The 57671-nt window shown below is 51.8% G+C and carries 40 protein-coding genes and 3 pseudogenes (2 of these 43 only partly in view); 19 read left to right on the top strand and 24 right to left on the bottom strand.

Annotated elements, in window-relative coordinates; translation table 11 throughout:
* The 5 genes in view from napH to napF are tightly spaced (at most 6 nt apart) and all read right to left on the bottom strand, a layout consistent with a single transcriptional unit that may run on beyond the window.
* Window positions 1-271 carry the beginning of a quinol dehydrogenase ferredoxin subunit NapH gene (gene napH / locus AB4H76_RS08290; protein WP_000013515.1) on the bottom strand. It extends 593 nt beyond the left edge of the window, so only the first 271 of its 864 coding nucleotides appear in the window; it begins with the start codon at window positions 269-271; its stop codon lies off the left edge, out of view.
* Entirely contained in the window at window positions 258-953 is a 696-nt protein-coding gene (gene napG / locus AB4H76_RS08285; RefSeq protein ID WP_000091291.1) for a ferredoxin-type protein NapG, read from the bottom strand. The genes napH and napG overlap by 14 nt, the downstream gene beginning before the upstream one ends.
* Before the next feature lie 6 nt (window positions 954-959).
* Window positions 960-3446 carry a periplasmic nitrate reductase subunit alpha gene (napA, locus tag AB4H76_RS08280; RefSeq protein ID WP_000778061.1) on the bottom strand — a complete coding sequence of 829 codons (2487 nt, stop codon included), beginning with the start codon at window positions 3444-3446 and terminating at the stop codon, window positions 960-962.
* On the bottom strand, window positions 3443-3706 hold the full coding sequence (gene napD, locus AB4H76_RS08275; protein ID WP_000557378.1) for a chaperone NapD: 264 nt from the start codon (window positions 3704-3706) through the stop codon (window positions 3443-3445). The genes napA and napD overlap by 4 nt, the downstream gene beginning before the upstream one ends.
* Window positions 3696-4190, bottom strand: a complete 495-nt coding sequence (gene napF / locus AB4H76_RS08270; protein ID WP_000686723.1) for a ferredoxin-type protein NapF — start codon at window positions 4188-4190, stop codon at window positions 3696-3698. The genes napD and napF overlap by 11 nt, the downstream gene beginning before the upstream one ends.
* A gap of 108 nt (window positions 4191-4298) precedes the next feature.
* Between napF and yojO the strand changes: the two genes are divergently transcribed.
* Both yojO and eco read left to right on the top strand, forming a co-directional pair.
* Window positions 4299-4463: a protein YojO gene (gene yojO, locus AB4H76_RS08265; RefSeq protein WP_001296837.1), complete on the top strand. Its 165-nt coding sequence runs from the start codon at window positions 4299-4301 to the stop codon at window positions 4461-4463.
* A 113-nt stretch (window positions 4464-4576) separates the two neighbouring features.
* A complete protein-coding gene (eco, locus tag AB4H76_RS08260; protein ID WP_000712249.1) occupies window positions 4577-5086 on the top strand; it encodes a serine protease inhibitor ecotin in 510 nt (169 codons plus the stop codon).
* A 375-nt stretch (window positions 5087-5461) separates the two neighbouring features.
* On the opposite strand, the gene mqo is transcribed toward eco, so the two are convergent.
* From mqo to ompC, 6 genes are all read right to left on the bottom strand, one after another.
* Window positions 5462-7108, bottom strand: coding sequence for a malate dehydrogenase (quinone) (gene mqo / locus AB4H76_RS08255; protein WP_000758077.1), 1647 nt, complete (start codon window positions 7106-7108; stop codon window positions 5462-5464).
* Between the two features lie 217 nt (window positions 7109-7325).
* Window positions 7326-8969, bottom strand: a complete 1644-nt coding sequence (gene yojI, locus AB4H76_RS08250; RefSeq protein WP_085452690.1) for a microcin J25 efflux ABC transporter YojI — start codon at window positions 8967-8969, stop codon at window positions 7326-7328.
* 75 nt (window positions 8970-9044) lie between these two features.
* The gene (alkB, locus tag AB4H76_RS08245; RefSeq protein ID WP_000885006.1) at window positions 9045-9695 is read right to left on the bottom strand and encodes a DNA oxidative demethylase AlkB; all 651 of its coding nucleotides are present in this window, start codon (window positions 9693-9695) and stop codon (window positions 9045-9047) included.
* On the bottom strand, window positions 9695-10759 hold the full coding sequence (ada, locus tag AB4H76_RS08240; protein ID WP_000710372.1) for a bifunctional DNA-binding transcriptional regulator/O6-methylguanine-DNA methyltransferase Ada: 1065 nt from the start codon (window positions 10757-10759) through the stop codon (window positions 9695-9697). The genes alkB and ada overlap by 1 nt, the downstream gene beginning before the upstream one ends.
* A gap of 73 nt (window positions 10760-10832) precedes the next feature.
* Window positions 10833-11888: an FAD:protein FMN transferase ApbE gene (gene apbE / locus AB4H76_RS08235; protein ID WP_000406085.1), complete on the bottom strand. Its 1056-nt coding sequence runs from the start codon at window positions 11886-11888 to the stop codon at window positions 10833-10835.
* A gap of 111 nt (window positions 11889-11999) precedes the next feature.
* Window positions 12000-13130: a porin OmpC gene (gene ompC, locus AB4H76_RS08230; protein WP_000865600.1), complete on the bottom strand. Its 1131-nt coding sequence runs from the start codon at window positions 13128-13130 to the stop codon at window positions 12000-12002.
* Between the two features lie 738 nt (window positions 13131-13868).
* Between ompC and rcsD the strand changes: the two genes are divergently transcribed.
* Together rcsD and rcsB are read left to right on the top strand one after the other, a co-directional pair.
* The gene (gene rcsD / locus AB4H76_RS08225; protein ID WP_001249081.1) at window positions 13869-16541 is read left to right on the top strand and encodes a phosphotransferase RcsD; all 2673 of its coding nucleotides are present in this window, start codon (window positions 13869-13871) and stop codon (window positions 16539-16541) included.
* A gap of 16 nt (window positions 16542-16557) precedes the next feature.
* Window positions 16558-17208, top strand: a complete 651-nt coding sequence (gene rcsB / locus AB4H76_RS08220) for a response regulator transcription factor RcsB (RefSeq protein WP_001061917.1) — start codon at window positions 16558-16560, stop codon at window positions 17206-17208.
* 199 nt (window positions 17209-17407) lie between these two features.
* On the opposite strand, the gene rcsC is transcribed toward rcsB, so the two are convergent.
* Window positions 17408-20257 carry a two-component system sensor histidine kinase RcsC gene (gene rcsC, locus AB4H76_RS08215; protein WP_000876011.1) on the bottom strand — a complete coding sequence of 950 codons (2850 nt, stop codon included), beginning with the start codon at window positions 20255-20257 and terminating at the stop codon, window positions 17408-17410.
* Between the two features lie 166 nt (window positions 20258-20423).
* On the opposite strand from rcsC, the gene atoS reads away from it, so the two are divergent.
* The 6 genes from atoS to atoB all read left to right on the top strand — a co-directional run bounded on the left by atoS (window position 20424) and on the right by atoB (window position 27674).
* A complete protein-coding gene (gene atoS / locus AB4H76_RS08210) occupies window positions 20424-22250 on the top strand; it encodes a two-component system sensor histidine kinase AtoS (protein WP_001295210.1) in 1827 nt (608 codons plus the stop codon).
* On the top strand, window positions 22247-23632 hold the full coding sequence (atoC, locus tag AB4H76_RS08205) for an acetoacetate metabolism transcriptional regulator AtoC (RefSeq protein WP_000125282.1): 1386 nt from the start codon (window positions 22247-22249) through the stop codon (window positions 23630-23632). The genes atoS and atoC overlap by 4 nt, the downstream gene beginning before the upstream one ends.
* Before the next feature lie 195 nt (window positions 23633-23827).
* Window positions 23828-24490: an acetate CoA-transferase subunit alpha gene (gene atoD / locus AB4H76_RS08200; RefSeq protein WP_000850540.1), complete on the top strand. Its 663-nt coding sequence runs from the start codon at window positions 23828-23830 to the stop codon at window positions 24488-24490.
* Window positions 24490-25140, top strand: coding sequence for an acetate CoA-transferase subunit beta (gene atoA / locus AB4H76_RS08195; RefSeq protein WP_000339065.1), 651 nt, complete (start codon window positions 24490-24492; stop codon window positions 25138-25140). Before atoD ends, atoA begins: the two co-directional genes overlap by 1 nt.
* A complete protein-coding gene (locus AB4H76_RS08190) occupies window positions 25137-26459 on the top strand; it encodes a TIGR00366 family protein (protein WP_000580275.1) in 1323 nt (440 codons plus the stop codon). The genes atoA and AB4H76_RS08190 overlap by 4 nt, the downstream gene beginning before the upstream one ends.
* A gap of 30 nt (window positions 26460-26489) precedes the next feature.
* Complete coding sequence (gene atoB / locus AB4H76_RS08185; protein ID WP_000786547.1) at window positions 26490-27674, top strand: acetyl-CoA acetyltransferase; 1185 nt, start codon at window positions 26490-26492, stop codon at window positions 27672-27674.
* 73 nt (window positions 27675-27747) lie between these two features.
* Here the strand turns inward: atoB and AB4H76_RS08180 are convergent, their stop codons facing one another.
* The 6 genes from AB4H76_RS08180 to gyrA all read right to left on the bottom strand — a co-directional run bounded on the left by AB4H76_RS08180 (window position 27748) and on the right by gyrA (window position 39800).
* A complete protein-coding gene (locus AB4H76_RS08180; protein WP_001225852.1) occupies window positions 27748-28524 on the bottom strand; it encodes a YfaP family protein in 777 nt (258 codons plus the stop codon).
* A gap of 4 nt (window positions 28525-28528) precedes the next feature.
* Window positions 28529-30178, bottom strand: a complete 1650-nt coding sequence (locus AB4H76_RS08175) for a YfaQ family protein (RefSeq protein ID WP_001104549.1) — start codon at window positions 30176-30178, stop codon at window positions 28529-28531.
* Entirely contained in the window at window positions 30179-34693 is a 4515-nt protein-coding gene (locus tag AB4H76_RS08170; RefSeq protein ID WP_201293789.1) for an alpha-2-macroglobulin family protein, read from the bottom strand.
* Window positions 34694-34716: 23 nt separating this feature from the next.
* Window positions 34717-35340 (bottom strand): DUF1175 domain-containing protein, encoded by a 624-nt coding sequence (locus AB4H76_RS08165; protein WP_077492556.1) that lies wholly within the window; start codon window positions 35338-35340, stop codon window positions 34717-34719.
* Window positions 35337-36965, bottom strand: coding sequence for a DUF2138 domain-containing protein (locus AB4H76_RS08160; RefSeq protein WP_420062623.1), 1629 nt, complete (start codon window positions 36963-36965; stop codon window positions 35337-35339). Before AB4H76_RS08160 ends, AB4H76_RS08165 begins: the two co-directional genes overlap by 4 nt.
* Before the next feature lie 207 nt (window positions 36966-37172).
* Entirely contained in the window at window positions 37173-39800 is a 2628-nt protein-coding gene (gene gyrA / locus AB4H76_RS08155) for a DNA topoisomerase (ATP-hydrolyzing) subunit A (protein ID WP_420062582.1), read from the bottom strand.
* Window positions 39801-39946: 146 nt separating this feature from the next.
* Here gyrA and ubiG point away from each other — a divergent pair, with 146 nt between their 5' ends.
* Window positions 39947-40669 (top strand): bifunctional 2-polyprenyl-6-hydroxyphenol methylase/3-demethylubiquinol 3-O-methyltransferase UbiG, encoded by a 723-nt coding sequence (gene ubiG, locus AB4H76_RS08150; RefSeq protein ID WP_000990765.1) that lies wholly within the window; start codon window positions 39947-39949, stop codon window positions 40667-40669.
* A 127-nt stretch (window positions 40670-40796) separates the two neighbouring features.
* On the opposite strand, the pseudogene yfaL reads toward ubiG, so the two are convergent.
* Both yfaL and ypaB read right to left on the bottom strand, forming a co-directional pair.
* Window positions 40797-44549 (bottom strand): annotated as a pseudogene (gene yfaL, locus AB4H76_RS08145) (AIDA-I family autotransporter adhesin YfaL/EhaC).
* Window positions 44550-44973: 424 nt separating this feature from the next.
* Window positions 44974-45117, bottom strand: coding sequence for a protein YpaB (gene ypaB / locus AB4H76_RS08140; RefSeq protein WP_001753443.1), 144 nt, complete (start codon window positions 45115-45117; stop codon window positions 44974-44976).
* 127 nt (window positions 45118-45244) lie between these two features.
* On the opposite strand from ypaB, the gene nrdA reads away from it, so the two are divergent.
* From nrdA to yfaE, 3 genes are all read left to right on the top strand, one after another.
* Window positions 45245-47530: a class 1a ribonucleoside-diphosphate reductase subunit alpha gene (gene nrdA, locus AB4H76_RS08135; protein WP_001075164.1), complete on the top strand. Its 2286-nt coding sequence runs from the start codon at window positions 45245-45247 to the stop codon at window positions 47528-47530.
* Between the two features lie 233 nt (window positions 47531-47763).
* A complete protein-coding gene (gene nrdB / locus AB4H76_RS08130) occupies window positions 47764-48894 on the top strand; it encodes a class Ia ribonucleoside-diphosphate reductase subunit beta (protein WP_000332037.1) in 1131 nt (376 codons plus the stop codon).
* On the top strand, window positions 48894-49148 hold the full coding sequence (yfaE, locus tag AB4H76_RS08125) for a ferredoxin-like diferric-tyrosyl radical cofactor maintenance protein YfaE (protein ID WP_000135040.1): 255 nt from the start codon (window positions 48894-48896) through the stop codon (window positions 49146-49148). The genes nrdB and yfaE overlap by 1 nt, the downstream gene beginning before the upstream one ends.
* Window positions 49149-49201: 53 nt before the next feature.
* Here yfaE and inaA read toward each other — a convergent pair whose 3' ends face one another.
* Complete coding sequence (gene inaA / locus AB4H76_RS08120; RefSeq protein ID WP_000301050.1) at window positions 49202-49852, bottom strand: lipopolysaccharide kinase InaA; 651 nt, start codon at window positions 49850-49852, stop codon at window positions 49202-49204.
* 79 nt (window positions 49853-49931) lie between these two features.
* Window positions 49932-50036, bottom strand: a pseudogene (locus AB4H76_RS08115) (hypothetical protein); the annotation flags it as partial.
* Here AB4H76_RS08115 and AB4H76_RS08110 point away from each other — a divergent pair.
* Window positions 50031-50273: pseudogene (locus tag AB4H76_RS08110) on the top strand (LysR family transcriptional regulator); the annotation flags it as partial. The pseudogenes AB4H76_RS08115 and AB4H76_RS08110 overlap by 6 nt on opposite strands.
* Window positions 50274-50314: 41 nt before the next feature.
* Here AB4H76_RS08110 and glpQ read toward each other — a convergent pair.
* Window positions 50315-51391: a glycerophosphodiester phosphodiesterase gene (gene glpQ, locus AB4H76_RS08105; protein WP_000779102.1), complete on the bottom strand. Its 1077-nt coding sequence runs from the start codon at window positions 51389-51391 to the stop codon at window positions 50315-50317.
* Between the two features lie 4 nt (window positions 51392-51395).
* Window positions 51396-52754, bottom strand: a complete 1359-nt coding sequence (gene glpT, locus AB4H76_RS08100) for a glycerol-3-phosphate transporter (protein WP_000948732.1) — start codon at window positions 52752-52754, stop codon at window positions 51396-51398.
* A gap of 272 nt (window positions 52755-53026) precedes the next feature.
* On the opposite strand from glpT, the gene glpA reads away from it, so the two are divergent.
* From glpA to AB4H76_RS08080, 4 genes are all read left to right on the top strand, one after another.
* Window positions 53027-54655, top strand: a complete 1629-nt coding sequence (glpA, locus tag AB4H76_RS08095; RefSeq protein WP_000857257.1) for an anaerobic glycerol-3-phosphate dehydrogenase subunit A — start codon at window positions 53027-53029, stop codon at window positions 54653-54655.
* Complete coding sequence (gene glpB, locus AB4H76_RS08090; RefSeq protein WP_085452691.1) at window positions 54645-55904, top strand: glycerol-3-phosphate dehydrogenase subunit GlpB; 1260 nt, start codon at window positions 54645-54647, stop codon at window positions 55902-55904. The genes glpA and glpB overlap by 11 nt, the downstream gene beginning before the upstream one ends.
* On the top strand, window positions 55901-57091 hold the full coding sequence (gene glpC, locus AB4H76_RS08085) for an anaerobic glycerol-3-phosphate dehydrogenase subunit GlpC (RefSeq protein WP_001000359.1): 1191 nt from the start codon (window positions 55901-55903) through the stop codon (window positions 57089-57091). Before glpB ends, glpC begins: the two co-directional genes overlap by 4 nt.
* A 192-nt stretch (window positions 57092-57283) precedes the next feature.
* Window positions 57284-57671 carry the beginning of an ISNCY family transposase gene (locus tag AB4H76_RS08080; protein ID WP_000140569.1) on the top strand. It continues 512 nt past the right edge of the window, so only the first 388 of its 900 coding nucleotides appear in the window; it begins with the start codon at window positions 57284-57286; its stop codon lies off the right edge, out of view.

Raw genomic sequence — 57671 nt, 5'->3', positions numbered from 1 at the left:
TCACCGCACCGGTCAACGCCACCGTGGCAGGCAGATGACCACTGGCAAGACTTTGCAGCGTCATCAGCGGATCGGTCAGCGGAACGGTGTCGAATAACAGGCTACTGCTGTAGTTGCCGTGCAAGATCCACACACCAAACCATGGACCGCTCAAAAACATCCCCAGCACGAAGAACTGACAAAGGCGACGTAACACCAGCCAACGGTGACTGCGCCACCAGCCTTTTTTCTCCAGCGCCTCGCGCCCGGCGTCACGTTTACGATTTGCCATTGTTCCCCTCCAGCCAGCCGAAGCGGTAATGGTGACCTAACTCCCCTTTCGCCAGTGACAGCGGTAACACCTTGATTGCCGGTTGTTCCAGCACGCATACTTTTTCGCACTTACCGCAACCGGTACAGGCGTCGCTGTGAACCGTCGGCAGAAAGCGGGCGTGCTTACCGGTACGCGTGTTGCGCTCCAGCTCCAGGGTGATGGCCTCATCAATTTTCGGGCATTCGCGATAACAAACATCGCAGCGCAGCCCCTGAAAGTTGAGACAGTTTTCCTGGTCCACCAGTACCGCCAGCCCCATCCGCGCGTCGTCGATCGATTCAATCTCACGATCCAGCGCACCGCTTGGGCACACTTTGGCGCACGGAATGTCCTCACACATTTCGCAAGGAATATCCCGTGCGACAAAATATGGCGTGCCCGCCGACAGACCAGAGGCCAGCGTCGCCAGTTTTAAGGTGTCGTAAGGGCAAGCCTGAACACACTGACCGCAACGCACACAGGCACTGGCAAAGGCGTTCTCGTTTATGGCTCCGGGCGGGCGCAACCGCACGCCAGATGCGCGTGCGGTTTGCTGTTGTAACCCCAGCGCCACACCCACGGCAGCCAGCCCGCCTGCTGTGCGAACGACATCGCGCAGAAAGCGGCGGCGACCATTTTGAGGTTTCGCTGACCGGGACATAATGGCTTACACCTTCTCCAGTTTGACCGCGCACTTCTTGAAGTCCGTCTCTTTCGAGAGCGGATCGGTCGCATCCAGCGTCAGTTTGTTAACCAACTGTGCGGCGTCGAAGAACGGCATGTACACCAGGCCCTGTGGCGGACGGTTACGACCGCGCGTTTCAACAATCGAGATCACTTCGCCACGGCGAGAAACCACTTTCACTTTGTCGCCACGGCGCAGATCGCGCGCTTTCGCATCCAGCGGGTGAATAAACAGGACCGCTTCCGGGAAGGCGCGGTGCAGTTCTGGTACACGGCGAGTCATACTGCCGGTGTGCCAGTGCTCCAGAACGCGTCCGGTAGAGAGCCACAGGTCGTACTCTTCATCCGGTGCTTCCGCCGCCGGTTCGAATGGCAGTGCGAAGATCACCGCTTTGCCATCCGGTTTACCGTAGAACTTATAGCCTTCGCCCGCTTTCACGTACGGGTCGTTACCTTCGCTGTAACGCCACTGCGTTTCTTTACCGTTCACCACCGGCCAGCGCAGACCGCGCGCTTTGTGGTAGTCATCGAACGGTGCCAGATCGTGACCGTGACCGCGACCAAACCATGCGTACTCTTCGAACAGCCCTTTTTGCAGATAGAAGCCCAGCTCGCGGGATTCATCGTTCAGCTGATCTTCCGCCAGTTCGGATACCGGGAATTTGCTCACTTCCGGTGTGGCATACAGCACTTCGTACAGCGTTTTGCCACGTAGTTCCGGTTTCTTCGCCAGCAGATCTTCCGGCCATACTTCTTCAGTTTTGAAGCGGCGGGAGAACTGGACTAACTGCCAGAGATCCGATTTCGCTTCGCCCGGTGCCTGTACCTGTTGACGCCAGAACTGAGTACGGCGTTCGGCGTTACCGTAAGCGCCCTCTTTCTCTACCCACATTGCGGTCGGCAGGATCAAGTCGGCGGCCAGCGCACTGACTGTCGGATACGGATCGGAGACGATGATGAAGTTGCGCGGATCGCGCCAGCCCGGCATACGCTCTTCATTGATGTTCGGCCCGGCCTGCATGTTGTTGGTACACATGGTCCAGTAAACATTCAGTTTGCCGTCTTTCAGCGCACGGTCTTGTGCTACCGCATGCAGACCGATTTTCGCCGGAATGGTGCCGCTCGGGATATTCCACTTCTTCTCGCAGATATCACGATGTTTCTCGTTAGTCACCACCATGTCCGCAGGCAGACGGTGAGCAAAGGTGCCCACTTCACGCGCAGTACCACACGCGGAAGGCTGCCCGGTCAGGGAGAACGGACCGCAACCCGGCTGGGAAATTTTGCCGGTCAGCAGGTGCAGGTTGTAGACCAGGTTGTTGGCCCACACACCACGGGTATGCTGGTTGAAGCCCATCGTCCAGTAGGAGATGACTTTCTTGTTCGGATCGGCATACAGCTGCGCCAGTTGTTCTAACTGGTCTTTCGGCACGCCGGTCATTTCAGCGGTTTTTTCCAGCGTATACTCAGCAACGAAGGCTTTGTAATCTTCAAAGCTCATCGGTTCGGAAGCGTCAGAACCTGGATTCTTCGCTGCTTTTTCCAGCGGATGGGTCGGACGTAAACCGTAGCCGATGTCCGTCGCCCCTTTGCGCAGGTTAACGTGTTTGCTGAAGAAGTCCTGATTTATCGCATTGTTTTGAATGATATAGTTGGCGATGTAGTTCAGGATCACCAAGTCAGATTGCGGCGTAAAGATGATGCCGTTATCCGCCAGCTCGAAGCTACGATGCTGGTAGGTAGAAAGCACCGCCACGGTGACGTTCTGGTTAGAGAGACGACGGTTAGTGATGCGTGACCAGAGGATCGGGTGCATCTCCGCCATGTTAGCGCCCCACAGCACAAACGCGTCAGCCTGCTCGATGTCGTCATAGCAGCCCATCGGCTCATCCATACCAAAGGTACGCATAAAGCCAACTACTGCCGACGCCATACAGTGACGTGCGTTCGGGTCGATGTTGTTCGAACGGAAGCCCGCTTTAAACAGCTTGGACGCGGCATAACCTTCCCAGATAGTCCACTGACCAGAACCGAACATACCGATCGATTCCGGCCCTTTTTCTTTCAGGGCGGTTTTGAATTTCTCTTCCATCACATCGAAAGCCTGATCCCAGGTGATTGGGGTAAATTCGCCTTCTTTGTCATATTTACCGTTTTTCATACGCAGCAGCGGCTGCGTCAAACGGTCTTTACCGTACATGATTTTGGGCAGGAAATAGCCCTTAATGCAGTTCAGGCCACGGTTAACCGGTGCGTCCGGGTCGCCCTGACAGGCCACCACACGTCCCTGCTGCGTTCCGACCAGAACGCCGCAACCAGTACCGCAGAAACGGCACGGCGCTTTATCCCATTTAATGGCTTCCTGCTGACCAACAACGGCGCGGGCAACGCCCGGCACGCTGAGACCGGCAGCCGCCGCAGCGGCCGCAACGGCGTTAGCTTTCATAAAGCTACGACGACTGAGTTTCATGGTGTTTCCTCACCTTGCTCTTCCTGCTGGTGATAAACCAGCGACACCGCCAGCACGCCCTCTACGTTGCGTACTGACTCAATGGTTTGGATCAGCGTTTCGCTGTCTTCTGCTTCCACCACCACAATCAACTGACCGCTCGGCGCGTCGCTGACAGCAACTTCACAGCCGGGAAAGGCGTTCAGTTGGGTGCTGATGTCTGAAATTCGTTCGCTTTTGGCCTGCACGACCAGGCTGCAAACTTGCCAGTTAGTGTGCATGGAGATACTCCGCAGTTATGGCTGATACCGGACAGCTGGCTGCACATGCTCCACATCCGTTGCAAAGTTGGCTATTAAGTTGCGGCTGGTAGATCCCGGAGAGCGTCGGGCGAAAGATAATTGCCATTGGCTCACAGCTATCCTGACAGCGGCGGCATTCAACTGACTGATACGCCAGGCACGCGTCCCCAATGGTGAACTGCAAATCCCAGGCTCTGGTGTGGCGCGGAGAAAATAGCGATTCGGGGCAAGCCTGCGCGCAGGCGTAACAGAAGCTGCACTCGTTATTTTTGAAATTAACGCTCGGATAGCCGCCCGCGCCGCGTTGCAGAATGTTGTTTTCACAAGCATTAATACAGGCGTCGCAACGGGTGCAATGGGTCAGAAAATGAGATTCATCACCGGACCAGGGCGGACGGATACCGTTACTGGCTTTGCGCCAGCGACCAGTGAGTATGCCCCGACGGGATGCATCAATCTTCACATTGACCTTCCATCATTAACGCGCTTTGAAAATTGAGAGCGACCAAATAAACCGCATAATTAATAAGCCATTTTTATAGCCGCTAAGATATTAAAGGATGTGTCAAAGATGCATACCCCGATCGGGGTAAAACCTGTAGCAGGATCAAAAGAGTGGCGGGAAGCGTGGCAAAAACGGGCTTTTGCTCACATTTCAAATGGTTATAAACATATTTATATAGCGATTAATTCACCAGAGATATTTCTGCTGGTTTGCTCCCTCATCAGAATTTAACACTAAAAGAGCAGGTAAAATTGTCTAAATGTTCTTTAAGTTATTCATAAAGCAAATTAATAAATCTGATGAATATGTTAACCTTCAGCGACATCATCGGTGAAAACCTATAAATGAAGAAGGAAAGCAAAAAAATGAAGACCATTCTACCTGCAGTATTGTTTGCCGCTTTCGCTACCACTTCCGCCTGGGCGGCAGAAAGCGTCCAGCCACTGGAAAAAATCGCGCCTTATCCACAAGCTGAAAAAGGGATGAAGCGTCAGGTGATTCAGTTAACCCCGCAAGAAGATGAATCTACCCTGAAAGTAGAACTGTTAATCGGTCAGACGCTGGAAGTCGATTGCAATTTGCATCGTCTCGGCGGGAAGCTGGAAAACAAAACGCTGGAAGGCTGGGGCTATGATTATTATGTCTTTGATAAAGTCAGTTCCCCGGTTTCGACGATGATGGCCTGCCCAGATGGCAAGAAAGAGAAGAAATTTGTCACCGCGTATCTGGGCGATGCTGGAATGCTGCGTTACAACAGCAAGCTGCCGATCGTGGTGTATACGCCAGACAATGTAGATGTGAAGTACCGCGTCTGGAAGGCGGAAGAGAAAATTGACAACGCGGTAGTTCGCTAAACTGCCGTGAAGTGCGGCACCCCGTAGGTCAGACAAGGCGGTCACGCCGCATCCGACATCCAACGCCCGAGCCGGTTGCCTGATGCGACGCTGGCGCGTCTTATCAGGCCTACACCGCTGTGAAGTGCTCCACCCCGTAGGTCGGATAAGGCGGTTACGCCGCATCCGACATCTAACGCCCAAGCCGGTTGCCTGATGCGACGCTGGCGCGTCTTATCAGGCCTACACCGCTGTGAAGTGCTCCACCCCGTAGGTTGGATAAGGCGGTTACGCCGCATCCAACATCTAACGCCCGAGCCGGTTGCCTGATGCGACGCTGGCGCGTCTTATCAGCATACGCCACATCCGGCATACCATGCCGGATGTGGCGCATCATTACAACGCAATATCCGCCACTTCTTTTTGAACGGGTTGCGGTTTCAACTGCGGTTTCGGCGTACTATCTGCTGCCTGCGGCTTGTCGTAGTTCAACCCCAGCACTTCGCTGGTGTACTGCAACTCGCGTTCTGTTGCCGCTACATCACCGTTCAGCTTGCGTCCATAAGACGGAACGATCGCTTTCAACGTAGCCTGCCATTGCGGGCTGGAAACACGATCGCCAAATACTTTTTCCAGCAGATTCAACATAATCGGCGCGGCGGTTGACGCCCCTGGCGATGCCCCCAGGAGCGCGGCAATGGTTCCTTGCTGGTCACTGACGACTTCAGTACCCAGACGCAGTACGCCACCTTTCTCGGCATCACGCTTGATAATCTGCACGCGCTGCCCCGCTTGCCACAAACGCCAGTCCTCTTTTTTCGCCTGCGGATAGTACTCTTTCAACGCTTCAAAACGATCCTCTTCACTCAACATCACCTGACTCACCAGATATTTCACCAGATCGAAATTATCCAGCCCGACGTGCATCATCGGCATCACGTTAGAGGTGGTGGTGGAACTCATTAGATCCCACAATGAACCGTTTTTGAGGAATTTGGTTGAGAAGGTGGCAAATGGCCCAAACAGCACTACGCGTTTACCGTCCAGAACGCGGGTATCGATATGCGGAACCGACATCGGTGGTGCGCCAACGGATGCTTTACCGTAAACCTTCGCCAGATGGTGATTAACCACGTCCGGGTTTTCCGAAACAAGGAACTGTCCGCCCACCGGGAAACCGGCGTAGTCTTTCGCTTCCGGAATCCCCGATTCCTGTAACAGCTTCAGCGCCGCACCGCCCGCGCCGATAAAGACAAATTTGGCACGAATGTTCTGTGCAGTGCCATTTTTCAGATCGGCAACAGTAACGGTCCAGGTGTTATCGTCATTACGCTTTAGGGCGCGGACTTCGCTGCTGAGTTGCAGCGAGAAGTTAGATTTCTTCTGCAAGGAAGCAATTAACTGGCGGGTGATCTCGCCATAGTTCACATCAGTGCCAATTTCTGTGCGTGTTGCCGCTACTTTCTGTTGCGGATCGCGCCCTTCCATCACTAACGGTGCCCACTCTTTGATCTGCGCGTGATCTTCAGAGTAACGCATACCGCGAAATAGCGAGCTTTGTTGCAATGCGGCGTAACGGGCGCGCAGGAAATTGACGTTATCCTCGCCCCAGACAAAGCTCATATGCGGAACGGTATTGATAAATGAACGCGGAGTACGCAGCACGCCGCGCTCGACCTGGTGCGCCCAGAACTGGCGGGAAATCTGAAATGCTTCGTTAATGGCGACTGCTTTTTCAATACTGATGCTGCCATCGGCGTTTTGCGGGGTGTAGTTCAGTTCCATCAGTGCAGAATGCCCGGTTCCGGCGTTGTTCCAGCCGTTCGAACTCTCCTGCGCGACACCCTCCAGGCGCTCCACCATGGTCATCGACCATTCAGGCTCCAGCTCGCGTAAATAGGTCCCCAACGTGGCGCTCATAATGCCGCCGCCAATCAACAGTACATCAGTTTCCTGCTCCTCGGACGCTTTCGCTTTTGCCGCCATCGAAACGGCATTAAGCCCCACGGCCATCGAGAAGAGCATGGCAGTCACTTTTTTCATCTTGTTAATGCCTTACTTTTAGTCGCTTTATTGCAGGTGAGATTTGCGCGGCATCAACGGTAACACTTAAGTAACAACATTTAAATAATGTTTATAAATTATATTCTAATTTTAGAAACATTATAATTTCGTTGATTAATTATAGGGTTATTAGAAATGAAGGGATTTTTAGCATATTGACCTGGCGGCAGCAGTCCGCCAGGTCAGCGTCGTAATATTATGCCGTCCGGGCAACGGCATCACGCGAAGCGGCATCGCGCTCTTCGCCCGTCAGCTCGCTAAGTTGCCCATTGCGCATTTCCAGCAGGCGGTCGGCGTGGATAAAGTAATGATCATCATGACTGATGGCGAAAATAGTTTTACCCATCTCCTGCATCAGCGGCAGCAACACCTGATAAAACTCACGACGGAAGTGTGGATCCTGATCCGCCGCCCATTCATCCAGCAGGATAATATCGCGTTCTTCTGCCAGCGCCAGCAACAGCGCCACGCGTTTTGTCTGCCCTTTTGATAACTTCAGGTTAACAATACGCCCGTTGCTTAACTCAAGCTTATGAGCCATTTTCAGCTGCGCCAGCCACTTCTCAACCAGTTGCGGGTTAGCGGGTTTACCCTCCGGCCCCAGCAGTTGATCAAACAGCCAGACATCGGTAAACACTGCCGAAAACAGTTTGCGATAATCTTCCGGTTGTTCGCCGCTGACAGGTTTGCCATCCAGCAAGATTTCGCCGCTTTGTGGCTGATACAAGCCCGTCAACAACATCGCCAGCGTCGATTTTCCGCTACCGTTGCCGCCAATCAGAAACAGCAGCTCGCCACGTTTGATAGTGAGATTAATCGGACCAACGGAAAACGCGTTATCCTGATAAGCAAACGTCACGTTACGCAGCTCCAGCGTTTGCCAGTTGGGAAACGCCTGCGGGCGCGGAAACTCTGCTTTGAAAGGCGCGAGTGCGAATTTGTTCAGCTTGTTAAACGCCACCTGCGCCGTCAGCAGCGTCGGCAATGCGCCAACCGCCGAAAGCAGCGGCGTACGCAGGAATAAAAGCGTCAACGAATAGGTCGCGGCAACGTTGGTATCAGCCCAACCGAGACTGTTCGCCATCCAGAACACCAGGCCGATTGCGCCCAGCATCATGATATTTGACCAGTTCACGGCGCTAAGATGGAAGGTGTCTGCGCGAATAATATGATGGCGATACTCTTGCGCATCGGGGATGTAGAGGTTGTTAAACACATACTCGGCGCGTTCCCGGTTCAGAGTCAGCTCTTTGCGCCCTTCGAGTACGGTTTGAAAATCCGTGTACAGCTTGTCTTCGGTTTCACGCAGGGTCGCCATATGTTTGTACACCCGCGCCACCAGTACAAAACCACCCCAGATGGTGATCGCCATCCAGATAGCCGTTACCAGCAACATTTTGCCCGACAGCATCCACAGATACGCCGCGGAACCGATAGTGAGAATGATCCCCTGCACCAGTTCCGGAAGACGCACAAAAGCAATGGTGATATTGCGCACATCGCTGGTTAATCCCGCCAGCAACGAGGCGCTACCGAGTTGTTCAATGCGCTCGACGTGGGTATCCAGAATCCGCTTGATAAATTCACTACGCAGTCGGTAAACGAAGTGATGCCCCAAAGTGGTGAGCGCCAGTTGCGATCCGAGAGTGACTGCCATCAACAGCAGTAATAATCCAAGAAACTCCGGCAACACCAGCAGACTGGTATCCGCCGTTTCGATAAGACGCTGATTGATAAAAGCAATTAAGCCAATGCCTAATGCCGCACTGGCGAGGCTTAGCGCCATCACACTGATAAATGGCCAGCGATACTGCCGCCAGACAAGTACAAGAAGTTCCATGCAGAAAACCCGGACAATGAATTACAGCCCGCAGTTTAAACATCTTCGCGCGCACAGCAATAATAATTCTTATTTTTATTCTTTTTTACCTGCCTGACGGAATGTCAGGTTGTAGCGGCAGTCGGTGGTGAGTGGATGAAACCCCGCTTTCAACGGTTGAATACCGTGATAAAACAGCCGCGATTCACCGCCCCATACCACCACATCGCCATGTTCCAACAACAAACGTTTGAGCGGATCATTACGTTTCAGGCCGCCAAATTGAAAAATCGCGGGTAAGCCCAGAGAAACAGAAACAATTGGCGCGCGCAGATCCGGTTCGTCTTTATCCTGATGCAGCGACAGTTTCGCGCCAGGAGCGTAGCGGTTGATAAGACAAGCATCTGGCTGGAAATCTGGATAGCCCGCCGCCGTAGCCGCACGTTGACATAAATTATGAAAACTCTGTGGCATGGCGGGCCACGGTTTATTTGTTTGCGGATCAATGGGCGAATAGAGATAACCTTGCCGATGGCTCGTCCAGCCCAGATGCCCACAGTTGGTCATCGCCACCGACATGGTATATCCCCCGGGGGTGACCATCTGGCGAAACGGCGACTGGCTGGCAACGTCATTAATATCGCGGATTAGTTGCTCCGCAGCGTTAAAAGCAAAACGCCGTAAAATTACCGCTCCAGCCGCCAGTGGCTCTTGCCACGGTTCACCATCGGCAAACAGATCCAACATTACCTCTCCTCATTTTCAGCTTCGCGGCGCAGCAGTTGCGCTTTACGCGACACGCCCCAGCGGTAACCTGAAAGCGATCCATCACCGCGTACTACCCGATGACAGGGTATAACGATAGCCAGCTTGTTGGCGGCACAGGCACTTGCAACGGCCCGTACCGCTTTCGGTTTGCCGATGGCGTTAGCCAGTTGCTGATAACTGACGGTTTCACCGCAAGGTATCGTGCGCAGTGCCTGCCAGACTTGTTGCTGAAAAGCAGTGCCGCGAATGTCCAGCGGTAACGTCAGCGGCGTATCGCGTTGATTGAGGCTGGCGATCACTTCACGCACATGTTGCTGAAACATCAGATCGGCAGGCGCGTTGTCGGCAGCGGGAAACATTTGTTGCAACTCGCTGATTAATGTGGCGTCATCATCGCCCAGCAATATCGCGCAAATCCCCCGCTCGCTTTCTGCCACCAGGCAACGACCCAGCTCACAATCAGCCAGCGCGTAACGCACCGCCAGATTTTCGCCACCGTGACGGAATTGTTTAGCCGTCATGCCCAGCGTTTCATCGGCTTTGCGGTAGTAACTGCTGCTGTCGGGGAATCCGGCGTTAAGAATAGACGTCGTCACGCTCTCCCCTTTCGCCAGCGATTCGCGCAAACGGCGAGCGCGCCAGGCCTGTTGCCAGGCTTTAGGCGTCATTCCGGTAGTCGCTTTAAACAACCGATGTAGATGAAATGGACTCATCGCCACCTGGTCGGCTAAGGCTTCCAGCGTTACAGGCGTTTCCTGTTCCAGCAGTCGACACGCGTGGGTGATTTTATCCAACCGATGTTGCCGGGGATTGGCTTTGTCTGGCTGACAACGTTTGCAGGGGCGAAAGCCAGCGGCGAGTGCCTCACTGGCATTTGCGTAGAAGGAGACGTTTTCCCGCAAAGCATGTCTGGCGCGGCAAGACGGACGGCAAAAGATGCCTGTGGTACGCACGGCGAAAACGAATTCGCCGTCGGCATTCGGGTCGCGGGCTAAGACAGATTGCCAGCGTTGATCGTCAGTTAAGCATGTGGCTTTTTTCATAATCAGCTCCCTGGTTAAGGATAGCCTTTAGTCTGCCCGGTCACCATCACGCAAAAACCAACAATCTTGCGCTTTAATTTTTTTCGCTGACAAGGAAGCTTTTAAACTGTGGTGACATCCAGGTTTTAAAGCTATCGCCTTCTTTGGTGATCATATAAACCGCCAGCCCTTCCCGGCGAACAACCTCTTTGGCTTTCTCCGGCCCGAGTACCATCAAGCCAGTATCCCAGGCATCGGCTTCCAGCGCCGTCGGAGCAATCACCGTCACGGATACCAGATTGTGTTCGATGGGACGCCCGGTTTGCGGATCGATAACATGGGAAAGACGTTTGCCGTCCAGTTCGTAATAGTTACGGTAGCTGCCAGAGGTGCTAATCCCATGACCGTTGATATCCACCACAGCCTGAACCGCGTTTTCTTTATCGGTTGGTTTTTGAATCGCTACCCGCCACGGCTGGCCTTCACCGTTCATACCACGGCTGTTCAGCGCGCCGCCCACCGACACCAGATAGCGGGAAATCCCTTCCTGCTCCATCAAGCGTGCCAGGTGATCCGCCGCATAACCTTCACCGACGGTGGAGAGATCGACATATAAATCCGGCAGGTCTTTTTGCAGATATTGCTGATGCGACTGATTAATGACCGTCAGGTGCTGTAAGCCGGTTTTGGCTTTCATCGCATCAATCTGTTCCTGGCTCGGGATTTGTACCGGCTGTTGTTCCGGGCCAAAACCCCACAGATTCACCAGTGGCCCGACGGTTATATCCATCGCACCATCGGTCCTTGCGCCAATGCGCAGCGAGGTGGTGACGATATCGGCCATCGCTTCACTTACCGGCCACGGCGACAAACTTTGCGAGTCGTTAAAGCGCATCAGCGCGGAATCTTTTTTATAGGTCGAAAGCAGCTGATCGTCGGCGTCCAGCTGGGTCTGAATCTTTTCTTTAAGTTCGGCACTGCGTTTGGCATCAATGCCCGGGATGCTGGCACGCCAGAAGGTACCCATGGTTTTGCCTTCAAGAACGGTAACTTCAGTAGCGTGGGTTTTGGCGGGTTGTGGTTTTTGATCGCAACCAACAAAGAAGAGCGCGGCAGCCAGCAGTGCCACGCGGGTAAAGCTTATTTCCATACGTGATTATCCTCATGCGAACGGTCGCAAGAGTACACCAAAAAACTGTGTTTGTACGCTGAAAACAATGAAAAAAGGGCCCGCAGGCCCTTTGTTCGATATCAATCGAGATTAGAACTGGTAAACCAGACCCAGAGCTACGATGTTATCAGTGTTGATGCCAGCGTCACGAGTGAACTGGTTGTCGTCCAGCAGGTTGATTTTGTAGTCAACGTAGGTGGACATGTTTTTGTTGAAGTAGTAGGTCGCACCAACATCAACATATTTCAGGATATCTTCGTCGTCGTAGTTACGACCATTGATGACACCCAGGTTTTTACCTTTAGACTGCAGGTAAGCCAGGGACGGACGCAGACCAAAGTCGAACTGGTACTGAGCAACAGCTTCGAAGTTCTGTGCTTTGTTCGCCCAACCCAGGGAACCTACGCGAGTTGCGTTGTAGGTCTGGGTGTACTGAGCAGCCAGGTAGATGTTGTTAGCGTCGTATTTCAGACCACCAGTGTAGGTTTCAGCACGGTCGCCAGTACCGATGTAGTTACGAACTACACCATTGCTGGTGTAGCTACCATTTTGATCATCAGTACGTTTGGAGCTGGAAACTGCAGCACCGATACCGAAGCCTTCGTAATCATAAGTGATAGATCCGCCGACACCGTCGCCATTCTGACGCAGAGCACCACGACCATTGTTGGTCATGCCTTCGCCGCTTACGCTACCGTTTTTGCCCTGGTACTGAACAGCAAAGTTCAGACCGTCAACCAGACCGAAGAAGTCGGTGTTACGGTAGGTCGCGAAGCCGTTACCACGCTGCTGCATGAAGTTGTCAGAACCGTAGGTGTCGCCACCGAATTCTGGCAGTACGTCGGTCCAGGAAGTTACATCGTAAACAACGCCGTAGTTACGACCGTAGTCGAAAGAACCTACATCCTGGAATTTCAGACCTGCGAATGCCACACGGGTCCAGGAGTTTTCTTTGTTGTCTTCAGAGGTATTGCCCTGGATCTGATATTCCCACTGGCCGTAACCGGTCAGCTGGTCAGTAACCTGAGTTTCGCCTTTGAAACCAAGACGTACATAGGTCTGGTCGCCGTCTTCTGACTTGTTGTCAGAGAAATAGTGCAGGCCGTCTACTTTACCGTACAGATCTAATTTGTTGCCGTCTTTGTTGTAAACTTCAGCAGCGTTTGCTGCGCCTGCTACCAGCAGAGCTGGGACCAGGAGGGACAGTACTTTAACTTTCATGTTATTAACCCTCTGTTATATGCCTTTATTTGCTTTTTTATGCCACTGCATACTGATTAACCCTCATTAATCAGTCGGCAAGTCCATTCTCCCCAAAAATGCAGAATAATCCAACACGAATATGATACTAAAACTTTTAAGATGTTTCATTTATCGCTATAGATGTTTCAAAATGTAAATGCAAGGGAACTTTTTAAGATTATTGCGGAATGGCGAAATAAGCACCTAACATCAAGCAATAATAATTCAAGGTTAAAATCAATAACTTATTCTTAAGTATTTGACAGCACTGAATGTCAAAACAAAACCTTCACTCGCAACTAGAATAACTCCCGCTATCATCATTAACTTTATTTATTACCGTCATTCATTTCTGAATGTCTGTTTACCCCTATTTCAACCGGATGCCTCGCATTCGGTTTTTTTTACCCTTCTTTACACACTTTTCATTATTCTGTGCTACCACATAAAAACTATAACGCTTGTTAACTATTTCACAAATAATTAACATCAGCATAATTTCCAGCAATCTTTGTTTATTTGCAATTATTTTCGTTGGGCTTTTTGTAGGTTATTTGTACAGCAAAATGGCGCTTGTACATCTATTTCCCCCAATGCAGGATGATAAATATCACGGGAGAATAGAGAATCATCAATCAGGTAAGAGTCTGGAATTTCACACTGTACCCTTTATACTGCCCTATCACTTCGCGAAGTTTTAACAGGTCATAAACACGAATGCGTCAGAAAGAGACAACGGCCACGACCCGCTTTTCACTCCTACCGGGGAGCATTACCCGCTTCTTTTTACTGTTGATCATTGTGTTACTGGTGACGATGGGTGTAATGGTACAAAGCGCCGTTAACGCCTGGCTGAAAGATAAAAGTTACCAGATTGTCGACATTACCCATGCTATCCAAAAGCGCGTCGATAACTGGCGTTACGTGACCTGGCAGATCTACGACAACATTGCCGCGACGACCTCCCCCTCCTCCGGCGAAGGTTTACAAGAGACGCGCCTGAAACAGGATGTCTACTATCTGGAGAAACCACGCCGCAAAACGGAAGCGTTAATCTTTGGCTCTCACGACAACTCAACGCTTGAGATGACTCAGCGGATGTCCACTTATCTGGATACATTGTGGGGCGCAGAAAATGTACCGTGGTCGATGTATTACCTGAATGGTCAGGATAACAGTCTGGTGCTGATCTCAACCCTACCCCTTAAAGATCTCACCTCCGGATTTAAAGAATCGACCGTCAGCGACATTGTTGATTCACGTCGTGCAGAGATGTTGCAACAGGCCAACGCCCTCGATGAACGCGAAAGCTTTTCTAACATGCGCCGCCTGGCCTGGCAGAACGGTCATTACTTTACATTGCGTACTACCTTTAACCAGCCAGGACATCTGGCAACGGTCGTGGCTTTTGATCTGCCGATTAATGATTTGATCCCACCGGGTATGCCGCTGGACAGTTTCCGCCTTGAGCCAGACGCGACGGCAACGGGAAACAATGATAATGAGAAAGAAGGGACGGATAGCGTCAGTATCCACTTTAACAGTACGAAGATTGAAATCTCCTCGGCACTCAACTCTACCGATATGCGCCTGGTCTGGCAGGTTCCTTATGGCACCTTATTGCTGGATACGTTGCAAAACATTCTGCTGCCACTGCTGCTGAACATCGGTTTGCTGGCGCTGGCGTTATTTGGCTATACCACATTCCGCCATTTCTCCAGCCGCAGTACAGAAAACGTCCCCAGCACGGCGGTCAATAACGAATTGCGCATTTTACGGGCAATCAATGAAGAGATAGTCTCACTGCTGCCGCTCGGCCTGCTGGTTCACGATCAGGAATCGAACCGCACTGTCATAAGTAACAAAATTGCCGATCATTTGCTGCCGCATTTGAATCTGCAAAACATCACCACCATGGCGGAACAGCATCAGGGGATTATTCAGGCGACGATCAATAACGAGCTGTATGAGATCCGCATGTTCCGCAGCCAGGTCGCGCCGCGCACACAAATTTTCATTATTCGCGATCAGGATCGCGAAGTGCTGGTAAACAAGAAACTCAAGCAGGCGCAGCGTCTGTATGAGAAAAACCAGCAGGGGCGGATGATCTTTATGAAAAACATTGGCGATGCGCTGAAAGAACCCGCACAGTCCCTGGCGGAGAGCGCGGCTAAACTCAACGCCCCGGAAAGCAAACAACTGGCGAATCAGGCAGATGTGCTGGTGCGGCTGGTTGATGAAATACAGTTAGCGAACATGCTTGCGGATGATAGCTGGAAAAGTGAGACGGTGCTGTTCTCCGTGCAGGATTTAATTGATGAAGTTGTGCCTTCAGTGTTGCCTGCCATCAAGCGTAAAGGTCTGCAACTGCTGATTAACAATCATCTGAAAGCACACGATATGCGCCGCGGCGATCGCGATGCCTTACGACGTATTTTGCTGCTACTGATGCAATATGCCGTGACCTCAACGCAATTGGGAAAAATCACCCTTGAGGTTGATCAGGATGAGTCCTCCGAAGACCGCCTGACGTTCCGCATTCTGGACACGGGAGAAGGCGTAAGTATTCATGAAATGGATAATTTGCACTTCCCGTTTATCAACCAGACCCAAAACGATCGCTATGGCAAGGCGGACCCGCTGGCATTCTGGCTGAGCGATCAACTGGCACGTAAACTGGGCGGTCATTTAAACATCAAAACGCGGGATGGGCTTGGTACACGCTACTCTGTGCATATCAAAATGCTCGCAGCTGACCCGGAAGTTGAAGAGGAAGAAGAGCGTTTACTGGATGATGTCTGCGTAATGGTGGATGTTACTTCGGCAGAAATTCGGAATATTGTCACTCGCCAGTTAGAAAATTGGGGTGCAACCTGTATCACACCCGATGAAAGATTAATTAGTCAAGATTATGATATCTTTTTAACGGATAATCCGTCTAATCTTACTGCCTCTGGCTTGCTTTTAAGCGATGATGAGTCTGGCGTACGGGAAATTGGGCCTGGTCAATTGTGCGTCAACTTCAATATGAGCAACGCTATGCAGGAAGCGGTCTTACAATTAATTGAAGTGCAACTGGCGCAGGAAGAGGTGACAGAATCGCCTCTGGGCGGAGATGAAAATGCGCAACTCCATGCCAGCGGCTATTATGCGCTCTTTGTAGACACAGTACCGGATGATGTTAAGAGGCTGTATACTGAAGCAGCAACCAGTGACTTTGCTGCGTTAGCCCAAACGGCTCATCGTCTTAAAGGCGTATTTGCCATGCTAAATCTGGTACCCGGCAAGCAGTTATGTGAAACGCTGGAACATCTGATTCGTGAGAAGGATGTTCCAGGAATAGAAAAATACATCAGCGACATTGACAGTTATGTCAAGAGCTTGCTGTAGCAAGGTAGCCTATTACATGAACAATATGAACGTAATTATTGCCGATGACCATCCGATAGTCTTGTTCGGTATTCGCAAATCACTTGAGCAAATTGAGTGGGTGAATGTTGTCGGCGAATTTGAAGACTCTACAGCACTGATCAACAACCTGCCGAAACTGGATGCGCATGTGTTGATTACCGATCTCTCCATGCCTGGCGATAAGTACGGCGATGGCATTACCTTAATCAAGTACATCAAGCGCCATTTCCCAAGCCTGTCGATTATTGTTCTGACCATGAACAACAACCCGGCGATTCTTAGTGCGGTATTGGATCTGGATATCGAAGGGATCGTGCTGAAACAAGGTGCACCGACCGATCTGCCGAAAGCTCTCGCCGCGCTGCAGAAAGGGAAGAAATTTACCCCGGAAAGCGTTTCTCGCCTGTTGGAAAAAATCAGTGCTGGTGGTTACGGTGACAAGCGTCTCTCGCCAAAAGAGAGTGAAGTTCTGCGCCTGTTTGCGGAAGGCTTCCTGGTGACCGAGATCGCTAAAAAGCTGAACCGCAGTATTAAAACCATCAGTAGCCAGAAGAAATCTGCGATGATGAAGCTGGGTGTCGAGAACGATATCGCCCTGCTGAATTATCTCTCTTCAGTGACGTTAAGTCCGGCAGATAAAGACTAATCACCTGTAGGCCAGATAAGACGCGTTAGTGTCTTATCTGGCATTTGCACCGATTGCCGGATGCGGCGTAAACGCCTTATGCGTCCTACGATTCCCATTATTTCAACAGATTACATCAAAGTAGGCCAGATAAGACGCGTCAGCGTCGCATCTGGCATTTGCACTGAATGCCGGATGCGGCGTAAACGCCTTATCCGTCCTACGAATCCCGCGATTTCCTGACCCTCTCGGCATATAACGTCAGCGTCTGTTTTATCACATCCAGCGTTACCGGCTTCGACAGGCAGCTGTCCATACCGGACTCCAGACACCGCTGCTTCTCTTCAGCCAACGCATTAGCAGTTACTCCGATTACCGGCAACGTCAGTCCCAACTGACGAATGCGTTGCGTCAAGCGGTAACCATCCATATTTGGCATGTTGACGTCGCTAAGCACGATATCAATATGATTCTTGCTAAGTACATTAAGCGCATCGACGCCATCATTCGCGGTTTTACATTGATAGCCCAACGATCCCAACTGATCTGCCAGCAAACGCCGGTTAATCGGATGATCATCCACGACCAGAATCATCATATCGTCATTATCGCTGACCGCTTTGTCCGTTGACGGCAGAGCGTTAGCAGGATCGTCGCTCTCCATCTCGATCAAATAAATACGCGCCAACAATGCCGGTAGCTCATGCGGAGCAGCCACACTGTGTACCCACTCCCCTGGCGCTTTCTCCAGCGGAATACCAATATGGCGACGACAGAAGGTCACTACCGCTCTGCCCTGCCATTTTTTACTCACTACCTCGTCAGTGATCAACACATCTTCGGGAGTCGGTTCCTGCCCTTCGTATGTTGTAACGACGATGCCGCTGCGCTGCAAACTGGTTTCCAGGAACTGACAGAGCGACGCATTGCGGACCGCCAGCCAGCAGCGTTTACCACTCAACCCTTCCACGCCTTTTTTCTGCGGGTACTGAGCGCCGTACAACGGAATACGCACGGTAAACTGGCTGCCCATTCCCGGTTCTGAATCTACCGAGATATCGCCGTCCATCATGCTGATCAGTTTTTCACAAATCGCCAGACCCAGACCGGTCCCCTGGAAATTACGCTGTACGCCCGTTCCGACCTGGAAGAAGGGATCAAACAAGCGCACCACTTCTTTCGCCGGTATCCCCACGCCGGTATCGCGAACACGGATAGAGAGATAATCGCCATCCGCGCGAACATGCAAAACTATACAGCCGGTATCGGTGAATTTTATGGCGTTACTCAACAGGTTGGAGATGACCTGCTGTAAACGCATCGGGTCGCCATTTAAGGCCACTGGCACATCCGGTTCAATAAAGCAGTACAAGCCTAACTGCTTGCGTACCACCAGCGGTAAATAGTTGGCGGTGATGTGGTTCATCACTTCACGCGGTGAAAACTCACGCGGTTCGATCTTCAACTGTTCCGATTCAATCTTCGAGAAATCGAGAATATCGCTGATAATTTTCAACAACAGGCTGGAAGAGTTGTTCATTGCCGTCACCAGCCGATCGACGCCTTTCGGTAACTCTTTGGTTTGCAACAGATCCAGGTTACCGATAATGCCATACAGCGGCGTTCGCAGCTCATGACTGACGGTGGCAAGGAACATCGATTTTGACTGGCTCGCCTGTTCCGCTGCTTGTGCCATCTCCTGCAACGACTCTTCCATCTTCACGCGCGAAGAAACATCCACCAGCACACAAATGGCCACGTTTTCATTACGATAGCGCGAATGGACGAAGCTGATTTGCAGATTGGTATTGTTGCTGGTCAGGACATCAACAAAATTGACCTGCTGCCCACAGATAATTTGCGTCAGTCGTTGGCGGTCCTCATGCGTAAGCATATTGAGATAGGTATGCGCCAGTTCGTTACTTAAAATATTGACGCCATCAGCGGTACGCAAAATGCAGATACCCACTGGCGCGGAGGCGACAATCTTGCGATTGAACTGCTCATGTTCTTCCAGTCGCAGGGCGTCGCTTTCCGCCGGAATGAAAATACGTCGCTCGTACATCCGTGCGAGAGTAAACAATGCAGCTCCGGCAAGCACATTCAGCAAAATTGCGTTAAGGATCAACATGCGAATGCGTTCCAGCACCTTATCAACCGGCACCGAATACACGATGCTTAGCGATGAGGGTGGCAGATTTTTCTTCAGCACCAGCTCCCGGAACCCTTCCGTATAGCCAAACCAGGAGCGTTCCTGCATCCAGCGAGGATCGCCCTTAATTTTACTTTCTGGTCCGGTAAGCGAAATCAGGGTATGACCATTTTCATCAAGAATGGTAACCCCCATCGGCAACGTACCCGGTAAGAAAAAGTTCTCCATCCGGATGGTCTGCTCGACACCCAAAAGCGCCTGCAACCGGTTCGCCAGATAAACTGGCGTCAACGCGTAAAAATACCCGACGCCAGGGCGCGGACCTTCGCTGATCCAGTAGAGGTTACTGCCGCTATCATCTTGTGGTGCATTTCGATATTTATTGATGCGTTCATGCAAAGCTTTCAACGCGGTATCGCGTTCCACTGGCATATCACGCAGACCGAAATTAGCCATGCAGAGGTTATCGCTGCCGATTAAAAATACCCGGTTTAGATCGTAAGCCGCAGAAAAATTATCGCGCCAGTAGCGCATAAACCACGCCAATGACTCCAGAGAACCTCGCCAGGTGTTACTCATTGCGGAACAATCGGAGTCGGCAAACAGCGGTTCAAACGCAGGCACATCCGCCTGCGTTTCTCGTCCACGCGGGGAAAGCACACCGTTTTCTGCCGATAAGCGATTTTCGGCGATGTACTTCAGCTCTTTCATCACATCAGAGGTGCGTTGAATAAAGCGCTGAGCCTGATCGGAACTCAGATTAAATTCCTGACGAATTTCCGATTCTCGCTGATGTAACGCATTAACGATGTAAAAAACGGATGAAAAAGCAATCAACAGCCAGAGCACTAACGCCAATGCTCTGAACATGTAGCGCGAGGCTTTCAGGGTTGTACGAAAAGAAGCAAGGTATTTCAAAGGGGCGAAGCTCCGCCTCAGGTGACCGATGGAGTGTGGTTAAGGTAGCGGTAAAAGCGTGTTACCGCAATGTTCTCTCTTCTCTGGAATATGATACACCGCCGAGAAATCATCACCTTAACCTCTGATAATCGTCATATACCGGACAAGACTAGTGGATTTCAGCATGCATTATATGAAGTGGATTTATCCACGCCGCTTACGCAATCAAATGATCCTGATGGCAATCCTGATGGTCATTGTCCCAACGCTTACTATTGGTTATATCGTAGAAACGGAAGGACGTTCAGCAGTCTTATCTGAAAAAGAGAAAAAACTTTCTGCCGTGGTCAACCTGCTTAATCAGGCACTAGGCGATCGCTATGATCTCTACATCGACTTACCACGTGAGGAGCGTATCCGCGCATTAAATGCAGAACTTGCCCCCATTACCGAAAATATCACTCACGCCTTCCCTGGCATCGGTGCTGGTTATTACAACAAAATGCTGGATGCGATAATCACCTACGCGCCTTCAGCGCTATATCAGAATAATGTCGGCGTTACCATTGCCGCAGATCACCCTGGTCGCGAAGTCATGCGTACAAATACCCCTTTGGTTTATTCAGGCAGGCAGGTGCGCGGCGATATTTTGAATTCAATGCTCCCCATTGAGCGTAATGGTGAAATCCTCGGCTATATCTGGGCCAATGAATTAACCGAAGATATTCGCCGCCAGGCCTGGAAAATGGATGTGAGGATTATCATTGTGCTCACCGCCGGTTTGCTGATAAGCCTGCTATTGATTGTCCTTTTCTCCCGTCGCCTGAGCGCCAATATTGATATCATCACCGATGGCCTCTCGACTCTGGCACAAAATATTCCCACTCGATTACCACAATTGCCCGGTGAAATGGGGCAAATCAGTCAGAGTGTTAATAACCTCGCCCAGGCACTGCGTGAAACGCGGACACTTAACGATCTGATTATTGAAAACGCTGCCGATGGCGTCATTGCCATTGACCGCCAGGGTGATGTAACCACCATGAACCCAGCAGCAGAAGTTATCACTGGCTATCAACGCCATGAACTGGTAGGGCAGCCTTACTCCATGTTGTTCGACAATACTCAGTTCTACAGTCCAGTACTGGATACGCTGGAACATGGCACCGAACATGTGGCGCTGGAGATCAGTTTTCCAGGTCGTGACCGCACCATTGAACTCAGTGTCACTACCAGTCGTATTCATAACACGCACGGTGAAATGATAGGTGCTTTGGTGATTTTCTCTGATTTAACTGCCCGCAAAGAAACCCAGCGCCGCATGGCGCAAGCAGAACGCCTCGCCACACTGGGTGAGCTGATGGCTGGCGTCGCGCATGAAGTACGTAATCCGTTAACGGCTATTCGTGGTTATGTACAGATCTTGCGCCAACAAACCAGTGACCCAATACATCAGGAATATCTGTCCGTAGTACTCAAAGAAATCGATTCAATTAACAAAGTTATTCAGCAATTGCTCGAATTTTCACGTCCACGCCACAGTCAATGGCAACAAGTCAGCCTCAATGCATTGGTTGAAGAAACTCTGGTACTGGTACAAACCGCCGGCGTACAAGCGCGGGTCGACTTCATAAGCGAACTGGATAATGAATTAAGCCCGATTAACGCCGATCGTGAACTGCTCAAACAGGTACTACTGAATATCCTGATCAATGCCGTCCAGGCTATCAGTGCTCGAGGGAAAATTCGCATTCGAACCTGGCAGTACAGCGACTCACAACAGGCCATTTCGATAGAGGACAACGGCTGTGGCATTGATCTCTCGCTGCAAAAAAAGATCTTCGATCCCTTTTTCACCACCAAAGCCTCAGGAACCGGGCTTGGTCTGGCGTTAAGTCAACGCATCATTAATGCCCATCAGGGTGATATTCGCGTCGCCAGTTTGCCGGGCTACGGCGCAACCTTCACGCTTATTTTACCGATCAACCCGCAGGGAAATCAGACTGTATGACTGCTATTAATCGCATCCTTATTGTGGATGATGAAGATAATGTTCGCCGTATGCTGAGCACCGCTTTTGCACTACAAGGATTCGAAACACATTGTGCGAACAACGGACGCACAGCATTACACCTGTTTGCCGATATTCACCCTGATGTGGTGTTGATGGATATCCGCATGCCAGAGATGGACGGCATCAAGGCACTAAAGGAGATGCGCAGTCATGAGACCCGGACACCCGTTATTCTGATGACGGCCTATGCGGAAGTGGAAACCGCCGTCGAAGCACTACGCTGCGGAGCCTTCGACTATGTTATCAAGCCGTTTGATCTCGATGAGTTGAATTTAATCGTTCAGCGCGCTTTACAACTCCAGTCAATGAAAAAAGAGATCCGTCATCTGCACCAGGCACTGAGCACCAGCTGGCAATGGGGGCACATTCTCACCAACAGCCCGGCGATGATGGATATCTGCAAAGACACCGCCAAAATTGCCCTTTCTCAGGCCAGCGTCTTGATTAGCGGTGAAAGCGGCACCGGGAAAGAGTTGATTGCCAGAGCGATTCACTACAATTCGCGGCGGGCAAAGGGGCCGTTCATTAAAGTCAACTGCGCGGCGCTGCCGGAATCGTTGCTCGAAAGTGAACTGTTTGGTCATGAAAAAGGTGCATTTACTGGTGCTCAAACCTTGCGTCAGGGATTATTTGAACGTGCCAACGAAGGTACTCTGCTCCTCGACGAAATTGGCGAAATGCCGCTGGTACTACAAGCCAAATTACTACGCATTCTACAGGAACGGGAATTTGAACGGATTGGCGGCCATCAGACCATAAAAGTTGATATCCGCATCATTGCTGCCACCAACCGCGACTTGCAGGCAATGGTAAAAGAAGGCACCTTCCGTGAAGATCTCTTTTATCGCCTTAACGTTATTCATTTAATACTGCCGCCTCTGCGCGATCGCCGGGAAGATATTTCCCTGTTAGCTAATCACTTTTTGCAAAAATTCAGTAGTGAGAATCAGCGCGATATTATCGACATCGATCCGATGGCAATGTCACTGCTTACCGCCTGGTCATGGCCGGGAAATATTCGAGAGCTTTCCAACGTTATTGAACGCGCCGTCGTGATGAATTCAGGCCCGATCATTTTTTCTGAGGATCTTCCGCCACAGATTCGTCAGCCAGTCTGTAATGCTGGCGAGGTAAAAACAGCCCCTGTCGGTGAGCGTAATTTAAAAGAGGAAATTAAACGCGTCGAAAAACGCATCATTATGGAAGTGCTGGAACAACAAGAAGGAAACCGAACCCGCACTGCTTTAATGCTGGGCATCAGTCGCCGTGCATTGATGTATAAACTCCAGGAATACGGTATCGATCCGGCGGATGTATAACACCAAAACTTGCTATGCAGAAATTTGCACAGTGCGCAATTTTCTGCATAGCCGCTCATTCTCCTTATAAATCCCCATCCAATTTATCCCTTCATATTCAATTAGTTAAATAACTAAATCCAATAATCTCATTCTGGCACTCCCCTTGCTATTGCCTGACTGTACCCACAACGGTGTATGCAAGAGGGATAAAAAATGAAAACAAAATTGATGACATTACAAGACGCCACCGGCTTCTTTCGTGACGGCATGACCATCATGGTGGGCGGATTTATGGGGATTGGCACTCCATCCCGCCTGGTTGAAGCATTACTGGAATCTGGTGTTCGCGACCTGACATTGATAGCCAATGATACCGCGTTTGTTGATACCGGCATCGGTCCGCTCATCGTCAATGGTCGAGTCCGCAAAGTGATTGCTTCACATATCGGCACCAACCCGGAAACAGGTCGGCGCATGATATCTGGTGAGATGGACGTCGTTCTGGTGCCGCAAGGTACGCTAATCGAGCAAATTCGCTGTGGTGGAGCTGGACTTGGTGGTTTTCTCACCCCAACGGGTGTCGGCACCGTCGTAGAGGAAGGCAAACAGACACTGACACTCGACGGTAAAACCTGGCTGCTCGAACGCCCACTGCGCGCCGACCTGGCGCTAATTCGCGCTCATCGTTGCGACACACTTGGCAACCTGACCTATCAACTTAGCGCCCGCAACTTTAACCCCCTGATAGCCCTTGCGGCTGATATCACGCTGGTAGAGCCAGATGAACTGGTCGAAACCGGCGAGCTGCAACCTGACCATATTGTCACCCCTGGTGCCGTTATCGACCACATCATCGTTTCACAGGAGAGCAAATAATGGATGCGAAACAACGTATTGCGCGCCGTGTGGCGCAAGAGCTTCGTGATGGTGACATCGTTAACTTAGGGATCGGTTTACCCACAATGGTCGCCAATTATTTACCGGAGGGTATTCATATCACTCTGCAATCGGAAAACGGCTTCCTCGGTTTAGGCCCGGTCACGACAGCGCATCCAGATCTGGTGAACGCTGGCGGGCAACCGTGCGGTGTTTTACCCGGTGCAGCCATGTTTGATAGCGCCATGTCATTTGCGCTAATCCGTGGCGGTCATATTGATGCCTGCGTGCTCGGCGGTTTGCAAGTAGACGAAGAAGCAAACCTCGCGAACTGGGTAGTGCCTGGGAAAATGGTGCCCGGTATGGGTGGCGCGATGGATCTGGTGACCGGGTCGCGCAAAGTGATCATCGCCATGGAACATTGCGCCAAAGATGGTTCAGCAAAAATTTTGCGCCGCTGCACCATGCCACTCACTGCGCAACATGCGGTGCATATGCTGGTTACTGAACTGGCTGTCTTTCGTTTTATTGACGGCAAAATGTGGCTCACCGAAATTGCCGACGGGTGTGATTTAGCCACCGTGCGTGCCAAAACAGAAGCTCGGTTTGAAGTCGCCGCCGATCTGAATACGCAACGGGGTGATTTATGATTGGTCGCATATCGCGTTTTATGACGCGTTTTGTCAGCCGGTGGCTTCCCGATCCACTGATCTTTGCCATGTTGCTGACATTGCTAACATTCGTGATCGCGCTTTGGTTAACACCACAAACGCCGATCAGCATGGTGAAAATGTGGGGTGACGGTTTCTGGAACTTGCTGGCGTTTGGTATGCAGATGGCGCTTATCATCGTTACCGGTCATGCCCTTGCCAGCTCTGCTCCGGTGAAAAGTTTGCTGCGTACTGCCGCCTCCGCCGCAAAGACGCCCGTACAGGGCGTCATGCTGGTCACTTTCTTCGGTTCAGTCGCTTGTGTCATCAACTGGGGATTTGGTTTGGTTGTCGGCGCAATGTTTGCCCGTGAAGTCGCCCGGCGAGTCCCCGGTTCTGATTATCCGTTGCTCATTGCCTGCGCCTACATTGGTTTTCTCACCTGGGGTGGCGGCTTCTCTGGATCAATGCCTCTGTTGGCTGCAACACCGGGCAACCCGGTTGAGCATATCGCCGGGCTGATCCCGGTGGGCGATACTCTGTTCAGTGGTTTTAACATTTTCATCACTGTGGCGTTGATTGTGGTGATGCCATTTATCACCCGCATGATGATGCCAAAACCGTCTGACGTGGTGAGTATCGATCCAAAACTACTCATGGAAGAGGCTGATTTTCAAAAGCAGCTACCGAAAGATGCCCCACCATCCGAGCGACTGGAAGAAAGCCGCATTCTGACGTTGATCATCGGCGCACTCGGTATCGCTTACCTTGCGATGTACTTCAGCGAACATGGCTTCAACATCACCATCAATACCGTCAACCTGATGTTTATGATTGCGGGTCTGCTGCTACATAAAACGCCAATGGCTTATATGCGTGCTATCAGCGCGGCAGCACGCAGTACTGCCGGTATTCTGGTGCAATTCCCCTTCTACGCTGGGATCCAACTGATGATGGAGCATTCCGGTCTGGGCGGACTCATTACCGAATTCTTCATCAATGTTGCGAACAAAGACACCTTCCCGGTAATGACCTTTTTTAGTTCTGCACTGATTAACTTCGCCGTTCCGTCTGGCGGCGGTCACTGGGTTATTCAGGGACCTTTCGTGATACCCGCAGCCCAGGCGCTGGGCGCTGATCTCGGTAAATCGGTAATGGCGATCGCCTACGGCGAGCAATGGATGAACATGGCACAACCATTCTGGGCGCTGCCAGCACTGGCAATCGCCGGACTCGGTGTCCGCGACATCATGGGCTACTGCATCACTGCCCTGCTCTTCTCCGGTGTCATTTTCGTCATTGGTTTAACGCTGTTCTGACGGCACCCCTACAAACAGAAGGAATATAAAATGAAAAATTGTGTCATCGTCAGTGCGGTACGTACTGCTATCGGTAGTTTTAACGGTTCACTCGCTTCCACCAGCGCCATCGACCTGGGGGCGACAGTAATTAAAGCCGCCATTGAACGTGCAAAAATCGATTCACAACACGTTGATGAAGTGATTATGGGTAACGTGTTACAAGCCGGGCTGGGGCAAAATCCGGCGCGTCAGGCACTGTTAAAAAGCGGGCTGGCAGAAACGGTGTGCGGATTCACGGTCAATAAAGTATGTGGTTCGGGTCTTAAAAGTGTGGCGCTTGCCGCCCAGGCCATTCAGGCAGGTCAGGCGCAGAGCATTGTGGCGGGGGGTATGGAAAATATGAGTTTAGCCCCCTACTTACTCGATGCAAAAGCACGCTCTGGTTATCGTCTTGGAGACGGACAGGTTTATGACGTAATCCTGCGCGATGGCCTGATGTGCGCCACCCATGGTTATCATATGGGGATTACCGCCGAAAACGTGGCTAAAGAGTACGGAATTACCCGTGAAATGCAGGATGAACTGGCGCTACATTCACAGCGTAAAGCGGCAGCCGCAATTGAGTCCGGTGCTTTTACAGCCGAAATCGTCCCGGTAAATGTTGTCACTCGAAAGAAAACCTTCGTCTTCAGTCAAGACGAATTCCCGAAAGCGAATTCAACGGCTGAAGCGTTAGGTGCATTGCGCCCGGCCTTCGATAAAGCAGGAACAGTCACCGCTGGGAACGCGTCTGGTATTAACGACGGTGCTGCCGCTCTGGTGATTATGGAAGAATCTGCGGCGCTGGCAGCAGGCCTTACCCCCCTGGCTCGCATTAAAAGTTATGCCAGCGGTGGCGTGCCCCCCGCATTGATGGGTATGGGGCCAGTACCTGCCACGCAAAAAGCGTTACAACTGGCGGGGCTGCAACTGGCGGATATTGATCTCATTGAGGCTAATGAAGCATTTGCTGCACAGTTCCTTGCCGTTGGGAAAAACCTGGGCTTTGATTCTGAGAAAGTGAATGTCAACGGCGGGGCCATCGCGCTCGGGCATCCTATCGGTGCCAGTGGTGCTCGTATTCTGGTCACACTATTACATGCCATGCAGGCACGCGATAAAACGCTGGGGCTGGCAACACTGTGCATTGGCGGCGGTCAGGGAATTGCGATGGTGATTGAACGGTTGAATTAATCAATAAAAACACCCGATAGCGAAAGTTATCGGGTGTTTTCTTGAACATCGACGGCGAAGGTAACCCCATTAATCACCAGTCAAAACTTTTCACCAGCGTCAGCTCGCCAGCATTACGCATCGGTACAATAAATGTTTCCTGTTTCTCATTGACCGATCCTTCATCGGTGATCAGCGTCAGTTGGGCGGTGGTTAATTCCGTTTCGCTGCGCCCACCATAGTAGTTGATATACACCTGATAGCGCCCGTGAATTGGCGCGGGCATGGCGAAAATCTCGGGTCCGTACCCCGTCGTGACATCCATATCCAGTGCACCACTGTTTTTCAGCACGGTGTTACCGTACCAGGCGTGTTCGCCATCGGGCGTAACAACGTGAAGGTCGAGGTCGGTATTGTCCGTATCCCACGAGAGAACCAGCCGTAAACGTGCACGAATCGTTCCTGTACCCGGCGTTGAGTAAAACTGCATTTTTTGTCGGCTTTGCCCATCCGGGCTGATGACCTGCACGCTGTTGCTGCCTTCAGTGAAAATATAAGGGCGTGCAAATGAACCATCGGATTCAATTCTCTGCGGCATACTGGCACCGTTGACCACCAGCCGGCCCTGCTGAACTTTACCCGCCGCAGCATAATTCTTTATTTTGCCGCGGATCTGCGCTGAGATATTTTGATCATCTGCCATGTTGACGGACGACGCCGGGTAATTGATCGATTGTGAAAAACTGGCATCTTCGCCCTCTGCCGGATGCCAGCCTGAGAGCGGTGCATCAATCTCGACTTCCTGCACACCTTCACTGTGAGCGACAGGCGAAAGCGCCACCAGTAACAACGGAAGAAAAATCTTTCGCATAGCATTAGTCCATTAATAATTGTCGGGTCAGCGTTTCGATATAGTTCTCATCAAGCCCGGTGGGATAACCATCAAAGGCCAGGTGCAGATACTCATGGGTTAAATCCAGCCGATCCTGAAGCGTAAAGAAGTTACGAATAAACAGCCGTTTCTGCTGCCGATCGGTATAGGGGAAACCTGAGACTAAACGGCAAACCGCAAACACGTCTGGTTCGTTGTACCCCGTCTCAGCTTGTAATATACGCCGCCACTGCGGCATTTTTTTCGCCAGCCAGGCTTTCGCTTTGGGTAATAACTGGCAGGTTGAGCGTGGCGCTCCCCAGCGGCTAAGACTGTTGTCGGGATAAGCAAACGCGAGTATCTGATCGTAACGCTCTCCCTGCCCCGCCTGGGCCGTGGCTTGCCGCCAGGAAAGTGTCCCTTCGGTAGCGCGACTGCCATGATAATGAACCGGATCGCCTGCATAGATGAGATCCTGCGTCCAGGCGGTCATCGTTCGCGCCCCCGTGGTCGCTGGCGAAGCAGAAACACGCTGCGTGGCGCTGCTGTCGGGGATGGTCAGGCAATCGCCTTCCCGATTGGCATTTTGCTGTAAAAAAGTGCGAATCGCCACGGTCATGGCTTTCGCTGCCTCAGGGGGCGTACTTTTCGCCTCGCGATCCAGAACTCTGGCAACGTACTCTTCACGATCGAGATGCGACTGCAATTTCAGTTTGCCCTTTTCGCTCAGTAAGGTCGTCTCACCGTGGCTGACAAACGTAATGTGGTTACCATTAGTAAACGTCACACGATAGCGCCCATTAAGTACGCCGGGATTTACTGCCGTCGTACTCTTTTCCGCTGTGATTTTCTTCAGCGGATAGCGGGCAAACAGCTCCACCTCTACACATTGCCCACTGGCAACCTGCGTCGGCACTGGCAAAACCCGATTAAGCACCGTCGCATAACGGGTTAGTACCGTTTTGCTGGTGCCACTGCCAGTAACCCACAGCGGTGTACCATCGGTTAACCAGCCAGCAAAACCACCCTGACGGATTTCCTGTTTATCATCGGCAAACCAGCTCCAGGTTTTCACCCGTACCCGACTACCGAGCATGGATGCGACACCGATTTTCGCCTCGTCCAGCACCACATCCAGTAAGACTTCCTGAGCTTTGTTTTGCGCGGGTAACGTCGCTAATGAATCAAGCAGCGATTTAACCGTTACCGAGGTTTCTGGCTTCAGCGTAGTCAGAGACGCTAACCACGCAGGTGCCTGACGCTGTTGCCAGTATTGCCCCCACACATCTGCGCCAATATGCAACCGCTGCGGCGCAAAATAGAGCCCACAGGAACGTACCAGCGCGGTATCGCGCGTTATGCTCTCCCCAGCCTGACAACAATAAACCTCTTCCGGGGAGTTTCCGCGACACTGGTAGGGCTGCTCCGGTTGATGGGTATCCTCCAGCCAGGCGTAAACATACAGTTTCCACAAACTCCCTAACGGCGTGGTGAGCGAGTCAGGTAATGCTGAGACTTTGGTCACGCCTGATGACGACAGCTGATACAGTTGATCGTGCTGCGCACCGCGCAGCACCAGTTGTAACGGCGTCTCCTCCGCAAGTGTTGGCAGAGTAACCAACGCCAATAGCCAGACGATTCTGCGCCAGTTCACTTATTTCACCTGCATCCCGGTCCATTCACTCCCTGCCGCAACACTTTGCTGCGCAGGTGCATAGGAACGCACATAACGAGCAGGAGGCAGAACGAATTGCCCTTTTTGCGAGAAGCGCAGCAAATGGCGGAAAGTGACCGTTCCCGTCAGTTCTTTCACCGGCACCATATAGGCCAGTTCGCCCATTTCATTTCGCGCTTTTTCCAGCAATTGCCCCTGCTGTTTCGCGGCGTTGGGTTTATTGACCGAAATGCCCCATGTTGTGCGCTCAACGTCGGCTCCCGGTGGCAGCGGTACTTCCACCTGACCGTAGCGCAGAACTGCATCCTGCTCGCTGGTAAGCGTGATTTCATCGAGATACAGCGCATCGCTGTCAATCTCATTGCTGGTCACCGGTTGCAGAATAAAGCTCATCTCTTCTTCACCAGGGATAAGCCGATACAACTGGCGTTCAACGGTCACCGAAATGTTACTTTGTTGAGCCATTTTTGCCGGCTCACGCCAGCGGACCTGCACATTTTGCGGCGATAATTCGTCACCAAAAGAGAGAATGTCCGGCACGCCCTGACCAACCCAACGCCAGTCTTCGCCCCCTCCAGTTAACTTATGTTTAGCCCATGCGCCCGCAGGCGCAGGCAAAACAACTGGAGGCATTGTCGCCATATATTTCGCCAGCCAGTTCATGGCCAGCGCGCGCTCAATAGTGGATTGCTCAGCGGTCAAACCACTTAAAATAGCGGCCGTCTGGGTAGCGTCGCCACCGCTATTAAGCAGCACAACCGTGTGCGCCAGCGGCTGATTGCTGTTTGCCGCTTTATCCCACGCATATTGCTGAACCTGTGGCATCACCGTGGACTTCAACTGCGCTTTTTTCAGCAACGTCATGGTTAAGACGTTTGCCACCGCATCTGCCAGTGGAGACTCCGGTGTATCGAGGATCAGGCTATCATTGATATCGCGGGTGTCTTCCTCAGAGAAATCTTCAGTTTTAGTTCCGCGCCGGGCGATAGCTTCATCCAACCCTTTCAACAACGTTTTGCACGGCAAATTCATCTCCTGCGCCCATGCCAGCACCAGCGCCCGATGCAATAACGGCATGTTATCTGCCTGCTCCGCGTAGCTGTCGAGCATATGCTGCCAGTATTCCGGTTGTTGCGTTACGCCGATCGCCTGGCTGGCCTGCCAGTCGGCGTACCATGCCCATGCCGTAAGGAAGGCGTCACCATTGCCATCTTCACCCCACCAGGTAAAGCGCGCTCCGGGCCCCGCCAGTTGCATCAGCCGCAGACGGTTATCCTGAATCATCTGACGAATGTCGTTAGCGGCGGCACTTTGATGATCGGCAAGCGAACGCCAGGCGAGACTGAGCGGGATCAGACGGCTACCGGTGTTGATTACGCCACCCCACGGTTCATCGACTAACGCATCAAGATTGTTGCGGAAAATCTCCTGCGGCGTTTCACTACTTTGTAGCCGGATATTGCTCGCCTGCTCGGGCAACATCAGCGCGTTATCGCCACCACCGAGCATGACATTTTTCTGCTGTTCAACGGGCCAGCTGTTATCCACAAAAGACAGTTTTGTGCTAATGCTGTCCTGCACTTGCCCATTTTGTTGCAGTTCTGCACTTAACAAGCCAGATTGCTGAATATTCTGCGTCAGCGAAATATAATTCGCCCCTTTGTGCAGCGTCAGCGTCTGGCGCATCTCAGCGCCTGCAAATTTAGTCACCAGCGCCACCGGTTCGTTATCCTGCTGACTGAAGATAAACAGTCCTGCCGCCGGTTTGTCGCCCACGCGATACACCGTTGGCATACTCCACTTCATGTAGAGATTTTTTTCCGAACGCAGATAAGCACGCCCCTGCCCGACCAGTCCGTCGCCGTTCATCCCACGCGCGGTGATACGCCAGCGGGTTAACGAATCAGGCATCAGGAACGTGAAATACGCTTTGCCTTGTTTATCGGTTGTGAGTGACGGCATCCATGCCGCGGTATCCACCTCTTCACGCCGTGGACGTTCAAGCATTTTTACTCGCCGCTCGCTGCGGTTAGTTGCGCCAGGCGCAACCGGCTCGCTGGAGAGCGCCTGGTCGTAGCTGATAAACGACAGACTGGAGCTGGTACGCACATTGTTACGCCCCAGCGGATAGAAAAATTTGCCGATATTCGGCGCGATTTCTGGTTGCAGCGCGTAGATCATTTCATCGACCACGCCTACCGTTAGCTGCGCAGAAACAGGTTTACCTTTCAGCGACGAGGTTAATTCGACATTGACCAGTTCACCAGGCTGGTAATGGGTTTTGTCCGTTTTCACCCGGATATCAAGCTGAGGAACGGCAACTTTGATCCCGGCGTTCTGAAAACTGTACTGACCATTACGGGTATACAGCACCGAAAAAGTGATGTTAGGCGCAAAGGAATTGCTCACTGGAACCCGGGCTTCATACTGGGTATCGTTTAAACGTTGTAGCGTTAGCCAGTTTGCCGGATGCGAAAGCAGCGACTGCTGTTCCACGCGATCGCGTTCCAGCGTCAATAATGCTTCATCAATTGGCTCCGGAAAGGTAATCAGCATCTTCGCGGTTTCGCCTGGCTGGTACAGCGTTTTATCCGCCACGATATCTACCGTACCAGTATGCGCCGTGCTGCCCTTACCGCTGACGGCATGACTTAACCCAGCGAGAATTAAGCCGTCTTTATCGCGTAATGTCAGATTGTAGTTGCCAGGTTTAGCGAAATTGACGGTAAAGGATTTGCCGCCTGACGGTAGCTCTCCGCTATGGCTCGTGCGGTCTTCGAGACGCAACCATTCATACGTAACAGGAACCTGTTTTGAAGATTCCAGCGCGGCATAACGGAACACAACCGACTCGCCGCTATTACTGTATTGTGCGGCGGTACTTAAAGAGTAATGCGCCAGGCCGCGTTCAATGAGGATCTCTTTGGTGGTGGTGACGCGATACGCCGCGCCGTCACTGGCGGAGACGGTTAACAAATAGCGGCTCGGTTTATCGGCGGCGGGGAGATTTAACGTCACATGACCGCTGGCGTCGGACACCGTTTCGCTGCCTTCCAGCGACACGGGGAAACGTCCGGCATAACGCAAATCGTTACCGACCATTGATAATTGCTGAGCGCGCAAACTTAACTGCACGCGGGCATTTTTTACCGGCTCGCCATCCGGGTAGAGCAGTTGCAGTTTGCCGCTGACCGCTTCGCCAGTTTTGAACTCTTTTTTGTCGAGAGCTAAACCAATCTCGAAATGTGGCTTGATGTAGTTTGCCACGCGAAAACTGCTGCTATAGACCTGATTGCGGTAAGCAAGACGTAACTCATAACCTCCGGCTACGGCATTTTCTGGCAGGCGGAAACTTCCCTGCCCGCCATTGCGCGCATCCAGCGTGACATTGACGGTTTGCAACAGACTGCCGTTGGCGTCCAGCACCGAAAGCTTCGCCGGGGCGCTGACGATGGGGGATGAATGCAACGGATCGTGGAACTCGCGGCCGATCACTTTAACATCGACACGATCGCCTGCGCGATATAGCGGGCGATCGGTAAAAATATACAAGCGGGTGTTGTAGATTTCGCTTTCGTAGAAGAAGTTCTCGGAGACAAAAACGCCGCCTTCAGCATCCTTACCCAGAATGTATGAACGTTCTGGCGATATATGTTGTAACTGCAAGGTACCGCTGTCATCGGTCACACCGCGGGTCATCACGCCAAGACCGTCAGTCCACAAGATCTCTGAGCCGGGCTTCGCTTCACCCTGTTTTTTACCCGCGGTCCACACCAGAAGCTCTTTGCCTGACACTTTGCTAAGCGCCACGGTATCGGAAACAAACACCACCGTCGTCGCCCGATACCCACCAACCATCGCCTCGACGAGGTACAGTCCCGGCTCTTGTTGGCCGAGAGGAATATAAATGTTACCCGGCTGCGGCGAGATGAAATTGCTGGATGCGCCTTCCAGTTTTACCCCTTGCTGCGGCTCGAACGGTTTAGCCTGCCATAGTGGATAACGGAACTGTTCCACCAGGGGATATTTTTTCAGCGGGGAAAACTGGTTGTTCTGTACATAACGGGAAGGTTTAATAATGGCATTGCCGAGCTGTAATTCGGGTAACGCCTGAGTCACATTCTGCCGTGACTGAGAAGAGAAAGTACGCTGCATCACGCGGCGAGATTTGCCGTACCAGTTATCCCACAGCCAGGTTAGCGTATTGTTCAGCCCGTCGCCCAGATATTGCGGTTGCACCACAATGCGATGCAGGTTTTTCTGCTGGCGCAAAAATGCCATCGGGTCAGGAATACGATACAGGCGAACGTCCACGCCGCCGTACTCTTCCATCTGATAGCGCCGATAATCACGCCCCGGCGCTTCCAGTCGCACTTTCGCCTCTTCACTGCTGCTAAAACTGCTGTCAGCAAGCAAAAAGAATGTTCCCCCGGCAGGCGGCGCATAGTTGCTGGAAGGAAGCGAATCATCAGCATTAGCAAGCCCTGTTCCCACAAGAGACAGGGACAAGCACGCTGCTATCGCGCCAGAAAATTTAAACGATAAATGCCAATGAAATTGGGATTGGAATCGTTGGGTATCCATCGGGTGTCCTTCCATGTCATAAGTTGTTGCAGACTGACTGCGCGCATTCCGTTGTCAGTTTTCGTGGCGCTTCCGGTGTGGTAGATGACGTAACGCCCCATCCAGACCATTAAGTGCTGGGCATCGCCCTGATCGAAAAAAATCATATCGCCAGGCAGCGCCTGGTTTATGTCCTGGCCAATAAACTGGCTGTTGTACTGAATCAAATTAATCGCGGTCACATAGGGGCCGGTTTTCCCGTTCCCCTGATTCCAGTTTTGCGCCAGTTGACGCTGTTCAGGTGTTAGCGTCATCTCTGGCGGCAAATACTGGCTAGATAAACCGTTACTTTTTAGCCATTTACTGTCGTGAACTTTCAGCGTCTCGTTCGCCGCAAATCGCACCAGGCCCGCACAATCCTGCTGATACCAGCGTGGACTTGGCCCCTGGCGGAGCTGTTCTTGTGCAATGCGTACAAACCAGGCGCGAAACAGCCCGGATTGTTCGACATTCAGCATTTCGCTATGGACAACAACACAACACAGCCAGCAAATCAGCGCCAGCAGCCCGTGCCTCATAGCGGCTGCCAGGTTATGGGTAGCCACTGCCAGGCGGCACCGGGTTCCATCTGGGCCAGCTTCATGACATAACGCGGTTGTTGAGATAAAGCGTCCAGCTTCGGCATTAATAAAGTTTGTGCGGCGTTATAAAAAACCGGTTCGAGATTCTTCGGCAGACTGGTCAACGTTTCGTTACGCAGCAGTTTCGCTATTCCTTGTGGATTGATATAGAGCGGAACGATGCCATCAGTGGGTATTACATCCACCATTGCCGGGCGGGTTTTATTCAGTGTTTGCAGCGCGTTATTAACCAGCGTGTCATCGAGGGAGAAAAGCAGCGTTTTGTTTTGCATCGCCAGCGACACACGGAAAAAATAATCCGACATTAATTGATCGGGTTGCGCCGCCTGCGCTTTCGGATACTGGCCGTATCGGGAACTCACTTCGCGACGCCAGATTTGCGCTTCGCCCTGCTGAGTCTGGCTTACCGGCAAAACACCTTCTGGCGCTTTGCTTTCGTGCGCACCAATATTTTGCGTAAACAGTTTCCCTGGCAATTGCGCCTGTTCGGCAGTGCCATCAAACTGACCGACAAACAGCGGGGTTTGCAATTTTGAGTTTTCATACCAGCACAGCCCCGCGGCACCGTCTAACGCCCCATTCAGCTTGTCGTTTTCCTGGCTGATGTGCGAAAGCATCTCTTCGGCAATACCGTGTGAATACGGCACCGCCACACAGAAGCTGGCTCCGGCAGGCATACTGTTCCATACCGGCGTAAAATCGAAACTGGCATCTACGCTGGCGGATTCATCATTTAACGCCACAAAACTGTGCCAGCCGTCGTTACCCATTTCGAAGTGTACGCCAGCAAAAGAAGGCATTAACCGCTGGTAGCCAAACCCCAGCCACCTGGCGCTGACTACGATGCGCTGGCGTACTGGCGTTTTTTCGGCAGTACGCTCTTCCAGGCCAAAGCTTGCTTGCCAGCGTTTTTTGCCGCTCAACAAATCACCTGCGATCGCCGTGGCTTCGGTATCCTGCTGATCATCTTTAAACAACATATCCGTGCTGGAAAACACCAGCATCTTGTCCTGATAAGTCGCGAACATCAGGGCGTTATTGCCGTTATAGCGCAACTGATAAACAGGAACAGTTTCACTATTTATCTTGATGCTACTGATTTCCGTTTTGCTTAACTGGCTGTCGCTGGTAGCGGCAAACAACAATGGCTCCAGCAGTTTGCTTAAACCACTGCGCTGGATCAGCACCATATAATGTGAAAGATGGCCTTGTTTATCGTGCCACAGCGCTGCCTGCGCGGGCTGATCTAAGAGTGACGAAAAGAGCTTATCTTTCAGCGTGAGATCGTGTTCATAGACAATACGACGAATGCTGCCTTCAATGCCCAGACGATCGGCATGATTCTGATAATAGAAAACGAAATCTTCGCTCAGAACATCGTGGAGAAACGGAATGGTGATGAGATCTTTGGGAAGCTGGCTCAGAGAGTCGCTGTCGAGAAAGAGGTCCGGCTCATTGAGATCGATTTGCAGATTGTTGTGCACCACCAGCGGCGACAACGTTTTTTCTGGCCCACTGCCAGCATATTGCAACGCCCAGACGCCAGCGGAAAGCAGTGCTATTGCGCCAAAACCTACAAGACCATAGAACCGCCAGCCTTTCGCTTTTTTTCACCACTCATTGCCACATTCCTTGTGTATAGCCAGCCATTTTTTACGGGCACAGCCAAACTTTACCGTGCCCTAATACGACAAAAGCCCAGACTTTGCAGCCTGGACTTTTCAATTCAAACAAGGGAGATAGCTCCCTTTTGGCATGAAGAAGTAAAATTATTCTTCTTCTGGCTCGTCGTCAACGTCCACTTCCGGAGCGATTTCATCGTCTCCTTCCGCGGCACTGCCATCGATGGTGTCCAGATCTTCCTCGTCAACCGGTTCAGCAACGCGTTGCAGACCCACTACGTTTTCATCTTCCGCAGTACGGATGAGGATCACGCCCTGAGTGTTACGGCCCACGATGCTGATTTCCGAAACGCGAGTACGCACCAGCGTACCAGCATCGGTGATCATCATGATCTGGTCGCAGTCATCTACCTGCACCGCGCCAACCACTAAACCGTTACGTTCGGTAACCTTGATGGAGATAACCCCTTTCGTCGCACGCGACTTGGTTGGGTATTCCGCCACTGCGGTACGTTTACCGTAACCGTTTTGCGTTGCGGTGAGGATTGCCCCTTCGCCACGCGGTACGATCAGAGAAACGACTTTATCGCCTTCGCCTAAACGGATACCGCGCACACCGGTGGTGTTGCAGCCCATCGCACGGACGGAAAACTCTTTAAAGCGCACCACTTTACCTTCGGCGGAGAACAGCATTACTTCGTCTTCGCCGCTGGTCAGGTCAACGCCGATCAGCTCATCGCCTTCAACCAGTTTGATCGCCACTTTACCGGCAGTACGCAGACGGTTGAATTCGGTGAGGACGGTTTTCTTCACAGTACCGTTAGCGGTCGCCATGAAGACTTTCACGCCTTCTTCAAACTCGGTCACCGGCAGGATCGCGGTGATACGTTCGTCCTGCTCCAGCGGCAGCAGGTTGACGATCGGACGACCGCGCGCGCCACGAGTGGCTTCCGGCAACTGGTAAACTTTCATCGAATAGACGCGACCACGGCTGGAGAAGCACAGGATATGGTCGTGGGTATTCGCCACCAGCAGTCGGTCGATAAAGTCTTCTTCTTTAATACGTGCAGCAGATTTACCTTTCCCGCCACGACGCTGCGCTTCGTATTCAGAAAGCGGCTGATACTTAACGTAACCCTGGTGAGAGAGCGTCACGACCACATCTTCCTGAGTGATCAGATCTTCCAGGTTGATGTCTGCGCTGTTGGCAGTGATTTCAGTACGACGTTTGTCACCGAACTGTTCACGAACCAGCTCCAGCTCTTCGCGGATCACTTCCATCAAACGATCGGCGCTACCAAGAATACGCAACAGTTCCGCGATCTGATCCAGCAGCTCTTTGTATTCGTCGAGCAGTTTTTCGTGCTCAAGGCCGGTCAGTTTCTGCAAACGCAGATCCAGAATCGCCTGAGCTTGCTGTTCGGTCAGGTAGTACAGACCATCACGCACGCCGAACTCTGGCTCCAGCCATTCCGGACGCGCAGCATCGTCACCAGCACGTTCGAGCATCGCGGCAACGTTGCCCAGCTGCCACGGATTAGCAACCAGCGCAGTTTTCGCTTCTGCAGGCGTCGGCGCATGACGGATCAGTTCGATGATCGGGTCGATGTTCGCCAGCGCCACGGCTAATGCTTCAAGGATATGAGCACGATCGCGAGCTTTACGCAGTTCGAAAATAGTACGACGGGTCACCACTTCACGGCGGTGACGAACAAACGCCGCGATGATGTCTTTCAGGTTCATGATCTTCGGCTGACCATGGTGCAATGCCACCATGTTGATACCGAAAGAAACCTGCAACTGGGTCTGGGAGTAGAGGTTGTTGAGCACAACTTCACCGACCGCATCGCGTTTCACTTCAATCACGATGCGCATACCGTCTTTGTCAGACTCGTCACGCAGCGCGCTGATGCCTTCCACGCGTTTTTCTTTTACCAGTTCCGCAATCTTCTCGATCAGGCGCGCTTTGTTTACCTGATACGGAATTTCGTGGACGATAATGGTTTCACGACCGGTTTTGGCGTCAACTTCCACTTCTGCGCGAGCGCGGATATACACCTTGCCGCGACCGGTACGGTAAGCTTCTTCAATACCGCGACGACCGTTAATGATTGCCGCCGTCGGGAAGTCCGGCCCCGGGATGTGTTCCATCAGCCCTTCAATGCTGATGTCTTCATCATCAATATACGCCAGACAACCGTTGATGACTTCCGTCAGGTTGTGCGGCGGGATGTTGGTTGCCATACCTACGGCGATACCGGAAGAACCGTTCACCAGCAGGTTAGGAATTTTGGTTGGCATGACGTCCGGAATTTTTTCCGTGCCGTCATAGTTATCAACGAAATCGACCGTCTCTTTTTCGAGATCGGCCATCAGTTCATGGGCAATTTTCGCCAGACGGATTTCCGTATAACGCATTGCCGCCGCAGAGTCGCCGTCGATAGAACCGAAGTTACCCTGACCGTCTACCAGCATATAACGCAGCGAGAATGGCTGCGCCATGCGGACGATCGTGTCATAGACCGCCAAGTCACCATGGGGATGGTATTTACCGATTACGTCACCAACGACACGGGCAGATTTTTTATAGGCTTTGTTCCAGTCATTGCCTAGTACGTTCATGGCGTAAAGTACGCGACGGTGTACCGGCTTCAGGCCATCTCGGACATCTGGCAGCGCACGGCCAACAATGACCGACATCGCATAATCCAGATAGGAGCTCTTCAGCTCTTCCTCAATGTTGACCGGTGTAATTTCTCTCGCAAGGTCGCTCATCTAACCGCTATCCCTCTACTGTATCCCGGATTCAAAGGTCGCAAATTATAACACAGCCGCGCAGTTTGAGGTAAACCTATACGCTTTATTCACATCCAATGCCTGATATACTCGTTTGTCTTGCCAATTACGGAGTAGAAGTGCCAATGAATGCCGAAAAATCGCCGGTAAACCATAACGTAGACCACGAAGAGATCGCTAAATTTGAAGCCGTCGCCTCCCGCTGGTGGGATCTGGAAGGTGAGTTCAAACCGTTGCACCGCATTAACCCGCTGCGTCTGGGCTATATTGCCGAGCGTGCTGGCGGTTTATTTGGCAAAAAGGTGCTCGATGTCGGTTGTGGCGGCGGCATTCTGGCCGAGAGTATGGCGCGCGAAGGCGCGACGGTGACCGGTCTGGATATGGGCTTTGAGCCATTGCAGGTGGCAAAACTGCACGCGCTGGAAAGCGGCATTCAGGTGGATTATGTGCAGGAAACCGTGGAAGAGCACGCGGCAAAACATGCCGGGCAGTATGATGTGGTGACCTGCATGGAGATGCTGGAGCACGTCCCCGATCCGCAGTCAGTGGTCAGAGCCTGTGCGCAACTGGTGAAACCAGGCGGCGATGTCTTTTTCTCGACACTTAACCGCAACGGCAAGTCATGGCTGATGGCGGTGGTTGGTGCGGAATATATTTTGCGCATGGTGCCCAAAGGCACGCATGATGTGAAGAAGTTTATTAAACCGGCAGAATTGCTGGGCTGGGTGGATCAGACCAGTTTAAAAGAGCGGCATATCACTGGGCTGCATTACAACCCGATCACTAATACTTTTAAACTCGGCCCCGGCGTGGATGTGAACTATATGCTGCACACGCAGAATAAGTGAGGTTGATGTTTGGCCGCGCCAATGCCTGATGCGACGCTTGCCGCGTCTTATCAGGCCTACAAATGCTCCCCGTAGGCCGGATAAGGCGTTTACGCCGCATCCGGCAACCGTGCCGACTAGACAGTGATTACCATTTCACCGTCATCGACAAAAACCCTGCCGTCTGGGCAAAATCATCACTCCCTTTCTGCCACGCCACGCTGCCGCGCAGGGACACTCGCTGACTGATATTGCCCGTGACTCCCACTTTTATTTCACCCCGTTGCTTCACCGCATCGTCACTGATAGTGCTGCCATCCTCTTCAATTTCCGTCGAATGGGGATCGTGATAATAATTCAGATCTAATGTTGGTATGACATGAACAGCGGTACGCCATTCGCTGTGTAAACCCAGCCGCGTCTGAATATCATCACCCTGCGATTGTGACACGCGCGCACGGTTAGCGGCGGTAAAATCATCCTGCTGCACGCCCTGATAAATCACCTGCGCCTGCGGTTCAATCACCACACCACGCCCCGGTAACCACTGATACCCCGCCTCCAGCGAGGCGATAATCCCCGACGAGTGGTAATGATCTGTGCCATCTTCTTGTTCGGAAACATCATTGCTAAACCACGCGTATTGCAGCCAGCTATCCAGTCAGGCCCCTTGCTTCTGATTACCGTGCTGAAACCAGCTTGATGTCAGCCCAACGGCATAACCGTGGTTCTGGTTATCGGCGCGAGTTCCGGTCATATTCGAGCGGCTGTCGCCCTGGTTATCGCTGTAGCCACCAACAATCCCAAGCATCCACTCGCCATCCGTGCCCCAGCGCCCGCTAAACAGATCGCCGCTAAGTTGCACCGTAGAAGTGTCTTCATGTTGAGCCAGTTGCCCCGCTGCTGTGTAATGATAATCTCCGCCGATAACACGTAAATTCAGCGTCTGACCATCGCCACCTGCGTGATCGCGTCGCTCCATCATAAACGCCTGATTTGCCGCCCGCAGGTTATTGAGATAACCGCCAACTTTGGCATTCAGCACCGGCTGGTAAACAGGCACAGGGGCCGGGTCGGGGGTTGGGTCAGGATCCGGCGTGGGATCAGGATCGGGAGTCGGGTCTGGCTCAGGTGGCGATGGCGGCGTTACTTCTTGCGATCGCAGATACCAGTCGTTGTTATCTTCCACCAGCGTGTAGTCATACGCTCCCATATTGACGTAGCCGCTGCCTGCCAGACTGAACTGCGCATTGTTTTGAAACTGCGTGGGATCAGCTGCGAAATCAACCACTTTAATGCCTGTCGATGTCGGCTCACCAATCCCTGTAATGGAGTTAACCACCACAGTTGTGTTGCCAGCAGTATTACCGTTCATCACCAATTGATCGCTTACCGAGTCATCGCCGTTTAATTCGCTATCGAGCAGTAGCGTACCGCCGCCGGTATAATCACCGTTTACCGTCAGCGTATCGCCAGCGACGCCATTTTGCAGGCTAACCGCACCGGACGTATTGGTCAGATTGCCATTAACCGTCACGTTGGAAAGATAAGTCAGGCTGTCAGTTTCAAGGTTGGTATTAAGCTCACCTGTCAACGTCACACCATCGGTGGCATTCACCAGCGTCCCATCGCCGTTAAATAGTGAGGCATTAAGGGCGACGGAAGTATCCTGCCCGGTCAGGCGCAAAACCGTACCATCGCTGATGTCGATAGTGCCGCTGGAAATAGCATCAATTGACTGAATATCCTGATCCGCGCCAGTAACGAACGTTGCCCCATCACCAACCCACAGTGACGAAGCATAAGGAAGGATATCAGCAACATCACCTTTCAGGGTGCCTTCTTCGACACGTACCGCCGACTGCGTTGTACCGCTGGCGGTCAGCTCCAGTGTACCAGCCCCCGTTTTAGTCAATGTGCTACCCTCATCCTGATGCTGCCCGCTGCTGTCAGCCATCAGTGCGCCCCACTGCGTGTCTACCCCCGCATCAACTGCCACTTCACCGTCGGCGCGCATTTCAATATCACGTCCGTGGCCTGCCGCATCTGAACGCGTGTCAACGTCGGAGGTAATCTCCATCACGCTTTCTTGTTGCTTATCGGTAAAGATAACCTGGCGGTTATAGTGGGTATCTCCAAGCTGCGAGTTGTCGCTCACCATCAGCGTACCGGAGGCGATTTGTGTTGTGCCCAAATAACTATTATTGTTTGCCAGACTTACCTGCCCGTCGCTCGCATCGACCACCACGTAGACGCCATCTTTCCCGTCGCCGCCGATATGCAAATTGTCGCCACCTGCAAGATCTACCACATCCTGACTGCCGATAACCGTTCCGCTGCTGCCACTGACTTCAAGGCCATCGTTGTATGATGTGCCGCTCTGCCAGGTGGAGAAATCAGAGAGATCGAGCACACCGCCGTTTAACACGATCGACTGCGGATCGTCCTGGAGAGCGGTAAGATCTGCCGCGTCGCCTTCCAGCGAAAGCACCGCACCATCATCAACGACTATATCGCCGGTTAGCGCCATCGACTGCGCCCCTGCCAGCACGTAGCTGCCGTTTTGCGCAATGGTGAGCTGACCAGCACCTTCGATGATGCCAGCAAAACTGCCCTGATTAACAGTAACGTTGCCACCAGCATCGATATTTAAAGTGCCATTCTGAAAGCCCGTCAATGCGTGCACAAAAGTTTGTTGGGTCGAGCCAACGTTTAGCTCAGCCTGATTCTGATACTGATCAATACTCCCTATCGTCAGACCGTAGCAGTCTTGCGGATCGTCCTGGCAATGCGTATCGCCGACATTCATCAGGGAGTTGCTGCGGCCCAGGGTAACTTCACCGTTTTCAATCTGCATCTCACCAGTAAAGTCATTGTTATCTGCATTAAGTACCAGATCGCCGGAACCTGTTTTGGTGATTAACCCGGTACCAGCAATAGAGTCAACAGCTCCGTCATTCTCTGTATTGCCAATAACCAGCGTTTTTCCGTCGGCAATATCAAAGGTAACTTCACTTAAGCCGAGATACATAAAGCCACCCGCCGCAGAGGAAGGACCATCTCCATAGCCTGCTGCGCTATTGTTCTCATCGACTAACACGCCTCCGTTCTGGCTGTAGCTGTCATCAACAGAAATATCAATAAGATAGGGAGCCGTCACGCTATTGGTATATATCGCCCCGCCATAACCTTCGGCAGTGTTATTTGTAAAGGCAGTGTTATTTACTATCGTATAACCTGAAGGATGCTTGCTGTCGCTATTATTATCGGTAACATCGATTGCCCCGCCATCGCCATCACTGTAACTTGTTGATGTATATGCCTGGTTGTTATCAAAAATAACATCACTTAAATAAACGTCATTATTAATGGTATAAATTGCGCCACCTTTGCCATCATTAGCGATGTTATTGCGAAACATGGCGTTAGTGACACGTAAATCGACGGCACCAGTATCGTTAGTACCAGAAGAATAGATTGCGCCACCATAGCCGCCTGCGACGTTACCGGAAAAAATAACATCAGTAAGATTCAGCGTTGAGTTTTCTTTAGCAAATATGGCCCCGCCGTTATTATATTCTCCTGTAACGGTGTTATTGGCAAACAGAGTCATTCCAGTTTCATTTTCTGGTAATAGTGAAAATTCCGCTCCTTGTTGCAAAAATACGGCCCCACCGCTGGCGTTATTGGTCATATCCGAAAAAACCAGCCATTGCCCATCAGCGATACTCCAGTCCTGCGTAATGCCTGAAAGGCTTTGCCTGCTGGCCTGACAACTCGCTTTGACATCATATCCCTGGCATGAATCAGTGACCGCCGCGACACCGTTAGCAGAGAAAAGAGATGCAATCATTGACGGGAGTAAAGATAAATACTCCTTGCGTAGAAAGATAATCCGCATATTAATCTAACCATCATTTTCTATAAGACGGCGTATTTAATCGCATTATACGATATGGAATATCTTTCTTTTGTAAATTGTTCAACCCGGTGCAATGGCTATTTTGTTATTATTTGATGAATAATATCAGTGCGTCATAATTCAAGTTAATAACCTTCAGGGATATCAGTTATATTTAAACTAAATTAAAGTCATGAATAATTTTCTTATAATATAAGGTAAATTAACAAAATGGCTTAGCATTTAACAATAACCGAATAGAAAACAACCATTTCGCCATCAACAATCTCTTACATTCGCTTATATATTGACCACAACTGATACATCAGATTATGTGATGACTCGTGCTTAGATCAATTTTTGCAATCATTAGCAAAAAGATTAATAAACCATCTATATCAATTTATCTAACCTATTATGCCGTTCAAGAAATCGCCGAACAGTTATTTTTAACAAATTTTTCTCTTCCCATTGACTTTCCCGGACACCTTGTCTGACCTAAGGTGCGCGAAAGCCACTTTTTCCTTCCTGAGTTATCCACAAAGTTATGCACTTGCAAGAGGGTCATTTTCACACTATCTTGCAGTGAATCCCAAACATACCCCCTATATATAGTGTTCTAAGCAGCTTCCCGTACTACAGGTAGTCTGCATGAAACTATTGCGGAAAGAATTCCAAAAACAGGTACGACATACATGAATCAGAATCTGCTGGTGACAAAGCGCGACGGTAGCACAGAGCGCATCAATCTCGACAAAATCCATCGCGTTCTGGATTGGGCGGCAGAAGGACTGCATAACGTTTCGATTTCCCAGGTCGAGCTGCGCTCCCACATTCAGTTTTATGACGGTATCAAGACCTCTGACATCCACGAAACCATTATCAAGGCTGCCGCAGACCTGATCTCCCGTGATGCGCCGGATTATCAGTATCTCGCCGCGCGCCTGGCGATCTTCCACCTGCGTAAAAAAGCCTACGGCCAGTTTGAGCCGCCTGCGCTGTACGACCACGTGGTGAAAATGGTCGAGATGGGCAAATACGATAATCATCTGCTGGAAGACTACACGGAAGAAGAGTTCAAGCAGATGGACACCTTTATCGATCACGACCGTGATATGACCTTCTCTTATGCTGCCGTTAAGCAGCTGGAAGGCAAATATCTGGTACAGAACCGCGTGACCGGCGAAATCTATGAGAGCGCCCAGTTCCTTTATATTCTGGTTGCCGCGTGCTTGTTCTCGAACTACCCGCGTGAAACGCGCCTGCAATATGTGAAGCGTTTTTACGACGCGGTTTCCACATTTAAAATTTCGCTGCCGACGCCAATCATGTCCGGCGTGCGTACCCCGACTCGTCAGTTCAGCTCCTGCGTACTGATCGAGTGCGGTGACAGCCTGGATTCCATCAACGCCACCTCCAGCGCGATTGTTAAATACGTTTCCCAGCGTGCCGGGATCGGCATCAACGCCGGGCGTATTCGTGCGCTGGGTAGCCCGATTCGCGGTGGTGAAGCGTTCCATACCGGCTGCATTCCGTTCTACAAACATTTCCAGACAGCGGTGAAATCCTGCTCTCAGGGCGGTGTGCGCGGCGGTGCGGCAACGCTATTCTACCCGATGTGGCATCTGGAAGTGGAAAGCCTGCTGGTGTTGAAAAACAACCGTGGTGTGGAAGGCAACCGCGTGCGTCATATGGACTACGGGGTACAAATCAACAAACTGATGTATACCCGTCTGCTGAAAGGTGAAGATATCACCCTGTTCAGCCCGTCCGACGTACCGGGGCTGTACGACGCGTTCTTCGCCGATCAGGAAGAGTTTGAACGTCTGTATACCAAATATGAGAAAGACGACAGCATCCGCAAGCAGCGTGTGAAAGCCGTTGAGCTGTTCTCGCTGATGATGCAGGAACGTGCGTCTACCGGTCGTATCTATATTCAGAACGTTGACCACTGCAATACCCATAGCCCGTTTGATCCGGCCATCGCGCCAGTGCGTCAGTCTAACCTGTGCCTGGAGATAGCCCTGCCGACCAAACCGCTGAACGACGTCAACGACGAGAACGGTGAAATCGCGCTGTGTACGCTGTCTGCTTTCAACCTGGGCGCAATTAATAACCTGGATGAACTGGAAGAGCTGGCAATTCTGGCGGTTCGTGCACTTGACGCGCTGCTGGATTATCAGGATTACCCGATCCCGGCCGCCAAACGTGGAGCGATGGGTCGTCGTACGCTGGGTATTGGTGTGATCAACTTCGCTTACTACCTGGCGAAGCACGGTAAACGCTACTCCGACGGCAGCGCCAACAACCTGACGCATAAAACCTTCGAAGCCATTCAGTATTACCTGCTGAAAGCCTCTAATGAGCTGGCGAAAGAGCAAGGCGCGTGCCCGTGGTTTAACGAAACCACTTACGCGAAAGGGATCCTGCCGATCGATACCTATAAGAAAGATCTGGATACCATCGCTAATGAGCCGCTGCATTACGACTGGGAAGCTCTGCGTGAGTCAATCAAAACGCACGGTCTGCGTAACTCCACGCTTTCTGCTCTGATGCCGTCCGAGACTTCTTCGCAGATCTCTAACGCCACTAACGGTATTGAACCGCCGCGCGGTTACGTCAGCATCAAAGCGTCGAAAGACGGTATTTTGCGCCAGGTGGTGCCGGACTACGAGCACCTGCACGACGCCTATGAGCTGCTGTGGGAAATGCCGGGTAACGATGGTTATCTGCAACTGGTGGGTATCATGCAGAAATTTATCGATCAGTCGATCTCTGCCAACACCAACTACGATCCGTCACGCTTCCCGTCAGGAAAAGTGCCGATGCAGCAGTTGCTGAAAGACCTGCTCACCGCCTACAAATTCGGGGTCAAAACACTGTATTATCAGAACACCCGTGACGGCGCTGAAGACGCACAAGACGATCTGGTGCCGTCAATCCAGGACGATGGCTGCGAAAGCGGCGCATGTAAGATCTGATATTGAGATGCCGGATGCGGCGTAAACGCCTTATCCGGCCTACGGCTCGGTTTGTAGGCCTGATAAGACGCGCCAGCGTCGCATCAGGCTCCGGGTGCCGGATGCAGCGTGAACGCCTTATCCGGCCTACGGCTCGGATTTGTAGGCCTGATAAGACGCGCCAGCGTCGCATCAGGCACAGGATGCGGCGTAAAATGCCTTATCCGGCATTAAACTCCCAACAGGACACACTCATGGCATATACCACCTTTTCACAGACGAAAAATGATCAGCTCAAAGAACCGATGTTCTTTGGTCAGCCGGTCAACGTGGCTCGCTACGATCAGCAAAAATATGACATCTTCGAAAAGCTGATCGAAAAGCAGCTCTCTTTCTTCTGGCGTCCGGAAGAAGTTGACGTCTCCCGCGACCGTATAGATTACCAGGCGCTGCCGGAGCACGAAAAACACATCTTTATCAGCAACCTGAAATATCAGACGCTGCTGGATTCCATTCAGGGTCGTAGCCCGAACGTGGCGCTATTGCCGCTTATTTCTATTCCGGAACTGGAAACCTGGGTCGAAACCTGGGCGTTCTCAGAAACGATTCATTCCCGTTCCTATACTCATATCATTCGTAATATCGTTAACGATCCGTCTGTTGTGTTTGACGATATCGTCACCAACGAGCAGATCCAGAAACGTGCGGAAGGGATCTCCAGCTATTACGATGAGCTGATCGAAATGACCAGCTACTGGCATCTGCTGGGCGAAGGTACCCACACCGTTAACGGTAAAACTGTGACCGTTAGCCTGCGCGAGCTGAAGAAAAAACTGTATCTCTGCCTGATGAGCGTTAACGCGCTGGAAGCGATTCGTTTCTACGTCAGCTTTGCTTGTTCCTTCGCATTTGCAGAACGCGAATTGATGGAAGGCAACGCCAAAATTATTCGCCTGATTGCCCGCGACGAAGCCCTGCACCTGACCGGCACCCAGCATATGCTGAATCTGCTGCGCAGCGGCGCGGACGATCCTGAGATGGCGGAAATTGCCGAAGAGTGTAAGCAGGAGTGCTATGACCTGTTTGTTCAGGCAGCTCAACAGGAGAAAGACTGGGCGGATTATCTGTTCCGCGACGGTTCGATGATTGGTCTGAATAAAGACATTCTCTGCCAGTACGTTGAATACATCACCAATATCCGTATGCAGGCAGTCGGTTTGGATCTGCCGTTCCAGACGCGCTCCAACCCGATCCCGTGGATCAACACTTGGCTGGTGTCTGATAACGTGCAGGTTGCTCCGCAGGAAGTGGAAGTCAGTTCTTATCTGGTCGGGCAGATTGACTCGGAAGTGGACACCGACGATTTGAGTAACTTCCAGCTCTGATGGCCCGCGTTACCCTGCGCATCACTGGCACACAACTGCTGTGCCAGGATGAACACCCTTCCCTTCTGGCGGCGCTGGAATCCCACAATGTGGCGGTTGAGTACCAGTGTCGCGAAGGTTACTGCGGCTCCTGTCGCACACGCCTGGTTGCAGGTCAAGTTGACTGGATTGCCGAACCGTTAGCCTTTATTCAGCCGGGGGAAATTTTGCCCTGTTGTTGCCGGGCAAAAGGCGATATTGAAATCGAGATGTGAATTGGTTGTAGTGCCAGATACAACGCTTATGCGTCTTATCTGGCCTACAACGATTACATGGCGTAGTAATACGCTTTCACCTGCTCCCAGTCCGCTTTGGGGATTGGCTCCAGATATTTTTCCAGCTGGCGGAAGTCATGATTAATCGCTTTATCGCGACGCAAGCGGCGACGACTTTTCTCCAGGTCAAGAAAACCAGCTTCTGCATTACCTTCTGTTTTCACATAGATATGGCGAACATAACAACAGCCATGCTGACGATTAATGCTATGCATTTTCTTAAACGCCAGCGCCACTGCTTTCAACATGGCTTGCCGTACTTCGTCAGAATAAGGCGATACTGCATGCTGGGCATACCAGTCAGCAATGCTGATGAACCCCGCCATATCTTCAGTCACCAGCAACGCTCGCCATTCACCCTCAATTTTCACCGCTTCACCAAAAACGATCTTCGGCACGATGACACCGGCCCGTTCCAGTTCTTTAATTACCGCAACCTCACGGACAATCGTTGGTCGGCCGAACGGATAACGTACGGAATGAAACAGATGATGCGTCATGCGCTTTACATACAGCTTTTTGCCGTTGCGCTCGACGCATTGCACCCCGCTCATACCATTACGGCGATAGTTAGGCTCTTCAACCCAGTCGCCCTCTGTTGCCCACCAGTGATTAAATTCGTCGTACTTTGCTGAAACTGCCATACCCTATCGCCTGTCATTTTTATTAACGACAATGACTATAGGTGGTTACCTGAGGAAAATCTTAATGAAACGTGTCGTATTAATGAATTTCTTTTGCCACTACTAGCTTGACACCGCTTTTACCCTTCATTTGCAGCGCATAGATTCCACCAGCCACTACCACTAATAGTGCGCCCAGCAGATAAAATGTGAATTTAATCAGGCGGATACAGCGATGAATTTTATTCGACAGGGATTAGGCATCGCCTTACAACCAGAGTTAACGCTGAAAAGCATTGCAGGTGAATTGTGTTCCGTTCCTCTCGAACCAACTTTCTATCGACAGATTTCGTTGCTGGCTAAAGAAAAGCCGGTAGAAGGCAGTCCACTGTTTTTACTACAAATGTGCATGGAACAATTAGTGGCGATTGGAAAAATTTGATATGAGACAGGATGGCGCATGAACGCCATCCTGCAGTAGCATTACTCTTTATTAAGGAATTTTACTGCCTTATCAGGGAAATCAGTAAACAGCCCATTTACACCCGCTTTGTTATACAGAGCATCATATAACTGATTCACATCAGTAGTGTATTCAGGCAGTTTATCTGACCGCACGGTATAAGGATGCACTACCAGTTTATTCTGCTGAGCATCTTGCACCATGCCAGTGAGTTTGATATTACCCGGCTGCGATGTTTCCTCAATCAACATATGGTAATCCGGCCCGATACCGTCGGCATATTCCGCCACCTGTTTCATAGCACCCGGCTTAAACATCCAGTCGTAGTTGTAATTAACCCAGCTTCCATCCGGCTGTTTCTGCTGCGTTTCATTCCAGTCGGTATAGGCAATCAGCTGTACCAGATTGAGATCCATGCCCATTTTGGGTTCCAGCTCATTCTTAATACGCTTCAGCTCATCAGCATCAAAACATTGCAAATAAACTTTATCGTCTTTACCGGTGTAACCATATTTCTTCAGCACTTCCAGCGTTTTTGCCGCAATATCCTTCCCTTCCTGATGATGGAACCACGGCGCTTTGATTTCTGGATAAATACCGATATTTTTCCCGGTAGAGTGATTTAACCCCTGAACAAATTCAATCTCTTCTTCAAAGGTGTGCACCCGGAAGTCGGACTTACCCATTGGGAAACGCCCCGGATAAGTCTGCACTTTTTTACCGTTTTCAATATCGAAACCTTCGGTAAATTTCAACGACTTAATTTCATCCAGCGTGAAATCTATCGCGTAGTAACGACCGTCTTTGCGCGCCCGATCCGGGAAACGATCGGCAACATCAGTAACACGATCGAGGTAATGGTCATGCAGAACAACCAGATTGTCGTCTTTGGTCATCACCAAATCCTGTTCCAGATAATCCGCTCCCTGCGCATACGCCATCGCTTTTGCTGGCAGCGTATGCTCCGGCAAATATCCACTGGCACCGCGATGGGCGATGACTATTTTTTCGTTGCTGTCCGCCGCCATTGCACTGCTTCCCATGACTATAGTGCTCATCATGATCGCCATGCTAAGGTTTTTCAGCGTCAATTTCATGCCATTAGCCTCCGTTGCGTTTTTGCAGTAATTGTTCATGGCGACGTTTTTCGCCAATCATCACAACAATCAACAAGATAACCGCCAGAATGCTGCCGCCAATCATTACCATAAAGCCGCCATCCCAGCCGAAGAAGTCCACGGTGTAGCCAACAATCGCGCTCGCCGCCACCGAACCGCCCAGGTAACCAAACAGCCCGGTAAAGCCCGCTGCCGTACCTGCCGCTTTTTTCGGTGCCAGTTCCAGCGCATGCAGACCGATCAGCATCACAGGACCGTAGATCAGGAAGCCGATAACAATCATACAAATCATATCGACGGTTGGGTTACCTGCCGGGTTCATCCAGTAAACGATAGTCGCGATGGTCACCAGTGTCATAAAGAAAACGCCGGTTGCCCCACGGTTGCCACGGAAGACTTTATCCGACATCCAGCCGCACAGCAGAGTGCCCGGAATACCTGCATATTCATAAAGGAAGTAGGCCCAGGAGGATTTATCCAGCGCGAAATGCTTAACCTCTTTCAGATAAGTCGGTGACCAGTCGAGGATGCCGTAACGCAGCAGATAAACGAACACGTTGGCGATGGCGATATACCACAGCAGTTTGTTCGGCAGTACGTACTGCATGAAGATTTGCTTCGCCGTCAGCTCCTGTTCCGCTTTTTCGTTATAGTCGTCCGGATAATCATTTTTGTACTCTTCGATCGGCGGCAAGCCACAGGATTGCGGGGTATCGCGCATCATCGCAAAGGCGAATAATGCCACCAGAATGGCGCAGAAAGCAGGCATATAGAGCGCCGCATGCCAGTCATTGAACCAGGCCATCCCCAGCAGGAACAGCAGCGGCGGAATACCACCACCGACGTTGTGCGCACAGTTCCACACTGACACAATGCCGCCACGTTCTTTCTGCGACCACCAGTGCACCATAGTACGACCACACGGCGGCCACCCCATCCCCTGGAACCAACCGCAGAGGAACAACAGTACAAACATCACCGCAATGCTCGACGTCGCCCATGGCACAAAGCCCATAAACAACATCACTGCCGCCGCCAGAATCAAACCTGCGGGCAGGAAAACGCGCGGATTCGAGCGATCCGATACCGAACCCATGATGAATTTCGAAAATCCATAAGCAATCGAGATCCCTGAAAGGGCAAAACCTAAATCACCGCGTGAGAATCCCTGCTCAACCAGATAAGGCATAGCAAGCGCAAAGTTCTTACGAACCAAATAGTAAGCCGCATAGCCAAAGAATATCCCCAGGAAAATTTGCCAGCGCAATCGACGATAAGTCGGATCGATCTCCGCGGCAGGTAAGCGCGCTTTGTGTGGCGCTGGTTTAAAAATACTCAACATTGATAGCCTCCGTGGCCCGTGGTCTTATTTATGATTAACAGCCTGATTCAGTGAGAGAACCTGCCGTTTCTTGAGTTGCCGCGATGTTAAGAAAACATTCATAAATTAAATGTGAATTGCCGCACACATTATTAAATAAGATTTACAAAATGTTCAAAATGACGCATGAAATCACGTTTCACTTTCGAATTATGAGCGAATATGCGCGAAATCAAACAATTCATGTTTTTACTATGGCTAAATGGTAAAAAACGAACTTCAGAGGGATAACAATGAAAACTCGCGACTCGCAATCAAGTGACGTGATTATCATTGGCGGCGGCGCAACGGGAGCCGGGATTGCCCGCGACTGTGCCCTGCGCGGGCTGCGCGTGATTTTGGTTGAGCGCCACGACATCGCAACCGGTGCCACCGGGCGTAACCACGGCCTGCTGCACAGCGGTGCGCGCTATGCGGTAACCGATGCGGAATCGGCCCGCGAATGCATTAGTGAAAACCAGATCCTGAAACGCATTGCACGTCACTGCGTTGAACCAACCAACGGCCTGTTTATCACCCTGCCGGAAGATGACCTCTCCTTCCAGGCCACTTTTATTCGCGCCTGCGAAGAAGCAGGGATCAGCGCAGAAGCTATAGACCCGCAGCAAGCGCGCATTATCGAACCTGCCGTTAACCCGGCACTGATTGGCGCGGTGAAAGTTCCGGATGGCACCGTTGATCCATTTCGTCTGACCGCAGCAAACATGCTGGATGCCAAAGAACACGGTGCCGTTATCCTTACCGCTCATGAAGTCACGGGGCTGATTCGTGAAGGCGCGACGGTGTGCGGTGTTCGTGTACGTAACCATCTCACCGGCGAAACTCAGGCCCTTCATGCACCTGTCGTGGTTAATGCCGCTGGGATCTGGGGGCAACACATTGCCGAATATGCCGATCTGCGCATTCGCATGTTCCCGGCGAAAGGATCGCTGCTGATCATGGATCACCGCATTAACCAGCATGTGATCAACCGCTGCCGTAAACCTTCCGACGCCGATATTCTGGTGCCTGGCGATACCATTTCGCTGATTGGTACCACCTCTTTACGTATTGATTACAACGAGATTGACGATAATCGAGTGACGGCAGAAGAGGTTGATATTCTGCTGCGTGAAGGGGAAAAACTGGCCCCCGTGATGGCGAAAACGCGCATTTTGCGGGCCTATTCTGGCGTGCGCCCGCTGGTTGCCAGCGATGACGACCCGAGCGGACGTAACGTCAGCCGTGGCATCGTGCTGCTCGACCATGCTGAACGCGATGGTCTGGACGGATTTATCACCATCACCGGTGGCAAACTGATGACCTATCGGCTGATGGCTGAATGGGCTACCGACGCGGTATGCCGCAAACTGGGCAACACGCGCCCCTGTACGACTGCCGATCTGGCACTGCCTGGTTCACAAGAACCCGCTGAAGTTACCTTGCGTAAAGTCATCTCCCTGCCTGCCCCGCTGCGCGGTTCTGCGGTTTATCGTCATGGCGATCGCACGCCTGCCTGGCTGAGCGAAGGCCGTCTGCACCGTAGCCTGGTATGTGAGTGCGAAGCGGTAACTGCGGGTGAAGTGCAGTACGCGGTAGAAAATTTAAACGTTAATAGCCTGCTGGATTTACGCCGTCGTACCCGTGTGGGGATGGGCACCTGCCAGGGCGAACTCTGCGCCTGCCGCGCTGCCGGACTGCTGCAACGGTTTAACGTCACGACGTCTGCACAATCTATCGAGCAACTTTCCACCTTCCTTAACGAACGCTGGAAAGGCGTGCAACCCATCGCCTGGGGAGATGCACTGCGCGAAAGCGAATTTACCCGCTGGGTTTATCAGGGACTGTGTGGTCTGGAGAAGGAGCAGAAAGATGCGCTTTGATACTGTCATTATGGGCGGCGGCCTCGCCGGATTACTCTGTGGCCTGCAACTGCAAAAACACGGCCTGCGCTGTGCCATTGTCACGCGTGGTCAAAGCGCGCTGCATTTCTCATCCGGTTCGCTGGATTTGCTGAGCCATCTGCCAGATGGTCAACCGGTGACAGACATTCACAGTGGACTGGAATCTTTGCGTCAGCAGGCACCTGCACATCCTTACTCTCTTCTCGGGCCACAACGCGTGCTCGATCTCGCTTGCCAGGCGCAGGCATTAATCGCTGAAAGCGGTGCGCAATTGCAGGGCAGCGTGGAACTGGCCCATCAGCGCGTTACCCCGCTCGGCACTTTGCGTGCAACCTGGTTAAGTTCGCCAGAAGTCCCCGTCTGGCCGCTACCCGCGAAGAAGATATGTGTAGTGGGGATAAGCGGGCTGATGGATTTTCAGGCGCACCTTGCGGCAGCTTCGTTGCGTGAACTGGATCTTTCGGTTGAAACCGCAGAAATAGAGCTGCCGGAACTGGATGTCCTGCGCAATAACGCCACCGAGTTCCGCGCGGTGAATATCGCCCGTTTCCTTGATAATGAAGAAAACTGGCCGCTGTTACTTGATGCGCTTATTCCTGTCGCCAATACCTGCGAAATGATCCTGATGCCCGCCTGCTTCGGCCTGGCCGATGACAAACTGTGGCGTTGGTTGAATGAAAAACTACCTTGTTCACTGATGCTTTTGCCAACGCTGCCGCCTTCCGTGCTGGGCATTCGTCTGCAAAACCAGTTACAGCGCCAGTTTGTGCACCAGGGTGGCGTGTGGATGCCGGGCGATGAAGTGAAAAAAGTGACCTGTAAAAATGGCGTAGTGAATGAAATCTGGACCCGCAATCACGCCGATATTCCGCTACGTCCACGTTTCGCGGTTCTCGCCAGCGGCAGTTTCTTTAGTGGCGGACTGGTAGCGGAACGTAACGGCATTCGCGAGCCGATTCTCGGCCTTGATGTGCTACAAACCGCCACGCGGGGTGAATGGTATAAGGGCGATTTTTTTGCGCCGCAACCGTGGCAGCAGTTCGGTGTAACCACTGATGAGACGCTACGCCCGTCGCAGGCAGGGCAAACCATTGAGAACCTGTTTGCCATCGGTTCGGTGCTGGGCGGATTTGATCCCATCGCCCAGGGATGCGGCGGCGGTGTTTGTGCCGTCAGTGCTTTACATGCCGCTCAACAGATTGCCCAACGCGCAGGAGGCCAACAATGAACGACACCAGCTTCGAAAACTGCATTAAGTGCACCGTCTGCACCACCGCCTGCCCGGTGAGCCGGGTGAATCCCGGTTATCCAGGGCCAAAACAAGCCGGGCCGGATGGCGAGCGTCTGCGTTTGAAAGATGGCGCACTGTATGACGAGGCGCTGAAATATTGCATCAACTGCAAACGTTGTGAAGTCGCCTGCCCGTCCGATGTGAAGATTGGCGATATTATCCAGCGCGCGCGGGCAAAATATGACACCACGCGCCCGTCGCTGCGTAATTTTGTGTTGAGTCATACCGACCTGATGGGTAGCGTTTCCACGCCGTTCGCACCAATCGTCAACACCGCTACCTCGCTGAAACCGGTGCGGCAGCTGCTTGATGCGGCGTTAAAAATCGATCATCGTCGCACGCTACCGAAATACTCCTTCGGCACGTTCCGTCGCTGGTATCGCAGCATAGCGGCTCAGCAAGCACAATATAAAGACCAGGTCGCTTTCTTTCACGGATGCTTCGTTAACTACAACCATCCGCAGTTAGGTAAAGATTTAATTAAAGTGCTCAACGCAATGGGTACCGGTGTACAACTGCTCAGCAAAGAAAAATGCTGCGGCGTACCGCTAATCGCCAACGGCTTTACCGATAAAGCACGCAAACAGGCAATTACGAATGTAGAGTCGATCCGCGAAGCTGTGGGAGTAAAAGGCATTCCGGTGATTGCCACCTCCTCAACCTGTACATTTGCCCTGCGCGACGAATACCCGGAAGTGCTGAATGTCGACAACAAAGGCTTGCGCGATCATATCGAACTGGCAACCCGCTGGCTGTGGCGCAAGCTGGACGAAGGCAAAACGTTACCGCTGAAACCGCTGCCGCTGAAAGTGGTTTATCACACTCCGTGCCATATGGAAAAAATGGGCTGGACGCTCTACACCCTGGAGCTGTTGCGTAAAATCCCGGGGCTTGAGTTAACGGTGCTGGATTCCCAGTGCTGCGGTATTGCGGGTACTTACGGTTTCAAAAAAGAGAACTACCCCACCTCACAAGCCATCGGCGCACCACTGTTCCGCCAGATAGAAGAAAGCGGCGCAGATCTGGTGGTCACCGACTGCGAAACCTGTAAATGGCAGATTGAGATGTCCACAAGTCTTCGCTGCGAACATCCGATTACGCTACTGGCCCAGGCGCTGGCTTAAACTCCTTTCTGATGCCCGGTAAGCATGTGGTTACCGGGCATTTTTGCGTACACGATTCCGTGCCCAATGTATGCGTTGCAACGCAGTGAAAATTCCTCTGAAAACGTCTCGCAAAGGCTGAAACTGGCAGATGTCAAAGGCCTGGGATAACCGTAATGTCGCGTCATCATAAATATCAGGTGACGGACAACCATGACCGAATCAACAACCTCCTCCCCGCATGATGCGGTATTTAAAACCTTTATGTTCACACCCGAAACCGCACGGGATTTTCTCGAAATACATTTACCAGAACCACTGCGCAAGCTTTGCAACCTGCAAACCTTACGCCTGGAACCCACTAGTTTTATTGAAAAAAGTTTACGCGCTTACTACTCGGATGTTTTGTGGTCCGTGGAAACCAGCGACGGTGACGGCTATATCTACTGCGTGATTGAACATCAAAGCTCTGCAGAAAAGAATATGGCTTTTCGGCTAATGCGCTATGCCACTGCCGCCATGCAGCGTCACCTGGATAAAGGCTATGACAGAGTTCCGCTGGTGGTGCCATTGCTGTTTTATCATGGCGAAACATCGCCCT

Origin of the sequence: Escherichia sp. UTM R2 (assembly GCF_048593455.1) — a bacterium.
Taxonomy (GTDB): domain Bacteria; phylum Pseudomonadota; class Gammaproteobacteria; order Enterobacterales; family Enterobacteriaceae; genus Escherichia; species Escherichia coli.
This window is presented reverse-complemented; position numbering and strand designations above follow the sequence as displayed.

Excerpts from the sequence above, each read along its gene's own strand:
- napG (WP_000091291.1), bottom strand. The coding sequence starts at position 953 with ATGTCCCGGTCAGCGAAACCTCAAAATGGTCGCCGCCGCTTTCTGCGC.
- napA (WP_000778061.1), bottom strand. The coding sequence starts at position 3,446 with ATGAAACTCAGTCGTCGTAGCTTTATGAAAGCTAACGCCGTTGCGGCC.
- napD (WP_000557378.1), bottom strand. The coding sequence starts at position 3,706 with ATGCACACTAACTGGCAAGTTTGCAGCCTGGTCGTGCAGGCCAAAAGC.
- yojO (WP_001296837.1), top strand. The coding sequence starts at position 4,299 with ATGCATACCCCGATCGGGGTAAAACCTGTAGCAGGATCAAAAGAGTGG.
- eco (WP_000712249.1), top strand. The coding sequence starts at position 4,577 with ATGAAGAAGGAAAGCAAAAAAATGAAGACCATTCTACCTGCAGTATTG.
- mqo (WP_000758077.1), bottom strand. The coding sequence starts at position 7,108 with ATGAAAAAAGTGACTGCCATGCTCTTCTCGATGGCCGTGGGGCTTAAT.
- yojI (WP_085452690.1), bottom strand. The coding sequence starts at position 8,969 with ATGGAACTTCTTGTACTTGTCTGGCGGCAGTATCGCTGGCCATTTATC.
- alkB (WP_000885006.1), bottom strand. The coding sequence starts at position 9,695 with ATGTTGGATCTGTTTGCCGATGGTGAACCGTGGCAAGAGCCACTGGCG.
- ada (WP_000710372.1), bottom strand. The coding sequence starts at position 10,759 with ATGAAAAAAGCCACATGCTTAACTGACGATCAACGCTGGCAATCTGTC.
- apbE (WP_000406085.1), bottom strand. The coding sequence starts at position 11,888 with ATGGAAATAAGCTTTACCCGCGTGGCACTGCTGGCTGCCGCGCTCTTC.
- ompC (WP_000865600.1), bottom strand. The coding sequence starts at position 13,130 with ATGAAAGTTAAAGTACTGTCCCTCCTGGTCCCAGCTCTGCTGGTAGCA.
- rcsD (WP_001249081.1), top strand. The coding sequence starts at position 13,869 with ATGCGTCAGAAAGAGACAACGGCCACGACCCGCTTTTCACTCCTACCG.
- rcsB (WP_001061917.1), top strand. The coding sequence starts at position 16,558 with ATGAACAATATGAACGTAATTATTGCCGATGACCATCCGATAGTCTTG.
- atoS (WP_001295210.1), top strand. The coding sequence starts at position 20,424 with ATGCATTATATGAAGTGGATTTATCCACGCCGCTTACGCAATCAAATG.
- atoC (WP_000125282.1), top strand. The coding sequence starts at position 22,247 with ATGACTGCTATTAATCGCATCCTTATTGTGGATGATGAAGATAATGTT.
- atoD (WP_000850540.1), top strand. The coding sequence starts at position 23,828 with ATGAAAACAAAATTGATGACATTACAAGACGCCACCGGCTTCTTTCGT.
- atoA (WP_000339065.1), top strand. The coding sequence starts at position 24,490 with ATGGATGCGAAACAACGTATTGCGCGCCGTGTGGCGCAAGAGCTTCGT.
- AB4H76_RS08190 (WP_000580275.1), top strand. The coding sequence starts at position 25,137 with ATGATTGGTCGCATATCGCGTTTTATGACGCGTTTTGTCAGCCGGTGG.
- atoB (WP_000786547.1), top strand. The coding sequence starts at position 26,490 with ATGAAAAATTGTGTCATCGTCAGTGCGGTACGTACTGCTATCGGTAGT.
- AB4H76_RS08180 (WP_001225852.1), bottom strand. The coding sequence starts at position 28,524 with ATGCGAAAGATTTTTCTTCCGTTGTTACTGGTGGCGCTTTCGCCTGTC.
- AB4H76_RS08165 (WP_077492556.1), bottom strand. The coding sequence starts at position 35,340 with ATGAGGCACGGGCTGCTGGCGCTGATTTGCTGGCTGTGTTGTGTTGTT.
- gyrA (WP_420062582.1), bottom strand. The coding sequence starts at position 39,800 with ATGAGCGACCTTGCGAGAGAAATTACACCGGTCAACATTGAGGAAGAG.
- ubiG (WP_000990765.1), top strand. The coding sequence starts at position 39,947 with ATGAATGCCGAAAAATCGCCGGTAAACCATAACGTAGACCACGAAGAG.
- ypaB (WP_001753443.1), bottom strand. The coding sequence starts at position 45,117 with ATGACCCTCTTGCAAGTGCATAACTTTGTGGATAACTCAGGAAGGAAA.
- nrdA (WP_001075164.1), top strand. The coding sequence starts at position 45,245 with ATGAATCAGAATCTGCTGGTGACAAAGCGCGACGGTAGCACAGAGCGC.
- nrdB (WP_000332037.1), top strand. The coding sequence starts at position 47,764 with ATGGCATATACCACCTTTTCACAGACGAAAAATGATCAGCTCAAAGAA.
- yfaE (WP_000135040.1), top strand. The coding sequence starts at position 48,894 with ATGGCCCGCGTTACCCTGCGCATCACTGGCACACAACTGCTGTGCCAG.
- inaA (WP_000301050.1), bottom strand. The coding sequence starts at position 49,852 with ATGGCAGTTTCAGCAAAGTACGACGAATTTAATCACTGGTGGGCAACA.
- glpQ (WP_000779102.1), bottom strand. The coding sequence starts at position 51,391 with ATGAAATTGACGCTGAAAAACCTTAGCATGGCGATCATGATGAGCACT.
- glpT (WP_000948732.1), bottom strand. The coding sequence starts at position 52,754 with ATGTTGAGTATTTTTAAACCAGCGCCACACAAAGCGCGCTTACCTGCC.
- glpA (WP_000857257.1), top strand. The coding sequence starts at position 53,027 with ATGAAAACTCGCGACTCGCAATCAAGTGACGTGATTATCATTGGCGGC.
- glpB (WP_085452691.1), top strand. The coding sequence starts at position 54,645 with ATGCGCTTTGATACTGTCATTATGGGCGGCGGCCTCGCCGGATTACTC.
- glpC (WP_001000359.1), top strand. The coding sequence starts at position 55,901 with ATGAACGACACCAGCTTCGAAAACTGCATTAAGTGCACCGTCTGCACC.